Origin of the sequence: Agrobacterium leguminum, from assembly GCF_015704895.1 — a bacterium.
Lineage (GTDB): Bacteria > Pseudomonadota > Alphaproteobacteria > Rhizobiales > Rhizobiaceae > Agrobacterium > Agrobacterium leguminum.
Window position 1 is genome coordinate 1 of the sequence record NZ_JADQWB010000017.1, and the last position, 57,671, is coordinate 57,671.

At 57.8% G+C, this 57,671-nt stretch carries 51 protein-coding genes and 3 pseudogenes (1 of these 54 running past the window's edge); 37 read left to right on the forward strand and 17 right to left on the reverse strand.

Going from position 1 to position 57,671, the window contains the following annotated elements; translation table 11 throughout:
• Positions 1-125, forward strand: a pseudogene (locus I3J13_RS25810) (IS5 family transposase); the annotation flags it as partial.
• 318 nt (positions 126-443) lie between these two features.
• Here the strand turns inward: I3J13_RS25810 and I3J13_RS20155 are convergent.
• Complete coding sequence (locus tag I3J13_RS20155; protein ID WP_046799006.1) at positions 444-881, reverse strand: Lrp/AsnC family transcriptional regulator; 438 nt, start codon at positions 879-881, stop codon at positions 444-446.
• Between the two features lie 131 nt (positions 882-1,012).
• Here I3J13_RS20155 and I3J13_RS20160 point away from each other — a divergent pair, with 131 nt between their 5' ends.
• The 7 genes from I3J13_RS20160 to I3J13_RS20190 all read left to right on the forward strand — a co-directional run bounded on the left by I3J13_RS20160 (position 1,013) and on the right by I3J13_RS20190 (position 8,104).
• Positions 1,013-2,062, forward strand: coding sequence for an ornithine cyclodeaminase (locus I3J13_RS20160; protein WP_196379973.1), 1,050 nt, complete (start codon positions 1,013-1,015; stop codon positions 2,060-2,062).
• A gap of 8 nt (positions 2,063-2,070) precedes the next feature.
• Complete coding sequence (ctlX, locus tag I3J13_RS20165; RefSeq protein ID WP_196379974.1) at positions 2,071-2,997, forward strand: citrulline utilization hydrolase CtlX; 927 nt, start codon at positions 2,071-2,073, stop codon at positions 2,995-2,997.
• A gap of 405 nt (positions 2,998-3,402) precedes the next feature.
• Complete coding sequence (locus tag I3J13_RS20170; protein ID WP_196379975.1) at positions 3,403-4,179, forward strand: ABC transporter substrate-binding protein; 777 nt, start codon at positions 3,403-3,405, stop codon at positions 4,177-4,179.
• A gap of 80 nt (positions 4,180-4,259) precedes the next feature.
• Complete coding sequence (locus I3J13_RS20175; RefSeq protein WP_196379976.1) at positions 4,260-4,907, forward strand: amino acid ABC transporter permease; 648 nt, start codon at positions 4,260-4,262, stop codon at positions 4,905-4,907.
• 10 nt (positions 4,908-4,917) lie between these two features.
• The gene (locus tag I3J13_RS20180; protein WP_196379977.1) at positions 4,918-5,571 is read left to right on the forward strand and encodes an amino acid ABC transporter permease; all 654 of its coding nucleotides are present in this window, start codon (positions 4,918-4,920) and stop codon (positions 5,569-5,571) included.
• 14 nt (positions 5,572-5,585) lie between these two features.
• Complete coding sequence (locus I3J13_RS20185; RefSeq protein ID WP_420867947.1) at positions 5,586-6,356, forward strand: amino acid ABC transporter ATP-binding protein; 771 nt, start codon at positions 5,586-5,588, stop codon at positions 6,354-6,356.
• A gap of 374 nt (positions 6,357-6,730) precedes the next feature.
• Positions 6,731-8,104, forward strand: a complete 1,374-nt coding sequence (locus I3J13_RS20190; protein ID WP_196379979.1) for an ISNCY family transposase — start codon at positions 6,731-6,733, stop codon at positions 8,102-8,104.
• Positions 8,105-8,115: 11 nt separating this feature from the next.
• Here the strand turns inward: I3J13_RS20190 and I3J13_RS20195 are convergent, their stop codons facing one another.
• Entirely contained in the window at positions 8,116-8,853 is a 738-nt protein-coding gene (locus I3J13_RS20195; protein ID WP_111788831.1) for a hypothetical protein, read from the reverse strand.
• Between the two features lie 209 nt (positions 8,854-9,062).
• Positions 9,063-10,355, reverse strand: a complete 1,293-nt coding sequence (locus I3J13_RS20200) for an ATP-binding protein (protein WP_196380063.1) — start codon at positions 10,353-10,355, stop codon at positions 9,063-9,065.
• Positions 10,356-10,724: 369 nt separating this feature from the next.
• On the opposite strand from I3J13_RS20200, the gene I3J13_RS20205 reads away from it, so the two are divergent.
• The 6 genes from I3J13_RS20205 to I3J13_RS20230 all read left to right on the forward strand — a co-directional run bounded on the left by I3J13_RS20205 (position 10,725) and on the right by I3J13_RS20230 (position 18,451).
• Positions 10,725-11,567, forward strand: a complete 843-nt coding sequence (locus I3J13_RS20205; RefSeq protein WP_196379980.1) for a hypothetical protein — start codon at positions 10,725-10,727, stop codon at positions 11,565-11,567.
• A gap of 310 nt (positions 11,568-11,877) precedes the next feature.
• Positions 11,878-12,486 (forward strand): nitroreductase family protein, encoded by a 609-nt coding sequence (locus I3J13_RS20210; RefSeq protein ID WP_196379981.1) that lies wholly within the window; start codon positions 11,878-11,880, stop codon positions 12,484-12,486.
• Between the two features lie 28 nt (positions 12,487-12,514).
• Entirely contained in the window at positions 12,515-14,671 is a 2,157-nt protein-coding gene (locus I3J13_RS20215) for a TonB-dependent receptor (protein ID WP_196379982.1), read from the forward strand.
• Positions 14,665-15,519, forward strand: a complete 855-nt coding sequence (locus I3J13_RS20220; protein ID WP_196379983.1) for an ABC transporter ATP-binding protein — start codon at positions 14,665-14,667, stop codon at positions 15,517-15,519. Before I3J13_RS20215 ends, I3J13_RS20220 begins: the two co-directional genes overlap by 7 nt.
• Positions 15,516-16,433 carry an ABC transporter substrate-binding protein gene (locus I3J13_RS20225; protein WP_196379984.1) on the forward strand — a complete coding sequence of 306 codons (918 nt, stop codon included), beginning with the start codon at positions 15,516-15,518 and terminating at the stop codon, positions 16,431-16,433. The genes I3J13_RS20220 and I3J13_RS20225 overlap by 4 nt, the downstream gene beginning before the upstream one ends.
• Positions 16,430-18,451 (forward strand): iron ABC transporter permease, encoded by a 2,022-nt coding sequence (locus tag I3J13_RS20230; protein WP_196379985.1) that lies wholly within the window; start codon positions 16,430-16,432, stop codon positions 18,449-18,451. The genes I3J13_RS20225 and I3J13_RS20230 overlap by 4 nt, the downstream gene beginning before the upstream one ends.
• Here I3J13_RS20230 and I3J13_RS20235 read toward each other — a convergent pair.
• From I3J13_RS20235 to I3J13_RS20280, 10 genes are all read right to left on the reverse strand, one after another.
• Entirely contained in the window at positions 18,423-18,833 is a 411-nt protein-coding gene (locus I3J13_RS20235; RefSeq protein ID WP_149744324.1) for a ParB N-terminal domain-containing protein, read from the reverse strand. The two genes, I3J13_RS20230 and I3J13_RS20235, sit on opposite strands and share 29 nt — an antisense overlap.
• The gene (locus I3J13_RS20240; RefSeq protein ID WP_196379986.1) at positions 18,830-20,053 is read right to left on the reverse strand and encodes an alanine racemase; all 1,224 of its coding nucleotides are present in this window, start codon (positions 20,051-20,053) and stop codon (positions 18,830-18,832) included. The genes I3J13_RS20235 and I3J13_RS20240 overlap by 4 nt, the downstream gene beginning before the upstream one ends.
• On the reverse strand, positions 20,050-20,859 hold the full coding sequence (locus I3J13_RS20245) for an HpcH/HpaI aldolase family protein (RefSeq protein WP_196379987.1): 810 nt from the start codon (positions 20,857-20,859) through the stop codon (positions 20,050-20,052). The genes I3J13_RS20240 and I3J13_RS20245 overlap by 4 nt, the downstream gene beginning before the upstream one ends.
• A complete protein-coding gene (locus tag I3J13_RS20250; protein ID WP_196379988.1) occupies positions 20,853-22,652 on the reverse strand; it encodes an IucA/IucC family protein in 1,800 nt (599 codons plus the stop codon). Before I3J13_RS20250 ends, I3J13_RS20245 begins: the two co-directional genes overlap by 7 nt.
• On the reverse strand, positions 22,649-24,367 hold the full coding sequence (locus I3J13_RS20255; RefSeq protein WP_196379989.1) for an IucA/IucC family protein: 1,719 nt from the start codon (positions 24,365-24,367) through the stop codon (positions 22,649-22,651). The genes I3J13_RS20250 and I3J13_RS20255 overlap by 4 nt, the downstream gene beginning before the upstream one ends.
• Complete coding sequence (locus tag I3J13_RS20260) at positions 24,354-25,526, reverse strand: MFS transporter (RefSeq protein WP_196379990.1); 1,173 nt, start codon at positions 25,524-25,526, stop codon at positions 24,354-24,356. Before I3J13_RS20260 ends, I3J13_RS20255 begins: the two co-directional genes overlap by 14 nt.
• Positions 25,527-25,530: 4 nt before the next feature.
• Positions 25,531-27,294: an IucA/IucC family protein gene (locus I3J13_RS20265; RefSeq protein WP_196379991.1), complete on the reverse strand. Its 1,764-nt coding sequence runs from the start codon at positions 27,292-27,294 to the stop codon at positions 25,531-25,533.
• Positions 27,294-28,337: a 2,3-diaminopropionate biosynthesis protein SbnB gene (gene sbnB / locus I3J13_RS20270; protein WP_196379992.1), complete on the reverse strand. Its 1,044-nt coding sequence runs from the start codon at positions 28,335-28,337 to the stop codon at positions 27,294-27,296. Before sbnB ends, I3J13_RS20265 begins: the two co-directional genes overlap by 1 nt.
• 39 nt (positions 28,338-28,376) lie before the next feature.
• Complete coding sequence (gene sbnA / locus I3J13_RS20275; RefSeq protein ID WP_196379993.1) at positions 28,377-29,390, reverse strand: 2,3-diaminopropionate biosynthesis protein SbnA; 1,014 nt, start codon at positions 29,388-29,390, stop codon at positions 28,377-28,379.
• Positions 29,391-29,801: 411 nt separating this feature from the next.
• On the reverse strand, positions 29,802-30,080 hold the full coding sequence (locus I3J13_RS20280; RefSeq protein WP_196379994.1) for a transporter substrate-binding domain-containing protein: 279 nt from the start codon (positions 30,078-30,080) through the stop codon (positions 29,802-29,804).
• A gap of 326 nt (positions 30,081-30,406) precedes the next feature.
• Here I3J13_RS20280 and I3J13_RS20285 point away from each other — a divergent pair, with 326 nt between their 5' ends.
• The 11 genes from I3J13_RS20285 (at position 30,407) to I3J13_RS20335 (ending at position 41,266) form a co-directional block, all read left to right on the forward strand.
• Positions 30,407-30,796, forward strand: a complete 390-nt coding sequence (locus I3J13_RS20285) for a hypothetical protein (protein WP_196379995.1) — start codon at positions 30,407-30,409, stop codon at positions 30,794-30,796.
• A 77-nt stretch (positions 30,797-30,873) separates the two neighbouring features.
• A complete protein-coding gene (locus I3J13_RS20290; protein WP_196379996.1) occupies positions 30,874-31,914 on the forward strand; it encodes an ABC transporter substrate-binding protein in 1,041 nt (346 codons plus the stop codon).
• 10 nt (positions 31,915-31,924) lie between these two features.
• Positions 31,925-32,809: an ABC transporter permease gene (locus tag I3J13_RS20295; protein WP_196379997.1), complete on the forward strand. Its 885-nt coding sequence runs from the start codon at positions 31,925-31,927 to the stop codon at positions 32,807-32,809.
• A 9-nt stretch (positions 32,810-32,818) separates the two neighbouring features.
• Positions 32,819-33,622 carry an ABC transporter permease subunit gene (locus I3J13_RS20300; RefSeq protein ID WP_196379998.1) on the forward strand — a complete coding sequence of 268 codons (804 nt, stop codon included), beginning with the start codon at positions 32,819-32,821 and terminating at the stop codon, positions 33,620-33,622.
• On the forward strand, positions 33,619-34,698 hold the full coding sequence (locus I3J13_RS20305) for an ABC transporter ATP-binding protein (RefSeq protein ID WP_196379999.1): 1,080 nt from the start codon (positions 33,619-33,621) through the stop codon (positions 34,696-34,698). Before I3J13_RS20300 ends, I3J13_RS20305 begins: the two co-directional genes overlap by 4 nt.
• 110 nt (positions 34,699-34,808) lie before the next feature.
• The gene (locus I3J13_RS20310; RefSeq protein ID WP_196380000.1) at positions 34,809-35,675 is read left to right on the forward strand and encodes a TauD/TfdA dioxygenase family protein; all 867 of its coding nucleotides are present in this window, start codon (positions 34,809-34,811) and stop codon (positions 35,673-35,675) included.
• A 29-nt stretch (positions 35,676-35,704) separates the two neighbouring features.
• Positions 35,705-36,355 (forward strand): RraA family protein, encoded by a 651-nt coding sequence (locus tag I3J13_RS20315; protein WP_196380001.1) that lies wholly within the window; start codon positions 35,705-35,707, stop codon positions 36,353-36,355.
• Positions 36,352-37,305 carry a carbon-nitrogen hydrolase family protein gene (locus tag I3J13_RS20320; RefSeq protein WP_196380002.1) on the forward strand — a complete coding sequence of 318 codons (954 nt, stop codon included), beginning with the start codon at positions 36,352-36,354 and terminating at the stop codon, positions 37,303-37,305. The genes I3J13_RS20315 and I3J13_RS20320 overlap by 4 nt, the downstream gene beginning before the upstream one ends.
• A 16-nt stretch (positions 37,306-37,321) precedes the next feature.
• Positions 37,322-38,716, forward strand: coding sequence for an MmgE/PrpD family protein (locus tag I3J13_RS20325; protein WP_196380003.1), 1,395 nt, complete (start codon positions 37,322-37,324; stop codon positions 38,714-38,716).
• A 100-nt stretch (positions 38,717-38,816) separates the two neighbouring features.
• Positions 38,817-39,914, forward strand: a complete 1,098-nt coding sequence (locus tag I3J13_RS20330) for an ornithine cyclodeaminase (protein WP_196380004.1) — start codon at positions 38,817-38,819, stop codon at positions 39,912-39,914.
• Positions 39,915-39,925: 11 nt separating this feature from the next.
• Entirely contained in the window at positions 39,926-41,266 is a 1,341-nt protein-coding gene (locus I3J13_RS20335; protein ID WP_196380005.1) for an MmgE/PrpD family protein, read from the forward strand.
• On the opposite strand, the gene I3J13_RS20340 is transcribed toward I3J13_RS20335, so the two are convergent.
• Together I3J13_RS20340 and I3J13_RS20345 are read right to left on the reverse strand one after the other, a co-directional pair.
• The gene (locus tag I3J13_RS20340; RefSeq protein WP_196380006.1) at positions 41,267-42,664 is read right to left on the reverse strand and encodes an amidohydrolase family protein; all 1,398 of its coding nucleotides are present in this window, start codon (positions 42,662-42,664) and stop codon (positions 41,267-41,269) included.
• The gene (locus I3J13_RS20345) at positions 42,657-43,388 is read right to left on the reverse strand and encodes a response regulator transcription factor (RefSeq protein WP_196380007.1); all 732 of its coding nucleotides are present in this window, start codon (positions 43,386-43,388) and stop codon (positions 42,657-42,659) included. The genes I3J13_RS20340 and I3J13_RS20345 overlap by 8 nt, the downstream gene beginning before the upstream one ends.
• Positions 43,389-43,640: 252 nt before the next feature.
• On the opposite strand from I3J13_RS20345, the gene I3J13_RS20350 reads away from it, so the two are divergent.
• The 7 genes and pseudogenes from I3J13_RS20350 to I3J13_RS20380 all read left to right on the forward strand — a co-directional run.
• Positions 43,641-44,048, forward strand: a complete 408-nt coding sequence (locus tag I3J13_RS20350; RefSeq protein WP_196380008.1) for a hypothetical protein — start codon at positions 43,641-43,643, stop codon at positions 44,046-44,048.
• A gap of 174 nt (positions 44,049-44,222) precedes the next feature.
• On the forward strand, positions 44,223-44,942 hold the full coding sequence (locus I3J13_RS20355) for a helix-turn-helix transcriptional regulator (protein ID WP_196380009.1): 720 nt from the start codon (positions 44,223-44,225) through the stop codon (positions 44,940-44,942).
• A 154-nt stretch (positions 44,943-45,096) separates the two neighbouring features.
• A complete protein-coding gene (locus I3J13_RS20360) occupies positions 45,097-45,849 on the forward strand; it encodes an acyl-homoserine-lactone synthase (RefSeq protein ID WP_196380010.1) in 753 nt (250 codons plus the stop codon).
• Positions 45,807-46,568, forward strand: a complete 762-nt coding sequence (locus tag I3J13_RS20365; RefSeq protein ID WP_236001052.1) for an autoinducer binding domain-containing protein — start codon at positions 45,807-45,809, stop codon at positions 46,566-46,568. The genes I3J13_RS20360 and I3J13_RS20365 overlap by 43 nt, the downstream gene beginning before the upstream one ends.
• Before the next feature lie 209 nt (positions 46,569-46,777).
• Complete coding sequence (locus I3J13_RS20370) at positions 46,778-47,950, forward strand: Fic family protein (RefSeq protein WP_196380011.1); 1,173 nt, start codon at positions 46,778-46,780, stop codon at positions 47,948-47,950.
• A 213-nt stretch (positions 47,951-48,163) separates the two neighbouring features.
• A pseudogene (locus I3J13_RS20375) lies at positions 48,164-48,443 on the forward strand (ATP-binding protein); the annotation flags it as partial.
• Between the two features lie 54 nt (positions 48,444-48,497).
• Positions 48,498-48,997 (forward strand): annotated as a pseudogene (locus I3J13_RS20380) (IS630 family transposase); the annotation flags it as partial.
• 2 nt (positions 48,998-48,999) lie between these two features.
• On the opposite strand, the gene I3J13_RS20385 reads toward I3J13_RS20380, so the two are convergent.
• Positions 49,000-49,914 (reverse strand): nucleotidyltransferase and HEPN domain-containing protein, encoded by a 915-nt coding sequence (locus I3J13_RS20385; RefSeq protein WP_196380012.1) that lies wholly within the window; start codon positions 49,912-49,914, stop codon positions 49,000-49,002.
• A gap of 243 nt (positions 49,915-50,157) precedes the next feature.
• Between I3J13_RS20385 and I3J13_RS20390 the strand changes: the two genes are divergently transcribed.
• Both I3J13_RS20390 and rctB read left to right on the forward strand, forming a co-directional pair.
• Complete coding sequence (locus I3J13_RS20390) at positions 50,158-51,078, forward strand: LysR family transcriptional regulator (RefSeq protein ID WP_196380013.1); 921 nt, start codon at positions 50,158-50,160, stop codon at positions 51,076-51,078.
• A gap of 562 nt (positions 51,079-51,640) precedes the next feature.
• Entirely contained in the window at positions 51,641-51,991 is a 351-nt protein-coding gene (gene rctB, locus I3J13_RS20395) for an SMa0974 family conjugal transfer regulator (RefSeq protein ID WP_196380014.1), read from the forward strand.
• A 202-nt stretch (positions 51,992-52,193) separates the two neighbouring features.
• On the opposite strand, the gene traA is transcribed toward rctB, so the two are convergent.
• Positions 52,194-56,831 (reverse strand): Ti-type conjugative transfer relaxase TraA, encoded by a 4,638-nt coding sequence (gene traA / locus I3J13_RS20400; protein ID WP_196380015.1) that lies wholly within the window; start codon positions 56,829-56,831, stop codon positions 52,194-52,196.
• 221 nt (positions 56,832-57,052) lie between these two features.
• On the opposite strand from traA, the gene I3J13_RS20405 reads away from it, so the two are divergent.
• The 3 genes in view from I3J13_RS20405 to traG are tightly spaced (each overlapping or abutting the next) and all read left to right on the forward strand, a layout consistent with a single transcriptional unit that may run on beyond the window.
• The gene (locus I3J13_RS20405) at positions 57,053-57,340 is read left to right on the forward strand and encodes a TraC family protein (RefSeq protein WP_196380016.1); all 288 of its coding nucleotides are present in this window, start codon (positions 57,053-57,055) and stop codon (positions 57,338-57,340) included.
• Entirely contained in the window at positions 57,330-57,569 is a 240-nt protein-coding gene (locus tag I3J13_RS20410; protein WP_196380017.1) for a conjugal transfer protein TraD, read from the forward strand. Before I3J13_RS20405 ends, I3J13_RS20410 begins: the two co-directional genes overlap by 11 nt.
• Positions 57,560-57,671, forward strand: partial view of a Ti-type conjugative transfer system protein TraG gene (traG, locus tag I3J13_RS20415; RefSeq protein WP_196380018.1) — the beginning only. It continues 1,808 nt past the right edge of the window; the window shows 112 of its 1,920 coding nt (coding positions 1-112); its start codon is at positions 57,560-57,562; its stop codon lies off the right edge, out of view. The genes I3J13_RS20410 and traG overlap by 10 nt, the downstream gene beginning before the upstream one ends.

Here is a 57,671-nt window from a genome sequence, read left to right on the forward strand (position 1 = left end):
TCAACCGCCTCAAGCAGTTCCGTCGCGTCGCGACCCGATACGACAAGACACGAAAATCCTTCTCAGCATTCCTTGCCCTAGCCGCTGCAAAGATATGGTTGCCATACTTTGTCAACAGGACCTAGCAGTCTTGTCGTCGGCGGGATGGCGATGCCTGTCAACGAACATGGTTGCTAACCTGAAACTATAGTCAATCTTTGTTTTCGCGGTCGGACAAGCGCCTACTGAAGACGATCGAGATGCCGTACTGTTCGATCTTCACAGCAGGCGACCGATCTCATCGAGAGTCCGAAGGCGGCGGTCGCAGATTGCCGTCGAAGCGCATCGCGTGAGGAAAATCTTGGCGGGCTCCGCCGGCAAGATCTCAAGGGCTAGAGGGCGGTTCAATTTGCTCCCAATGGGATTAAATACGGGAATGGCCTGTCGAGTTAGCGCTGTCTACATCAGACGCTGCTCAGCAAGAGGCTGGTTTCGCTGTTCGAGACGCCGTCTATCATACGGACCTCCCGCAGCACCCGGTCGAAATCCGAGAGGCTGCCGGCGCGGATATTCGCCACCAGATCCCAGTTGCCATTGGTGGTATGGAGCGAGGAAATCTCGGCAATGCCACGCAGCTTGCGGATGACCTGCGTGGTCGATTTTCCCATGACCTCGATCATCATCACCGCGTGGACAGCACGATCATCATAATCCTCGCGCACCCGCACGGTAAAACCGAGCAGCGTGCCGGTTTCCGTCAGCCGGTCCAGCCGGTTCTGCACCGTGCCGCGCGCGACACCCAGCGCATCGGAAAGTTTGGCAAGCGACGCCCGGCCATCGACCCTGAGGTGAGCGATGATTTGCCGGTCGAGTTCATCCGGTATGTATTTTGCGATGCTCATGGGGGTTTGACCGAATTGACAATTGGACTGAACATATTGTTCAAAATGACTTCAGAAACAACAAGCTTCTGCAATTTCGGTTGAACAGGCCCGACCGTTATCTTCGCTCTCGCAAGTGAGGAGTTGCCCATATGCCCCTGTCCCCGTCTTCAAAGGCCCTTATCCCTTTCGTCAGCGTCGAGAACATGATGCGGCTGGTGCATCACATCGGCATAGAGCAGATGCTCGTTGAACTCACCGATGCCATCGAGGCGGATTTTCTCCGGTGGCCATGTTTCGACAAGACGCCACGTGTCGCCTCGCATTCACGCGAGGGCGTCATCGAGCTTATGCCGACATCCGACGGGGAAATCTACGGCTTCAAATATGTGAACGGACACCCGAAAAACATGGCGGAAGGGCTTCAGACCGTCACCGCCTTCGGCCTGCTCGCGGCTGTGTCCACCGGTTACCCCGTGCTTTTGACGGAAATGACCCTGTTGACGGCGCTGCGCACCGCTGCCACCTCGGCAATGGCCGCCCGGCATCTCGCGCCGAAGGGCGTCAAAGTCATGGCGATGATCGGCAACGGAGCCCAGGCGGAATTTCAGGCGCTGGCAATGAAAGCCGTGCTCGGTATCAAGGAGGTGCGCCTTTACGATATCGATCCCCGCGCAACGGAAAAAACGGCCGCCAACCTGAAGGAAAGCGGCCTGACGGTGATCCCGTGCAAATCGGCCCAGACCGCAATCGAAGGGGCGGGTATCATCACGACCTGCACCGCCGACAAGCAATATGCAACCATTCTGACCGACAATATGATCGGCGCCGGCGTGCACATCAACGCCATCGGCGGCGACTGCCCCGGCAAGACGGAGCTGCACCGGGATATCCTACTGCGCGCCGACACCTTCGTCGAATATCCGCCGCAGACACGCATCGAGGGCGAAATCCAGCAGATGGACCCGGATTATCCGGTAACGGAGCTCTGGAAAGTGGTCCTCGGCGAGGCCGAAGGCCGTCGGGACACACGCCAGATCACCCTGTTCGACAGCGTCGGTTTCGCCATAGAGGATTTTTCCGCCCTGCGTTACGTGCGCGGTAAACTCGAAGGCTCAAGCTTCTATCAGGACATCGACATCATCGCCGATCCCGATGATCCGCGAGACCTCTTCGGCATGCTGCAACGTGCGCGGGCCTGAGGAGCGGGATGATGAAAAGAACCTATTCCGTTCAAGCTCCGGCCGCCGTCGTCATGGTGCGGCCACACCATTTCACGGTCAATACCGAGACCGCCGCCGACAATCGCTTTCAGGCAACACCAGACAGTGGTGAGGACTTCAGCGCCATCGCCCATGCGGAAATCACCCGTGCGGCGCAGACACTCGAAAGCCATGGCGTGACGGTGCATCTCTTTGAAGACGAAGGCACGAAAACACCCGATTCCGTCTTTCCCAACAACTGGTTTTCCACCCATGCCGGCGGCCATGTCGCCATCTATCCGATGAAGGCCGAAAGCCGCAGGCGCGAGCGTCGCCAGGATGTCATCGAGATGTTGAAGAGCCGCTATCGGGTTCAGGACATCATCGATTATTCCGGCCTGGAACCGGACGGTCTTTTTCTGGAAGGCACAGGCGCCATGGTACTCGATCATATCGACCGGGTCGCCTATGCCGTGCGCTCCGACCGCACCGATCCGATCGCACTCGAGCGCTTCTCGACCCATTTCAATTTCGAGCCGATGGTATTCGATGCCCGTGACGAGGCGGGAGTGCCGGTCTACCACACCAATGTCCTGATGTGCATCGGCACGGATTACACAATGATCGGTCTCGACATGATCACCGATGAAGGTCGGCGTGCTGAAATCGTCGCCCGGCTTGAACGCTCAGGGCGACGGGTCATCGCCCTCACCAATGCCCAGATCCGCAATTTCGCCGGCAATGCGCTGGAATTGCAGGGACGGGACGGCCGCATCATCGCCTTTTCCTCCACTGCTTACGCCTCGCTCACTCAGGCGCAGATCGACACGATCCGCGAAAGCGCCGTTCCGGTGGCGCTCGACATACCGACCGTCGAGAAAGCCGGCGGTTCGGTGCGCTGCACGCTTGCCGGTATTCACCTGACGCCAAGATAACAGAGGTTTGCAATGGAATTTTGAGCGAGTGTCGATTTCAACAATTCCGCTATACAAATCGCTCAAAATACCGTCAGAAAATGCGCTGAAATGCCATTTTTTATAGCCGTTCAACTTCGCTAGACTATTTTAATCGATGCCGCATCGGTCCCTTCACACTGGACCACCAGCGCATCTCTCGTCATCCAAAGGCTTGGGAGGGCCTTCCTCATGAAGACAAAAACAAAGAAATCATTGCTCATGTTCTGACGCCTGTCGCCGGAAGGAGCCCCGCGCCGTCCCTATGATCCGCAACGGCAAAAGGGTGTTTCCTCAACAGGCAGTCACCGTTGTTTTTCACCTTCGTGCAGCGCGTTCCGCTGTCCGCAGCCAGATAGCTGCACGCTTTTTATACGGAGTTTCCCCATGTCGATCCTCAAGAAAATAGCTTTTGCCGGGCTGGCCGTCGCCGCTCTGGCAGCCGCCTTACCGGCTTCCGCCGACGATCTGGCCAAGGTCAGGGAACGCGGCACCTTCAGCTTTGCCATGAGCGGCAGCTTTCCGCCCTTCAGCTTCGTCAACGACAAGAACGAAGTTGTCGGCTTCGATGTCGATATCGGCAATGAACTGGCAAAGCGCCTTGGCGTGAAACCGGTTGTGGTGACGACGGCGTGGGACGGCATTATCGCCGGCCTGATCTCCGGCAAATACGATGCAGTCGTAGGGTCCATGACCATCACGCCGGAACGCGAAAAGGCCGTCGCCTTCGCCGGCCCCTATTACCATAGCGGCAGGGCCGTCTTCGTCCCGGAAACATCGCCGGCGAAATCGCTCGATGACCTGAAGGACAAGAGCGTCGGCGTCACCCTCGGTGAAGTCAGCGACAAGTGGGCACGCCAGCACGGCGGCTGGACCGTGCGGACATACAAAGCTCTGTCGGAAGCACTGCTCGACCTCCAGGCCGGCCGCATCGACGCCATCGCCGCAGATTCCATTCCCGTTCTCGTGGCCTCGAAAAGCAGCGGCCAGAATGTAGGCGAAATCGCCATTCCAGACGCCGGAAATGGCGACAGCATCGGCATTGCGCTGCGCAAGAACAGCGGCGAACTCAAGGACGCCATCCAGAAGGCGCTGGACGACATGCGTGCCGACGGCACTTACGAAAAGATTTCGATGAAATGGGTCGGTCGCGACATTCGCTGACAGCCGCCCCGACATAAATCATGGAAGGAGGGTCCGGCCGTGGACCTTCCCTTTCCTTTCTCAGTTCGAGAGGAGGCACAATGGGCTTCTCCCTAATGACGCAGGTTTTTCCGTTTTTTCTGGAAGCCGCTTTCGTCACACTTGAAATCACCGCGCTTGCCCTGGCCCTCGGCCTCGCCCTCGCCACGCTGGCGACAGCGGCGCGCCTTGTCCGCTCGAAGCTTCTGCGCTTCGTCGGCGGCGCCTATGTCAGCGTCTTTCGCGGAACGCCCTGCCTGCTGCAGCTTTTCATCCTCTATTTCGGCGGCCCGCAGATCGGTATCGATCTCGACCCTTTCACCGCCGGCGCGATCGGCCTCGGCATCAATGTCGGCGCCTATCTTGCCGAAGCCATGCGCGGCGCAATCCTGACCGTCGACAAGGGACAGACGGAAGCGGCCCGTTCGATCGGTTTCGCCCTTGGGCAGACGATGCGGCTCGTGGTGTTGCCACAGGCCGGCCGGCTGATGATCCGATCCATCGGCGTCAACGCGATCATGCTGCTCAAGGGCTCATCGCTGGTTTCCGCCATCTCCGTCGTGGAACTGACCTATACCGCCCAGCGGTTCATCGGCTCGACCTATCGTCCCTTTGAAATCTTCGCCGTCTCGGCAGCGATCTACATGGTGCTGGTCTATCTGCTTGCCCGCCTGATCGACGCGGTTGATGCCCGTTTTGCGCTGAAATAAGAGGTATTCCATGCTGGATTTCACCATTGTTCCGCCCTTTGCCGCCGCGATCCTCACCGGCGCGCTGTGGACGGTCATCATCGCCGCAAGCGCCGCCGTCATCAGCTTTGCCGGCGGCGTGCTCATCGCGCTCGCCACGCTTTATGCGCCGCGTATCGCGCAATATCCCGTGCTTTTCGTCAGCTGGGTGCTGATGGGAACGCCGCTGCTACTGCAGCTCTATTTCATCTATTACGGCCTTTCCCAGATCGGTGTGAACATACCGGCAATATGGACCGGCATCATCGGCCTCGGGCTGCATTTCGCCGTCTACAATGCCGATATCATCCGCATCTGCATCCTCGGCATCGATAACGGCCAGACGGAGGGCGCCCGCAGCATCGGTTTCAGCAAGGCGCAGACATTGCGTTACATCATCGTGCCGCAGGCCGTGGTGCGCGCGCTGCCGCAGATCGGCAACAACATGATCGCCATGCTGAAGGACACCGCCGTGGTTTCGGTTCTCGGTGTTTCGGAAATGGTTCTCGCCTCCCAGCAGGCGATCAGCGAAACCTATCGTCCCTTCGAATTCTATCTTGTTGCTGCAGCGATCTATTACGCGATCAACGTGACGCTGGAATTCGCATTGCGCGGGGCAGACAAAAAAATGGAGTTTATCCGATGAGCAATTTCCGGCCGATGGCCCAGCCCGCAATCCAGCCCACTGTGGACGTACGTAATATCGCAAAGTCCTATGGCGAACTCGAAGTTCTGAAGAATATCAATCTTTCGGTCACAAAGGGCCAGATCGTTGCGATCATCGGGCCGAGCGGCTCCGGCAAGAGCACGCTCTTACGCTCCATCAACCATCTGGAAACGGTCAATTCCGGAGAAATCTATCTCGAAGGCGTGCAGGTAAACCAGCCGCTCAAGGGCCGGGCTTTCGAACGCCATATCAATGCCGTGCGCCAGGACATGGGCATGGTCTTCCAGCACTTCAACCTGTTCCCGCATCTCAGCGTACTGGAAAACATCACGCTGGGGCCGATCACGCTCAAAAACATGGCCAAAGGCGCGGCAACGGAGCTTGCCATGTCGCTACTTGCCAAGGTGGGGCTGGATGCCAGGGCGGCGGCCTATCCTTCCATGCTCTCAGGCGGCCAGAAACAGCGGGTTGCTATTGCCCGGGCGCTCGCCATGCGGCCGAAAGTCATGCTGTTCGATGAAGCCACCTCCGCTCTCGACCCGGAACTGGTGGAAGAGGTCAACCAGGTCATGAAACAACTGGCGAGAGAGCACATGACCATGCTGATCGTGACCCATGAAATGCGTTTTGCTGCGGAAGTCGCCGACCGCGTGCTGTTCATGGACAAGGGGCTGGTGGTGGAGGAAGGCCCGCCCTCCGAAATTTTCGTCCGGCCGCAACAGGAGAGGACGCGCAGCTTCCTCAAGACCTATCTCAACAACTGATCCCGCGTAATCCATCCGATGTGGCGCTGGTATTCGATATCCTGCCAGGCTGGATCGGCTATGGACTTTACAACACTACGTGACAAACGATGACCGTTAGGTCGCGTGCATGATAATAGAAGGCGAGACTGAGAAGGACAGGTAATTCCGGATAACCGCTCGACAGGTTGGGAAAAAGGAGCAAGCTAGAATTTGGGCCATTCTTGGTTTCCGTTTTCACAACCGATTGAATTTTATGAAAATGCCCATGCCCAGATGTTCCATAAGATAGATTACGCGATCTACATCGTGTAGCCGCAAAGTTAAAGTGTCCTGTTTCTGCAAAGTTGGAATGTCACACTCCCCGGGTCTGATTGACGTCTGGGAGATTGCAGATGGGATTGATTACGATGAGCGAGCGCGATCTGCAGCGGATCGAGGTTTTGTCGAAAGTCATGGCCGGCCGAATGACGATGGTATCAGCGGCACATGTTCTCGATCTGAGCGAGCGCCAGGTCCGCCGCCTCCTGGACCGAATGCGCACTGACGGTGCAGCCTCGATCCGGCACAAGGCGATCGGTCGACCATCGAACAACCGGATTGCGGATAGCGTTCGGGATTACGCCGTAGCTCTTGTTCGCGAGCGTTATGCGGACTTCGGTCCGACCCTGGCGACCGAGAAGCTTTTCGAACGTGATGGCCTGCATGTATCACGCGAGACGGTTCGTACCTGGATGGTCGATGCCGGCTTATGGCTGTCGCGCAAGCAACGACGAACGTTTCATCAGCCGCGACTGCGACGCGAGGCTTATGGTGAGTTGGTGCAGATCGATGGTTCGGAGCATCGCTGGTTCGAAGACCGTGGGCCAGCATGTTCATTGCTGGTGTTCGTTGACGATGCGACCGGCAAGCTGATGCAGTTGCGCTTTGTGCGTTCAGAAAGTGCCTTCACCTACTTCGAGGCACTGGCGCTTTATCTTGAGCAGCACGGTGCACCGATTGCCTTTTATTCCGACAAGCATTCAGTGTTCCGGGTGGCAAAGAAGGATGCCAAAGGCGGCCAGGGCATGACCCAGTTCGGGCGAGCGCTTTGTGAGCTAAATATCGAGATTCTCTGCGCAAATTCGAGCCAGGCCAAGGGTCGGGTCGAGCGAATGAATCGGACGCTGCAGGACCGTCTGGTCAAGGAACTGCGATTGGCCGGCATCGACAGTATGGAGGCTGGCAATGCGTTCGTACCCGGTTTCATCGATGACTATAATGCACGGTTTGCGGTTTGCCCTGCCCGATCCGATGACCTGCATCGGTCAATGAACCTGGCGCCGGATCGATTGCGAGAGATCCTGTGCAAGCGAGAACAGCGGTATGTCGGATCGCAGCTGACATTTTCCTATGAGCGCCGGCGGATCATGCTGGACGAGAACGACGTCACGCGCGGCCTGGTTGGCAAATATGTCGAGAGCTATGCCTACGCCGATGGTCGCCTCGACGTGCGCTGGAAGGGACATTCCCTGCCCTACACGGTGTTCGACAAGGATCAGCGCGTGACGCATGCGGCGATCACCGAGAACAAGCGGCTTGGCGATGTCCTTGCGTATATCAAGGAGCGCCAGGACGAGCAGGAAAAGCCGACGGTGAAGAGCAACAGCGACAAGAACGGCTACACGCCGCGCGCTCGCAAGCCCGGCCGACGGAAGGACTTCATGAACGATGCGAAGGTTATTGCGCGTCGTCACCAGCGATTATCGTTGCCGCCTGCGGCGGAGTGAAAGTCGCTCCGTCAATGCACGCCGATATCGGTTTGCGTGTCAGATTCCAATTGCAAACACGCGGCCCAGAGTGGTGTTTTGTGGAAGGGTCCATCCTGAAAGAGCTTTAACCCTTCTTTCGCCTCATAGAGCACCCCCAGCCAACACAAGCGACGAATGACGCCGTAGCGGATCCCAGATTTCAAGGTCCATGCCTCGATTGTCATCTCGGCGTCCGACAGATGTGCCACGCTTGGGTACAGGATTTTCACGACCTCGTTCAGTGAGCAACCTGACCTCGCCTTGATGTTGAGCAGATTGAGGAACATGCGCCACCAGCGTAGCCGGTCACGCACTTCCTTTTCCGTTTCCGCGTCGTGGACGTAGGAATAGAGATAATCCGTGGCGACCAGATCGAAGAAGGCCTGTGGTCTTGCCAGAAACTCCTTGCCCCGTTTGGTCGGCAACAGCACGTCTTTCTTGCGACGAAGCAGTTTGAGATGACGGATCATGTCGCGCACCACCCAAAGCGGTGGCACGTCGTCTTCATTGAGGACCTTATTGACGCTATAGAGATCGGTGACTGTGTAGTCGGGCCATTCAAAATGGGTGGCAGCCCAGTGCACGAACTTACGGTTCATGGCACCTGTAGCAGTCAGGCCTATGCCTCCTTGCGTCGCGGCATAGGACAGGCTCAAGGTTATACCCCGTATGAGCGGCGACAGAGCGATGACATCGACCTCGCCTGTGAGTTCAATTTGCGGAAGCATCCTCTGACCTTGTCCCCGACCTCATCGATTCACCGAAGAGTATCAACCGTCAACGAAACAATTGCTACTGAGGAAGCTAAAGCCGAATGGGTGTGTTCATCACCCGCCCCCGCCCTCTCCTTGCAACCGGAGAGCCGGGTCGGCCGGGGGCTGATCGGAGGAGCAAGTGTCGCATGTCTAAATGGCCAGGACACGGAAACCGGACATTTCTACTTTGCAAATCGGCGGACATTCCAACTCCTCCGCCACAACATCGTCCATAAAACCGACGTGGGAGCTGCCTGCAATTTTTCACCAAACGGCGTCACGCGATCATGATCGTGCAACACCAGCCCCCTCACGAACCGGTCACCAACAGCCTCCTGCAGTTGGCGCAGTCCACGGAAGTCTTGCGCTCTCACCGTTGCCGACGCCTTAACCTCGATTCCGATAATACGACCACGCCGATCTTCGATAACGACATCGACCTCATCCTGATCCTTCGTCCTGTAGTGAGAGAATGAAACGCGTCGCTCGCTCCATGACGCCAATTTCATCAACTCCGACACAACAAAACTCTCCAACAGAGCACCAAAGCGTAAGCGGTCCAGCCGCAACCGTTCGGCTTCGTCTTCTCGCATACTCGCCAGCAATCCCGTGTCGATGAAGTGCAGCTTCGGCGTCTTGACTAGACGACTAAGTCGATTGTTCGACCACGGAGGCAGTGTCTTTATCAGGAACAATCGTTCAAGGATCGCAACGTATTTCTGTGTCGTGACACTCGATAGCCCGAGCGCCGAACCAAAGCTGGAATGATTGACCAGTTGCCCAGCGTGCTCGGCCAATATGTTCAGAAGACGGGGCATCCGATCGAGTTGATCAATATTGGCGATGTCTCGCACGTCACGGTCCAGAATGAGTGCAACATAGTCCTCAAGCCAGGCAGTCCGTCGACGCGGTGTCGGTCTGCGTATTGCCTCAGGGTATCCCCCTCTTACAACAATGTCGATCAAATCCGTCCCAATGGCGGCGGCCGTCTCTACAACCGGCGCTTCTCCCGCGAACAGCCGATCCAAAAGGCGACCCGGTGCAGACTGAATCTCCGCCTGCGCCAGAGGTAGCAGCGGAATGACTGCCATCCTACCCGCCAGAGAGTCGGCTATGGATGGGATGGCCGTTAGATTTGCAGAACCTGTCAGCAAGAAACGCCCTGGCGTTTCGTCACGATCAACACTTTCCTTGATCGCCAACATCAGTTCCGGAGCCCGCTGCACCTCGTCAATCACAGCGCGGTCGACGCCTCTTATGAAACCTACAGGATCGGCACGCGCAGCCTGCAGCGTACCCGCGTCATCCAAAGTGAGATAGGCCCGGTCGGGGCCTTCAAATTGCCGCGCAAGCGTCGTTTTTCCCGCCTGTCTAGGGCCGGCAATAAGAACGACGCGCGTATCGGATAGCGATGTCTCAACCAGAGAATACGCTTTGCGCTCGATGAGTATTCGGCTGGTTCGTAGTCGGTCCATCGTCCGTCTATTATTAATACACACTTCGGCCAATTTAAAGCAGAAAAACGTCCAATATGCATTGAAATGCATCCCCGATGGGTGATTGATCTGCACTCACGCAGGATGCCAAAATCGCTCATGATCCTCGTTGTCAGCCCCGCTCGCCCACGACAGACGGTGTTCTCGTCCGAATTGGAAAGAACAGGACACTTCACTCTAGTCGCCTATACAGATATAGGCGTGGCGCGGCTGCAAATGCTTTCCGCTTAACGCCCGACGGAGCTTCCGGAGTTCCCATGCCACAAAATCTCAAAAGAGGCTGGCATTGGTCGGTCATCTAATTCATACAACCTGCAGTAAAATAATAATTCGAGGTCAGATCTGCATATGAAGCGCCTTGTGTCCACAATCGCCATCACTCTTTTTTGGGGACTATCTCTTTCCAGCTGCACCGAATCCGCGCCGGAAATGAGCGATGATCAAATCCTCTTGTTATTTTCTTCCACCTCCCTGTTCTCGACAAGTGCCGATGCGCCCAAAACGATCCCCAAAAAGGCCGAGGAATGCGTACGCCTTCTTTCAGGGCTGGAAGAGGCAGTCTTCAAAGATATGCCACAGGAAATGCTTGGCCAACTGAAGACCGAATGCCGCCAGACGATCAGCGAGCGCCTGCGTGATCCAGCTCTGAACCCTAAAAACTTAAAGCTCGAACACGTTGAGACAGCAGAATTTGCCCAGCGGCTGACCACCGTCCGCGCAAAATCACAGGAAGAAGCAAAGGCATTTGCCGCGCGTGAGAACGAGCGCCGTGAGGCCGAACTTGCCAAGCAGGAACAAGACCAGCAGCGGAGGCGAATTCAGGAGGCCGCAGAGGCGATCAAGAATGCGCAGACTCAGTTGGCGTCGATAAAGGATGACTTGCCGAAGAGGCTCACCGAGGCGGCAACCGCATGCGCCGAATTCGACCAAGCAAAAGAGGACCTCCGCAAGCGCGACAGGCGATCTCCAGTCCTCAATCGCGCGTGGCGTCCCAACGTTTGTCAGAAAAACTATGCAGAGCGGGCCAGCCGTCAGCTTCATCAAATCGAGCAGGCGGTCGAGAAAATGGCTTCGGATAAAAACTCACTCTTTCTCCCCAGCATGCCGTTCCTCGGTGAGGCCGATCCGAACAAGATCACGGCGGAGATCGAAAAGATGCAAGAAACGATCAGGGATATGAAGAACGCTTGATCGTTGCGACCCCGACATACACCGAATGATTGATTACGTCCGGCTCAATCCCATCTTGATGGGTGCGGACTGCGCCTAGACGCCTTTCGTGAAACCGCCGAAAATTGGCATTGATGAAAGCAATCTGATTATTCGTCTAGGCACGGAAGGATCTGCCGGAGATACGCCGGAAGCTCGGCAGTTGCAGTTCCGCCTCACCAACTCGTTTGAGCGAGAATCTTTACACGACTATTTTCATCAAGTTTATTGACATGGATACCATCCGTCTCTTTTATGCGCCCGCACAAATTGAAAAACGGGCCTGCGCCATATGGAAGTTTCAACCAAAAATCAAAGTTGGCCAAGTGAGCTTTCAAAAGCAGATATGGGCAATCGCCGCTCCGTTCCGCCTGCCCTGTTGCGTGCGCCCGCCCCATCCGATGAAAAACTAAACGATATCCTGATGCTCGCGAGCCGCGTCCCAGATCACGGTAATTTGGTGCCATGGCGGTTCATTCTTGTAAGAGATCATCAGGCTAGCGATCTCCTGGAAGAGTTTCTTCGCGCGCACGATGCTGAAGAACAGAACGAAGGCGTGAAATCGGCAATGATCTCCCGGTTGAGGGCGTGGCTGATCGGACCGCCGGCTACAGTGTTTTTGGTTTGGCGTCCCGATAAAGCGGCGCCATTCCCCGAACTGGACCAACTGCTTTGCGCAGGTGCGGTCGCGACGACGTTTTTACACGCTGTCCACGCGGAAGGCTTCGGCTCGATCTGGCTTACTGGCTGGCCCTGCTCCTCGGAACGGGTCAGGCAGATCATGGGTCTCGATCCACACGAACGGCTGATCGGTCTTTTTCCTTTGGGCACTCCAACGCGAAGGCCAGCCGAACGAGCCAGGCCGAATGCAAATAACCTACTGAGCGAGTGGCGCTCGTAACAGCCATCGAATTATGGGGGACTTATCATTGCTATCCAAGACTTTTTTGTTTTCAATTTCGGTATCCACACTTGCCTTGTGCAGCGCAACTTTCTCGGCATTCGCACAAGATAACGGCGGCGACACCGTCCTTGCGCCGATTACGATCAAGGCCGATCGTGTTGGAAATGCTCCCGAGAGCCTGACCCGCAACGTCACGATTCTGGAAAAAGAGGATATCGAAAAACTCCTCACGACGTCGCACAGTTTGCCGGATCTTCTGGGAAAAGCAGTCCCTGGTCTGGCGCTGTATACCGGTGCCTTCACCACATACGGTCAAGGTCTACGCGGGCGCAGCGCCCTCGTCGTTATTGATGGTGTTCCCCAGAAACTCAACCGTGACACCTCCCGCGATCTGTTCAATGTTGACGTTTCCGCCATCGAGAAGATCGAGGTCGTCCATGGGGGCTCCGCTCTCTACGGCAATGGCGCGACAGGCGGCATCATTTACATTACGACGCTCCAGGGCGGCGGCGAGACACGGTTTAAATCACGCCTGGAGACCGGCAACAGCCTCACCAATTTCGGCGGTCAGGGGGCGAATGCGCGCTTTTCGCAATCTGTGCAAGGAAGCTCGGGGGACACCAACTTTGCTTTTTCGGCATCAGGTGACTTCAACCGCGGGCTATTCGACGCCAAGGGTGACCGCATAGCGCCTGAGCCCAGCCAGGGCGATCTTTTCGATACTGTCTCCGGCAGCTTTTTCGGGCGGGTACGCCATCATTTCGATGATCAGAGCCTTGGCGCTTCGCTGATTGTCAAGAAAATCAGGCAGGACAGCGATTATGCGGCCGACACAACCGTTGCAGGCTTGCCGCCCGGTACTGTTCCTGCTCGCGCCGTGAAAGGACTGTCACTCGACGAACAGGGCGGACTGTTCAATATTCAAGGAACGATAGACTACAGACACGAGGATATTCTCGGCGGAACACTGGATGCCCAGGCCTTCGCCCGCAGAGCGGAATCGCGATTTTATCCTTCCGATGCGCGCGCCATTCGCAATCGCGCGGCGATCATCCAATCCTATTTCGAAAGTGACATTTACGGCGGAAGCGTTGTTTTCAACACGCCCATTCCTCTCAGTGACGAACTTCCCGTCAATCTGATGTGGGGAATGGATGCGCAATTGGAAAGCTCCGTCGGCCCAGCCGATCTTTTTGATGGTACGGCTTTTGACCTTAGCAGGGGAACTGTCTTCAATCGCACGCGAACGACGCTCTGGACACCGCCTTTCGATCTCGACCAGTATTCGCTATTTGCCCAGCTTGAGGTCAAACCGACAGATCGCGTCACGGTGCGTGGCGGTGTGCGACAACAATGGGCCCATTTCTCCGTAGACAATTTTACAACGATCATCGGCGATCCGATTGCAGGCGGCAGCCTCGATTTTTCCAGCGCGCTTTATAACATCGGCGTGAATTACGAGTTCATCGACGGCATAAGTTTGTTTGCCGATTTTTCCCAGTCCTACGATCTCTCGGACATCGGCCTGCAGCTTCGCCAGGCCCCGCGCGGTTTCAATCTCACGGGCAGCAACATCCGTCCCCTCAGCTACGACAACTACGAAGTCGGCATTCGGGCGTCGGTCGGAGATTTCACCGGGAGTGCCGCAGCCTTCCTGAGCAAGTCTGAGCTGGGCGCCCTGCGCACGGAAAACTTCATTCTCATCCAGGATCGGGATCCCGAAGAAATCAGGGGCATCGAACTGGCGGCCAGTTACCGCTTCAACGACCATTGGTCGGCCGGGGGAACGTTTACCTACACGCATGGTGAACGAACGACCGCAACCGGACGCGAGATCGCTTTGGACGGTTTCCGCATTCCGCCGATCAAGGTTACAGGTTATGTCGAGTACATGCCGACAGATTGGTGGTCGTTGCGCCTCGACGGCGTCTACAGCGGATCTCGCGACGACGCTTTCAACGACCGCGTGGCATTTGGCGGCGCGAAGGTGGAAGACTTTGCGATTTTCAACCTTGCAAGTGATTTTAAGCTGGAGCGCGGCAAGCTCAGTCTCGGTATCGACAACATCTTCAATGAAGATTACTACAACGTCTATGCGCAGCTGTTGAGAAATTCGAACAACACGAGCCATATCAAATCGCCGGGTACAACGTTCAAAATCGCATATGAGGTTGAATGGTAGCCGCATCTTATCAGGTCAGCACAGCCGAATGTTCCTCGGGCGCGTCTTTGGTCGGTTCCGGGCTTTCGTTCGTCGCCGGCGGTCGCACCATTCTCAATGAGGTCATCTGCGAGATACCGGGAGGGAAAATCACGGCTCTGGTCGGTCCGAACGGCTCCGGCAAGAGTTCCCTGATGAGACTTCTGGTGCGCCTGGAGCGACCCACAACCGGGCAAATTACCCTTTCAGGTCGTGATGTTACGTCCTTCAGTCGCCGCGACTTCGCGCGGTGGCTGGCGTTTCTTCCACAGGATATGCAACCGCCCGCAGCGCTATCTGTCCGCGATCTTGTCGCCTGCGGAAGGCACCCTCACCGTGCCATATGGCGGCCCGAGACCAAGCGAGACAGAGAGGTCATTGAGGAGGCTCTCGTCGTCACCGATCTCACTGATCTTTCCAGCCGCCCCATAGGAGCGCTTTCGGGAGGCGAGCGTCAGCGTTCGCTGATTGCCATGGCACTTGCGCAAGAGACGCAGATCCTGATGCTCGATGAGCCGACAACGTACCTGGATCTTCGTTATCAGATTCAGATACTGGAGCTTGTTCGCAAGCTTCAGATTGAACGGCAGTTAACCGTCTGCTGGGTTCTGCACGATCTGAACGAGGCAGCGGCCTATAGCGACGACGTCATTGTTCTTTCGAAGGGGCGCTGTGTCGCAACAGGGTCGCCCGAGCGCATCCTGACGCCCGAGTTCATACGTGGTGTTTTCGGCATCGACATGTTGCGGCTTGCTCACCCTGTCGACGGAGCGCCGCTCCTCGTTCCGTCGCGTGGCTGGGCTCCCAATCATCCAAGAGAAACGACATGATCGCCCTCAATCGACGCAAATTTATTTCCGCTCTTTCCTGCGCCGCCTGTGCCTCGGCCTTCCGCCCCGGGCGACTGATCGCAGAAATGGCGCTGCCGCGTGTCGTCGCCCTTGAATGGCGTTATGCTGATCATGCTCGTTCGCTCGGATTGCCTCTCGTCGGTGTCGCCGATCTTGCGGAGTATCTTGGGCAGACTTCATCCGACGCGCAGGAATTGGCAGCAATCGGAACGGCGGATATGGGACGCCGGCAGGAACCCTCTCTTGAGGCAATCATCGCGGCGAAACCCGATCTTATCCTGGGTGTCAAGTTTCGACACGAGCGCATCCAGCCGCAACTTTCAAAGATCGCCCAAACGGTCCTTTACGACTATACCCGGACCGGCAAGGAGAACGGCGACCAGCTCTCCCTTATGATTGACGAACTACGGTTGCTTGCCGAAAAAGTTGGACGCCGCGATGCCGCAAACAATGCGGTTCGCGGTCTTGACGATTTCCTCGCCAAGGGGGCCGGACGACTCGCATCAGTCCCTGACCTGTCGCGGCAGATCGTATTTGCCCAGTTTCCGTCCGGGGTTAACAATATTCGTCTTTTCACCTCGAACTCGCTTCCCGTCCGCCTGCTGGAGCGACTGGGACTTCAGAACGCTTGGAACGGGCCATCGGAAGGTTTTGGCTTCACGACAGTCGGTCCAGAGCGGTTGCTGGCTCTTGGTGATGTAACGTTTCTGGGCGTCGCGATCGGTGCGGATAACAGCCTTACGAGGCTTGAAAGAAACCCGCTCTGGCAAAGCATGCCATTTGTGCGTGCTGGCAGATTTTTTGGCCTGACCGACGTGGTTTGGCCTTTCGGCGGCATTCCGGCGGCCGAGGCCTTTTCCGCGAAAGTGGCAGAAACGCTCAAGCAGGGATGATCGCTTCCTCAAAGAATAAGTGGCTATTGGTAACGCCCGCAGTTGTGATCGCAACCTGCGTGTCAATAGCGCTGGCGCTTGTACATCTACACGCTTCGGCCGGCATCGAAGCGTCGATATCGACTATCCTCCGTAGCATTTTATCTGCATCGGCCGATGATCCAGCGAGTATGATGCTGCACTATCTTCGGCTTCCTCGGACACTGGCGGCCATTTTGACCGGCGCGTGTCTCGCGGTAGCCGGAACGCTCTTTCAAGCAGCCACACGCAATCCGCTGGCATCGCCGGGGATTCTTGGTGTGACGGCGGGTGCACAGCTGTTCGTTGCACTCGTTACTGTTGTGCCCGCCCTCGCCCTCTTCGTCCCACACGCCGTGGCAGCCACCGTGGGTGGGGTTCTGGCAGGCGGGCTCACCTGGACAGTTTCCGGGGCCAGTTCCGGGCCGGTCAGGATTGCCTTGTCGGGGATGGCGGTATCGCTGATGGCAGGAGCGATAGCAGCGGCGATCTCACTTTTGAATGAAACGGCTGGCGCGAGCCTTCATCTTTGGGGCGGAGGAAGCCTCATTCAAACGGATTGGCAGGCAGCAATCAGCGCTCTGGCCGGTTTCTGTCCGGTATTTCTGGTGGCGCTAATGCTTGCGAGACAATTCGATATTCTTAGCCTCGGCGATGATACCGCGAGAATGCTCGGGCAGAACCTGCTTCTGATACGCGGAATAGCGCTTGCTCTCGGCGTCTGGTTGTCCGCGCTCGCCGTCACGCTCGCCGGACCGGTCGTATTTGTCGGGCTGGTGGCGCCCAACTTGCTACGTCTGGCGGGAATATCCAAACACCTCCTTTTGCTGCCTGCAGCCGTGATCGTCGGGATAGCGTTGACAGTCGGGGCCGATCTTCTTGTGCTGAACCTGTCGGCCAGCACAATCGAATTGCCGGTCGGTGTGCCGATCGCGCTCGTCGGGGCGCCGGTTCTCATCTTGCTGGCCTGGCGCCATGCACAGGAAAATCGCACCACATCGGAATTTTCCAGCAGATACCAGGCAGCTCCTGCCCTGCGCGGATTATCTCATCCCGCCTTTCTTGTCATCCTGCTCCTCCTTGCGGGCATTGCGGGGCTTGTCAGCGGTAATCGCTTCATCTCGCCGTGGAGCGCCCTGACCTTCCTCGCCGGGGTGCCCTCCACAGACCTGCAAAGCATCCTGGAACTCCGCACATTGCGCGTTGCCGGCGCGGCATTGGGTGGCGCGCTTCTCGGGCTTTCGGGCCTCCTTCTTCAGGGGGTCGTTCGCAATCCGCTCGCAAGTCCGGAACTGATCGGCATCACACAAACATCCGGCCTTGCCGCTGTCGCCGTACTGCTTTTTTTTCCCGAACTTGGCTTTCCCGGCGTTCAGGCAGGAGCAGTCGCTGGCGGTCTTGCCGCCACGGTTTTTGTTGCCAGCCTCGGGCTTCGGCGAAATCTCGCCCCGTCGGCGATGGCGCTCATCGGTCTTGGGCTGGCGGCATTTGCGGCCTCCGCTTCAACCGCCTTGGTCATCATGGCTGGTTTTCAGGCAAGTCAGGCCGCGACCTGGCTCGCCGGATCAACTTATGGCATTGGCAAAACTGACCTGACGGTTCTTGCCGGCGCCCTGATTTGTATCGTGCCTGTTTCCTATCTGCTGTTGTCGCTTACGGACATAATGGCACTGGGCCGGCCGAAAGCATCAAGTCTCGGGCTGAATTTTCGGGCGGCGGAATGGGCCCATCTCCTGGCCGGGGCATTGTGCGCCAGCACGGTTGCCGCGGTCTTCGGCCCCGTATCGTTCGTTGGGTTAATGGCGCCACATGCGGCTCGCCTCCTCGGTCCGGGGCGATATCGCGACCTGATGGCCGCCAGCGCTCTCATCGGAGCCATATTGATGATCATCGCCGATTGTCTCGGACGGACCCTGTTTGCGCCGGTCGAAATACCCGTCGGCTTGATGACGGCCATCATTGGGGCTCCCTTTATATTGCTCGTTCTACGCCGGGCATGACAAGCTGATGCAACGGAACCGGCACGACCCGAACCGGTGGAAACACATGGCGCGTCGATTTATGCGGAAACAGAATGCCGCGCCGGGCGCGCTCGACGATCTCGTCGGGTTCGAATGACATGTCGGGCCGCCAGCTCCCCAGCCGCACGTTCTCATAGTCGAACGTGACGACCGGCACGAGCGTTAGTCCGAGACGTAACGCTGCGGCGTGACGATGGTGCCCGTCCATGATGCATCGGCTTGTGCGCTCAATGCAGATCGGGCTGGTCCAGCTTTGATCCCGGATCAGAAGATCGGTCACTTCAGCGACGCGATCGGGAATGATTTCCTCATGGGGAGAAAGGGTCGATGGCGGCACCAGGAGCAACTCTGAATAGGTCATGCAATCAGCCTTTCGTCACCGTTGGAGACAGACTCGTTCAGGAATATCCTTTCCGGATGAGCATTGCTCAGGAAGTCATGGTGGGAAATGTCCCAACCATAGGCACCTGCGGCCAGAAAGCAGACGATATCGCCGACGCCAAGGTCGTGAACCTCTTCATTTCGCAGCAAGACGTCCTTCGGCGTGCACAGTTCACCGGTAAACGTCACAACTGCTTTCCCGGTCGTGGGACGCGGCCATGACCGTCGCCAGGCGCGACCGTTGAGAATTTTATGCGGGTGGCGATGCTGCCAGGCCGAGGGGAGCCTGAAATGATGTGAACCACCCCGCAGCAACGCAAAAGTTTCACCATGAGTTGTCTTCACATCTATGACCTCGGCAACGTAGACCGTGCAATAGGCGACGACGATGCGCCCGCATTCGAACTGCAGCACGGTGTTATCGGCAGGGATGCTGCCGGCAAGCTGTTCAGTGAGGTGGCGGAAGTCGAATCTTCGGTCAAGATTGGCATAGTCCACTCCCCAGCCGCCACCGAGATTGATGACGCGCGCCTCAAGCCCATTTCGCATGGCCCAATCGCGCGCCCTCAATAACGCCTCCTTGCAGAAGATGGCATGCGCATCGGCATCCAGATTGTTGGAGATGGTGTGGAGATGGAAGCCATCGAAGCGCAGGTGCCGGCATGACTTGACGAGCTGAAGCGCCTCATCGACCTGCGCCTCATCGATGCCGAATTGCGTCGGCTGCCCTCCCATCGTAATCGTGGCGCCCGGAACGGGGCCGGCCATGTTGATTCTCAACAGAACCGGAAGCCTTATGCCGGCCCGGGCCGCCACCATGTCCGCCAGATGGAGGAGATGAAGACTCTCGATATGGACCCGCTCGACTCCATGATCGATTGCGGCGATGAAATCAGTTTCCGTTCGCCCCGGCCCGCCCATGATGATACGGACCTTTGGGCCGGCGGTTTGCCGCACTTTGCGGATTTCTCCTGCCGAAGCGACTTCGAAGCCGGCGACGATCGGCGCCAGCGTCGAAAGTACCGCCGGATCGCTATTCGCCTTGATGGCGTAAAAGAACTCGCTCTGCGCTGGCAGGTTCGACACGATGTCGCGGGCGTGCCTCGCCAGCCCGTCCAGATCGTGGATATAGGCGCAGGCGGGAAGGTCCTGCCTGACCAGCGACTCGACAAGCTGACGCGAAGGGTTGAAATACGTCACGATACGTTCTCCTTGGAAATTTGAACCTGTGAGAGGCACTTGCTGCGCCAACTCCGATCGGACCGCGTCAATGCCTGGCGCAAAATTCCGCGATCATTGGCCGCGACAATACCCAGCGCGCCTTGGGTGAGTTGACGCTCCACGTCCTCGTCACGGCGAGGAATGACGAAGAAATGCTTGCCTGCGGCTTTCACCGCGCCAGCCACCTTTGCCTCGGCGTCAATGACTTCCGGAGCGGTTGTCTGCCACGGAAGGCCGATGGATTGAGAATAGTCAGCAGCCCCGAGAAGGATTGCGTCGATGCCTTCAATCCGCGCGATATCGTCCACGGCGTCCAGACCCGACCGGTCCTCGATCATCGCGATGATCAAGGTCTCGCGATCCAGCTTGTTGATAAACTCCACGAGGTCGCAATCTCCAAACCGGCCCAGACGGCCCGCATTCAGACCACGCAAGCCGAGCGGCGCGTAGCGTGCTCGTGCCACCGCCGACCTGGCATCTTCAACGCTGGAGCATCGTGGCACCACGATCCCAGCCGCCCCGGCATCAAGAACCTGCAAGATGCGATCCGAGCGCGCGTCCGGAACGCGTACCAACGCGCTGATGCCCGATCGGTCCGCTGCTGCCAGCAGGAATTCAAGCTCTCGCCCGTCGATCAGCGTATGTTCGAGATCGATGAGGACGAAATCAAATCCTGCGACAGCAGCCACCTCAACGATGGTCGGTGCGGGGACCGACAGGAACAACCCGCCCGCCGCTTTGCCGTTATCTAGGAGATTGCGCAACCTTGTTCGCCCGGTCAGCATCGCGCGTCCTCACCGCTTTCACCAGCATGGATCAGTGGGTTCGGAACGCCTCGAGGGGGGACTTGTCCGGTATCGAGCCGGCGCCGCGCCAGATCTTCTACAAGGACTTCATCGTCAAACAGGCCAAACGAAACTGCACCTTTGCCTGCCGATTCGTTATTTTGAAGGTGTTCATGGATGACACCGGCAGCCATGCGCCAGAACGCGCGTTCGTTAAATTCGAAGTGTCTTTCGAGAAAGAATGCCAGCTCGGCGAGATTGACCCCGAAGAGCGCATCGAACATGAAGTCACGCACGTCTCTGGAATCTTTTGCCTCGACATATGAATTTGGATTGACCATGGCATGTTCGGCTGGCGTCGCAACCAGGGCCGGCGCTCGGGCACGCAGCCGTTCCGGTATGAAGCGAACACCATCATGGAAGTCCTTGAGAGCAACTCTCACGGGCCAGCCGTTTCGATGAACCAGGAGCATGTTCTGCTGGTGGCTCTCCAAGGCGATGCCATGGGCCGTCAGCAGATGCACAACGGGGACTGCCGAAACACGCAACAATTCACGTGTCCAGTTCTCCATGCCAAAGGCGTCAATCCAAGGCTTGATGGAGGGGCGACCGTCAACGTCGAGATGGGTCAGCATCGAAAAGGGCGATGCCGCTTCGGTTTCCACGCGAAGATATTTATGTACCGGATCCCGCCAGATCGCCGCCATACCGCCGCGAAGATCTCCGCCCCTGTCCAGCACAAGCGGCGCGGTCACCGTCGTCCCCATACGCTCCAGCAGAAGAATCGTGCCCGAAGCATCAAGATATGGATCACCGCGCAAAACATCTTCCAGCCAGGCGCTGATGATCGGAGCATTAAGGACGGTGTGAGCGGCCAGCGTCCGCGCCGTCGAGGTATTGCGAATGGAAAGCGCAAGCTTGAGGGAGGAAGCCCCCGGCAAAGTCTGATCGGCAAGGGTCCGGATCGACTGCTGAGCCAGATAGTCGTGCCGTGCTTCTCCAAGAAAGACGATCTGGCCAGTGGCACGTTCGACAATCGTTGCAGCTTCGATCACCCGTTCCCATTGCCATGGATGAACCGGCAGGATGTGAAAATCCTCATCAAGCATGGGTGCATCTGCGGAAGCGAGCAAAAGTCGGTCCTGGTTTCCAGGCACAGCAATGGACGAGCTGGCGCAAAAGTCCCTGTGCACTCCCAGCCAGACCGGCTTGATAGCGTTGGCAAACTCCGGACCGTAGCTTCTGTTTTCCTTGGGTGAAAAACCTGTTCGGGATTTGAAGCTGGGATGATAGCGATGGCCATCGGTAAGATTGGCCTCCGCTGCGTCATAACTTTGCGAGGCAAGCGCTCCTCCCCGACGCCGACTGGCAATCAACGCTTCGGTGTGGTTGAGAAATGTCCTGCGGATTTCGTCGCGGAAGCGTTCGTGGGTCGAAGCGTCGCCGACGACGAGAGGCAACAGGTCATCCAGAAGCAGCAGAGGATCGTCGCAGCGGGTGCCGTCTTGCGATTTCAGCCGCCAGACACTGCCGTCCTCCACCAGCCATCGGTCATAGGCGACGGTTCTCCTGACAAGAGCGCGATAGACGATCACCCCGTCGGAGGCCTGTATCGATACTTCCCCTGTCCCGCCGGTTGCGGGAGCGACTAAAATCGCGGCATCCGGCAAGAGGCCTTCGGTGAGAAAGGCGCTCAGCGTCTGCGACACAACCCGGCTCCCCGCAGCATGCAGGGCATCCGGCAAGGCATGGGCGGAGACTTGTGCTGTTTTCGCCTGGAACTGGATCGTCATGGGGTCGCCTCCTCAAATATAGTGTGACGGATATCGGAAGGTGCTGTGGTCTTCCCTGTCAGCAAGGGATTGGGTACAGGGACGTAACTCGGCGTATCGGCGTATCCACCGAGGCAACTCAACAGGTTGGCTTTCGCAGGGAGCTGGCTGCTCGCCAGAAGTTCGCCGATGGCCGCCAAGTCGGAAACCTCTTCCAGAACCCGCCTCGCCTTGCCCCATAGATCGCTTTCGTCAATGCCGGAAACCTCGGCTGCCGTTGCGACGACGTGGGAGAAATGGTTGACGACCACGTAGTAGAGGAACCGTCTCCAGACCGTCTTGCGATCATAGAAGAGGGCATGATCCAAAAGCGCAGCGTCTTCGCCGCTGAAGCGGCGTTCGAACGCACTCCGATCGACCGCGATACCCTCCAGATCGCGGATGAAGAGATGGTCTGGCCAACCATCCACGAAGCGCACAAGACTGTTTTGGCTATGCGCCTCCAGCGCGATGCCGGTATCGCTGAAAAGGCGCAGCAAGGGGATGAGCGATATCCGCATATACGCCGTCAGCCAGCGATGAGTGCTTTCGCGGTCCTGCAGGTAATGTCCGCTGACTTCTGCTAGATTTGGCTTGCCGTTAGCCGGGTTGGCCTCCAGGAGGCCGGCAACAACTAGAGGGGACGGGCCTTTGCCAAAATCAGCGTCCCTCAGCAAATATCCCGTCTCGGGATGATACCGGAAACCACGACCTGCCTTGCAGCTCTGCACAATACGCCCGACCGGCTCGTCCAGCACAGTTAATCCGGCCCGCGCGACGGCTGGCCCGACCGCTGCAATTGCCCGTGCGCCTGCCACGCTGCGAGCGATTTGCTCATCGGTATTTACACGAGGAAAGTTCGTAATCCGTGCTTCGATTGGCAGTTTGACGAAGAGATTTTGATCCGAAAACCAAACAGTACGCACCGAAGAGGTCGGAACGGCCGCATCGCCCGTGGCTTGCGTGATCCTGATTTCTCCCGATCGTATCCGGTCTGCAAAGTCCGGGTTTCCTTCCAGGCGCGCTGCCTGCCAGGGATGACATGGAAAGAGGATATCGTCGCGCATGTCGCTTGCCGACAGGCCCGAGGCAGCCCGCAGGCGTAAATCCATGGGAGCGAGGCGCTGGCGGTCACTCTCGAATTCCGCAACATGACGACGCTTCACCAGCAGCCAGCGAAGCTGGAAGCGGGTTGCGCGCTCAGGCGCATATTTTTCCGTGTCGGCTTTCGTGAAACCACCTACGCTTTTCGCAAGCGGATGAAACGGATGCCCAAACCACAGCGATTGCTCCAGTGCGACCGCAGAGATGCCGGCCTTTGCGGTCGACAGAAAGATCGCATGCTCGCGGCTTGCTAACGAAGAGCGGCCTATCCGGTAAAGGATATCTTCGATGTCTTCGCTCGATGCGCCTCGCTGCGTCTTCAAAAGAATGGCAGCGAGCTCGGAGGCGTCTTCAATCACTCGCAATCCGCTCTGGTCGTTGACGGTAACCCGCTCGCCGAAGCGATGAAAACCAGCCGGCGAGAAATGCTCGCATTTCGCGGTGATCACCACATCGCCAGCGGCGATTTCGACCTCGTGCCCGACGCGAATCGTCTGGAGAAGGTCGGGCCGAAACTCCCGTAACCACGTGTTGAGAAGCCTGTTGCGCTCACGGTGCATTGCAAGTCTGATCGTCATGTCATTCAACGTCATGGCGTCTAGCCTCCGGCTGTAGGTAGAGAAGAATTGATGCGAGAAGAGTAAGTAGAGCCGCAGCGAGCAATGCGCCGTCGTTCCCGGCAGCAAATACGGCGAGCCCGCAGATCGCCGGACCGATGACCTGGCCAAGAGTAATGGCGGTGCGCCCCGCCGCGAGATTGAGGACGCGATGCCTGGAGCGTCCAAGAGAAGAAAAAAGCGACGGAGCCAGGCCCGCGTTGAAGGCTCCGTGAACGATCCGCGACAGGGAGATCGAAACAATGGTCGATCCTGCAAGCAATGAGAGAAGCGCAACCAGGGAGCCCGCGGTGGACAGGCGCATGACCGCTCTTTCCCGGCCCGCATCGATCCAGCGTCCCCACAGCGGAAGCACGACAAATGCCGCTGCCCAGCTTCCGGCATGAAGCAAACCGACCAGGCTTGCCGTCAGAACCGCGCTTTCCCGCTCCAGCGCCCAGTCGGCGAAAAACGGCATGAAGCCGAAAGCGCCGGCGGTTGCAAGAAGACCGGAAAGGACAAGCGTACGGCTGGCAGTTGGTGGCAGCCGCCCGTTAAGAGCAGGGGAGCGCGTGTCATCCTCGACAAGTCCTGCATCATGGAACGCGCGTCCGCATAAAATGCTCAGGGCGACAAGCAATATGCCAAACCCCATCAAAAGACCCTGAAGCGCATCATGCTCAAATGCCCATCCTCCCAGAAGGGGTCCGGCTATGCAGCCTGCAGCCAATGCCTGCTGCAAACCCGAATAGCCTTTTCGGCCGGTCGTACGGTTATGCTCAACCGCAAGAAGCAGAAGGACACCGATCCCGGTCAGTCCCTGGATGCCGCGGCCTAGCGCAAAAAGCACCACAGTGCCTGCCTGCGCCTGGAGGAAAGCGCTGAGCGCATTCAGCAGGCATGACAGACCCATCAGTCTGCCGAGGGGATAGGAGGAGGCGAAGTGAGCCCAGACGGGCGTAGACAAAATTGCACCGACCGCGGGGGCGGCCGCGATCGCTGCGGCCCAGAGTGCAATATCTTTGGTCCCTGCCCCCGATAGTCGCTGGAGGTGCAGGGACAGGAACGGCAGCACGGCCAGAGGCGCAGCGACGGTCGCAAACTGTACGGCGAGCACAAGCCGCCAGGATGCCCGCTTGAATCTGGTTGCGATCATCGGTTCACTCGAAATCGCGAAGCGGATTGCCGGCGAGACCCAGGCGGCTCGGCATGCCAAGTCCGAGCTCTGTCATCGCGAGCAATGGGGTCAGTATCTGCTTGAATGGCCAGTCAGGCTGCTCGAGCAAGCTAAATCTCAGCCGATCCCGCATCTCGGACGGCATTTCGATGTGCTTGAGATGATGCTCTACGCTCGTGCGCAGCAGGCGGCGTGATTTTGAGAGTTCGAGTGCACCGGTCCGGTCCAGCTCCGTACAAATCGCACGCAAGGCCACGTCGAACAGCAGGGTTTGACCGTATGCAATGAGGTCTTCGGGCTGCGATAGTAACATGGTTGCACGGCGTGGATCTTTAATGATGTAATCGGGAACCGGAAGTCCGCACTCTGTAAGACCTGCGGCATGGCACCGCACTGTATCGTGATCGCGCAGGATCACTCCCGAGGGCCGTCCGTTCGAAATCTCCACGAGCACGTTTTGCCCGTGCATTTCGGGAATGAAGCCGCTGGCGAGCGCTTCAATTGCAAACCCGGTCAGGAGGTCGAAGAGTTCGACGACGAAACCCTCGAGCGTATTGTCGCGACGGGCTTGCAGAACGGCTTCGATAGCGGGAGGAATTCCGCTGGCTGGCGCAACTGCAAACGCGGCAAGGGGGATGAGACTCGCACCGTCGCTGATCGGGAAGATGCGGACCGCACAGCCAAGATAAGCGGTCCTGGGTTCCAGGACATCTCCCGACAATTCGGAGAAAGTCCAGAACTGCGTTTCGTCGGCAAGCCGCGCTACCCGGCCAAGACCGGGCCGGGTTGCCAGCGCCAGGGTGAGGAGGTCCGCACCCTTCAGGCCATTGCAAAGGGACTGGGCGCTTAGCAACCTGCGAACACCCAGGGTTTCTACATCAAGAGGGAGCTTCAGGTGGCATCCGGGCTTGCCTGGAATCGTGACGCTCCGCAGCGACGACGTCGCGGCAACCAGGGGGCCTTGAAAATCCAGCATGGTGATCCGTCCATCGGCGAGTTCCTCAGAAAATTCTCGCGGAACGCTATGGTCGGCTTGCCAAGGATGGAGTGGTAAGGCTTGGTGTGTCGTGTCTATTCCCAGACGGGCCAGCTCCAGATCAAGCAGGGCCAACTGGGTGGCGTCCAGAATGGCGGCGGCAGGTCCACCCCTCTCGACACGCGGCGACGCAAAAACATGGCTTTTCTCCACGGCGCACCAGCGCAACGGAAAATACCTGCCAAATTCGGCGCCATAGTCCTCGATCTCTCGGGCGCCCCAGCGACCACGGCAATGCGCCAGGGGATGGAAGGGGCGATCCCGCCACGCTGCCATTCGCTCCCATAGAAGATCGTTCTCCAGCGCACCGGCCTGCCTGCCCGCATTTGAAAGGGACGAGCCTGTGGCCTGAACGAGATCTGCATTCTTCTCACTTTGGCTGAGTTGCCTCATCGTCCTGTCAAGGACCGGCACACCAACTTCCGGAAGAGCGTTCAGGACCAGCCAGAGCAACTCGCAGGGATCGAGGGTTTTGCACGTCTGCGCATGCTCAATGCCCAACGGCCGCCACCCGCCGCGCCAGCGATCGGGTTGCAGGCGGATTGTGATTTCCTTCCCGCCGATGACGACTGTGGCATGACGATCTTGCCGCGATGAAAGAGCTTGGCTACGCAAGCCGGCGACATCTTCCGTCCAGAGCAGATCGAGGAGATCGTCGAGGATCGCATTGCTATCCTCTTTGTGTTTGGGAATCTGGGATATGTAGTTCATCAAAATAGATCCACCAGTATCCCTGCATCGGCAGCCTCCGCCCGACGCAGAATGGCACGGGCGCAGACGATATCGTCGATCGCCATCCCCATCGGATTGAGCAGGATGATCTCGTGATCATTTTCCCTGCCCGGTTTGTGGCCGCTGACGATTTCCCCAATTTCCGCATGCAGCTTTTTGCGAGAGAAAGAGCCTTCCTCGACAAGCTGGTTGATGATCTTCTTTTCACGATTGCACTGGTCCCAGTCGTCCACGACCACCTTGTCCGCGCGTAAGAAGACCTCCTTTTCAACATCCATGATGGAGATATTGGAAAGAAATGTACCCGGTCTAAGCCATTCGAACCTGAGATAAGGCTGATCGGTGACCGTGGCGGTGACGACGACGGTGGCCGCCTCAACCGCAGAGCGTGCGTCGGGATGCGGAACGGCCTGCACCAAAGGAAAAGCTTCGGCCAACCACTCGGTCAATCCGGCCATTGCCTCAGGCTGACGATCAAAGATATGGATTCGCCTGACATTCGCGAACTGCTCGCAGAACATCTGGATTTGCGTACGCCCGATTGGTCCGCAACCGATGACCGTCACGTCGGTGAAATTCGGCCGCGCCAGATGCCTGGCAGCGACCCCGGTGACCGCAGCGGTACGCAGCGCGCTGATGCGGGCCGCTTCCAGGACGGCAATCGGGAAATGCGTTTCATTGTCGTTTAGCACAATCACAGCACTTGCCCGATCAATGGAGCGGCGAGATGGATTATCGTGTTTCGAGCCGATCCATTTCAGCCCGGAAATGGGATCTCCGCCGCCAATCCAGGCTGGCATGGCGATGATGCGATCGGCGATGTGCCCGGAGTTCGGGTTGCGGAGATAAGGTTTCAAAGGTTGAGCGTAGTCACCTTTGGCGTGGAGGCGGAAGCCTTCTTCGACGGCTTCCATGTAAAGATCCGAGCGGTCGCCGCCAACCGCAGCAATATCCCGTCGTGACAGGAAGCGAAGACGAGCGCCGACGCCCTCCCGTGACCGGATGGTTTCAATCATGTTCATTTTGGTCTCCTGGTAGATTTAGGACGCAGATGCCGCTGGTCAGGAGGCGTTTTGTAAGAGAACCGGATCCCGTCTCAGGACGACGTGGGATGATTCAAGGGGGCGATGAACCCGTTCTCGTGCGGGCAACCAATCCGGATTGTAGACACTGTCAAGATAGCGCTCACCCCGATCCGGCAGGACGGTCACGACAACTGCGTTACTCGGTAACTGCGGAGCCAGTTTCTGAATTGCCGCAATAACCGAACCCGAAGATCCTCCGGCGAGCAGGCCCTCTTCCCGAACAAGGAGACGGCATGCCTCGACAGATTCGAAATCGTTGACGAGAACGACTTCATCTATCTCACTGAGCTCCAGTTGCTCAGGAACACGACTGGCCCCGATCCCTGGAATGCGCCTGCGATCGCGCGAAGGACCGAAAATGACGGAACCTGCAATGTCCACGGCGATGATCCGGATTTTCGGCCAGGCCTCGCGCAGCCGACGGGTAAGGCCCATGATAGTACCGCAGGTGCTGACGCATATGAAGGCATGCGTCGGTTCGACAGGCATTTCGCCGACGATTTCCGCTCCAGCGCCATGGTAGTGGGCAGCAGGGTTATCGGGATTGGCATACTGGTTGAGCCAGACCGAATTTGGCACCTCTCGCAGCAACGTCTGAACGCGCCGAATTCTGGTATGAAGATAACCACCCTCCTCGTCTGTCTCCGTGACAAGTTCTGTGAACGCTCCATACGATTCTATCAGGGCTCGATTGGTACTGGTGATATTGGGGTCAATAACCGCCGTGAACTTGAGCTTCATCTGTTGCGCGATCATCGCCATCGCGATCGCCAGATTGCCAGACGAGCTCTCGATAAGATGCACGCTTTGATTGATTTTCCCGGACTGGATAGCTTGGCTTACCATATGCAGGGCGGGACGATCTTTGATGCTTCCACCTGGGTTGAACATTTCCAGCTTCGCAAAGATACGAAACTTGTCGCTAGAAAAAGGTAGTTCCAGCTCAACCAAGGGGGTATTTCCAATAAATTCAGAAAGATTTGGCTTCATGCGCGTCTCCTGACTATCAACCGTACAAGCACGAAAAATACATGTTTACGTTGCATTTCATCATTGCACCAACAATGAGAAATTAACAGGAGTAAAATTGTCATGTTTGAGTTGCATTGAGTTTTCCGTTAATCAACGCCTAAGCGTGTCTCAATGAGATACATGTTGTTGTCAGTCGCTAAGAAACGAATTGCGTATTGGGTCGGGACAAGAGCAGTCCGCCGTCGTGCTTCGGTGCATTGGACCGTTAGTAGCAGCACGGAACACCTGGAGTAACTCCAGCCCCGGTGGCACCCGCGACGCACTGAGACTAACGGAAGCCGATTTCATAAAAATAAAGGACGGCAAGTTCTGGGCCGATATGTGATGAAAAACACCTAAGCATGAAGGTTCTCTTTGCGCTCTCTGACGCTACCGCGAAACGAGGTCCGCCCCAAACCACTTGAGGCTCATCTCTTTCAATGTGCCGTCCTTCGCTATCGCCCAAATGGCGTCGTTGAATCTATCAGCAAGCTTCTCGTTCTTTTTTTTGCAAACCGCGCGCTCGCAGAGCGCAGTACCGACGATGTCAAATCCCACCGGTTTTCCGGAAGTATTGACCGCATTCCAGGGCGGGAATGCCCCTCCATCGCTATTCTGATTATTTGACGGCTTCAGCATGGTGTTGATTGCCACCGAGAACTGACTCATGTTCCAACCTTCTCGCATGTTTTCAGCGGGGCAACCCCCATGACCAATTCGATTGCATGGCTGAGAAGACAGGCAACCTTCCGCCGCCTTGTCAGTCGGGCTCGTGCCATTGATGTTGAGTGAAGCAGAAAAAGATCGTCTCCTCGCTTCAATGATCGATCAAAGGTGCGCCAGTTGACGAAAATTGGCTTCACCCTGCGGGCAGATTGATCTATCGTTTGACCTGACATGACAGTCGATGTGCATCCGGACGGCGAAGGTCGCCAAGGCAGTGTCCGGCCACAAGCGACTTCCAAACTCGGCCGGACTCTCAATGGAGAGTCGTCATGTCAGAACAAACTGCTGCATTGCCATCTTTGCCATTCTCACCCGTTGAAGTGTGCGACGGAATACACGCCGCTGTCGCCTTTGAGATGCTGCGCGATCTCTATGGCCTGCAGGCCGCGACCATAGCGGCGTGGTGCGCCATAGAAGCACGTACTCAAGGTGATGACGTCCGGTACCGTTTCTGGTTCGGTCTTTTTTGCGATCTTCGCAAAGCTTCCCCAGTCTTCTCTCTCCTTTTACCCGCACCCCTGAAAACGGGTCCGGCTGTTTCTGAGGACGAGAACTTTCTGACTGGAGACAATATGCGGGGTAACATTGATCGTCTACTCGGCTCCCAGAATATCGGGAACATCATTATTCGTGAAATACGATCAATAATTAAAAACTAATATTAGATTTGACCGCCAAATCTTTCGCAAAATCTGCCGGAAAACCCGAGAAATCAATCAAATTACGAGGGCGAACGATGAAACGTGGAATCTTGCTTGTTATATTTATTGCGGCAAGCAGCATGGTAAGTGCTGCAACCGCAGAGCAGTTGATCGTCAACAGTTATGGTGGGCCTTACGAAGATATCATCCGCAGCCGGATCATCGAGCCCTTCGAAAAGGAGTTCGGTGTGAAGGTCATTTATGACGCCGTGGGGTCCGCATCGCAGGACTATGCAAAGATCAAGGCGACCCGCGGACGGCCAGGCTTCGACGTTGTCGTCATGACTGCCTCCCAATCGCTGGACGGCTGCCGGGATGGTCTTCTGGATGCATTTTCACCGGAAACCGTGCCGAATATTGCGAAGCTCAATCCCGAAATCAGCAGGATAGCGGGCGCTTGCGGGGCCGTTCACGAAGTGCAGTACCTTTCGCTTCTATGGCGCAAGGACAAGCTCACTTCCGCACCCACCTCCTGGTCAGCGTTTTTTAGCGAGGAGCTGCAAGGTAAGGTCATTCTTCCAACGTTCCAGAACATCATGGCGGCTTATCTCATGGAGATCATGTCCGTCGCAAACGGTGGTGATCTTATCGACAACGTCGACACTGGCTTCAAGGCGATGGGGGAACTTGCCCGGCAATCAATCGGCTTCGAGCAGTCCTCTTCCGTCATGGAGACCTATTTGAAAGACGGGCAGGTCTGGGCCATGCCGTTCTGGAACGGACGTGCTCAACTCCTCGTCGACAGCGGTTTGCCCGTTGACTACGTCAGGCCCACGGAAGGCACGATCCCACTTGTAGCTACCTTGAATGTGCCGGTCGGCGCCCGGAACAAGGAAATGGCGCATAAATTCGTAAACTTCTTTCTCGAGAAATCCAGTCAGGAAGCATGGGTCACGGGCTACAAGGTCGGCAGCGCCAGGACTGACATAGACGTCCCCGATGAAGTCCGGGCACGTCAGATTACAACCGAAGCCGACCTGAAGACGCTTCTTCTCCCCGACCTTTCCGCCGTCGCAGCCAAGCTGCCGGAATGGGGAGCCCGTTGGGAGCGTGAAGTGATCGCCGTGGCGCGATAAGGGGGCGACAATGACAACGATCGAACTTCTGTCACCTCCTGTTCCTCCCCGCCGTCGGGCCTTTACGCTCCGGCCCTATTTGTCTCTGGTGCCTCCCTCTACGGTGCTTCTACTCTTCTTTGCGTTGCCCATGGGCATGATGATCGGGCTGAGTTTTCAAGGAGCCGATGACGAAGCATGGACAATTGCCAACTATCAGCGGTTCTTCTCTGATGATCTGATGCTGGCCGGTCTCGGTCGCACGATGCTGATGTCGGCACTGGTCGCCATTTGTGTGACCGTGATGGCATATCCGCTCGCATATTATCTGGCACGTGCGACATCACGCTGGCGGACAGTTATCTTTGCGCTCGCAATCGCGCCGGAGCTTGCCGGCGTGGTCCTGCGCACCTACGGCTGGCTGGTGATCCTCGAAGACCGTGGTTTTGTGAACTCCGCGCTGATATGGGCAGGTTTGATCACCGAGCCCTTGCCGTTATCGAAAAACATGTTCGGTGTCGTTGCCGGTTTGACGCATGTCGTTCTGCCTTTTGGGGTGCTTTCGCTCCTGACGAGCCTGCAAGGTATCAATCCCAATCTCGAAAAGGCAGCCCAGATACTGGGAGCTTCTCGCCCGGCTGTCCTTCGCCATATCGTTTTGCCTCTTTCCATTCCGGGCATCGTCAGTTCTCTGCTCATCGCTTTCACCATGGCAGCGAGTGCCTATGCCACGCCGGCGCTTCTCGGCGGCGCGGGTTTCAAGGTCCTCGCTACGATGGTTTACGAGCAGGTCCTCTTCTACATCGACTGGCCCTTCGCCGCCGTGATGGCGAATGTGCTGCTACTGGCAATGCTGGTCGCAGTCTTCATCGGCTCGCGTATTGAAGCGCGCCTCCACAACAAGCTGCATCTATAGGAGACAGACGTGAACAGTTTTCTGTCGATTATGTTCAAAGCTTCGCTGGCGCTTATCCTTGCGTTCATCACCCTGCCGCTGCTGGTCGTGCTCGTGGCATCCGTCAGCCCGACGGCAAAGATTGATTTCTCGCCAGCACTCTGGACAACGAAATGGTATGGCGCGCTTATGAGCAACCGCTGGATCGATCCGTTCTTGCTCAGTGTCGAACTGGCACTGATCGTGACTGTTCTTAGCGGACTGTCCGGCCTCCTGGCAGCGTTTGCGGTCGCCTACGAGAAATGCCCCGGACATGCCGCGATCATGTCCTTCCTGCTGTCTCCCCTTTCCGTCCCGCAGATCGTCAAGGGGGTCGCAATCGTCCTGTTCCTTTCCTCGACCGGGTTTTACGGTCTTCTCGGAACACCCGGCCTGATCATGGCCCACGTCATACTCACCCTGCCATTCGTCGTGAGGATGATCGCAGGAGCAATGTTCAATGTCGACAAAAGGCTTGATCTTGCCGCCCGTGTTCTTGGCGCAAACAGGTTGCAAAGGATCCGCTACATCCTGCTACCCCTGATCAAACCCGGCCTGTTTTCAGGAATGACCTTCGCCTTCATTCTCTCCTTCAACAACATCCCCTTGTCGGTTTTCCTTGTCCGGCCTGGCGAAACGACACTGCCCATCACCGTCATCAATCACCTTGAATACAGCCTCGACCCGGTGTTGGCGGCGGTCAACGTCGCCTCCCTCCTATTCATTCTCGCAGCCGTCTTCCTGTTCGAGCGGATCGGCGGTTTTTCAACACAGATACATGGTGGAAGCAAATGAGCACAATGGACATAGAACTGATCGCGGTTTCCAAGAGCTATGGAGCCAATCGGGTCGTCGACAATATCGATCTTTCCATTCCGGCAGGAGAATTCGTCAGCATTCTGGGGCCGTCCGGGTGCGGCAAGACAACCACCCTGAACATGATCGCCGGCTTTTCCGATCCTTCCGGTGGAGACATCAGGATCAGGGGACGCAGCCAGTTGGGCGTTCCCCCGGAGAAGCGCGGGATCGGGCTGGTTTTCCAGAACTATGCCCTGTTCCCTCACATGACGGTCGCCGAAAATGTCGCCTTCGGCCTCAAGATGAAGGGAGTTTCGCGCACGAAAACCGAGACCGAGGTGCAATCAGCACTCAGACGGGTGCATCTTGAGGGTTTTGAAGAGCGGTATCCGAAAGAACTGTCCGGCGGCCAACAGCAACGGACGGCGCTTGCCCGGGCGATCGCGCCGAAACCGTCCCTGCTTCTTCTCGATGAACCTCTGTCCAACCTCGACCTCAAACTGCGGGAGGCGATGCGGATCGAGCTCAAGGAGATACAGGAAGAACTCGGCATGACCTTCATCTATGTCACCCACGATCAGGACGAAGCGATGGCCATGTCCGACCGCATCGTGGTCATGCATGGAGGTCTTGTGGCCCAGGAAGGCAAGCCCGATGATATCTATGATAATCCGCAATCTCGTTTCGTTGCCGATTTTATCGGAAAGTCGAATCTTCTGCCGGTTGCGTCCCTGAGACCGGAAGGGGGATCGACAATTGTCGTGCTCGAAGAAGGTCTTGCACTGACAGCCGCACTCTCGGAAAATCCAGGTCCCATCCGCTACTGTTGCCTGCGCCCCGAGGCCGTCCGCCTCACGCCTGCGGAAGAGGACCTGCCCTCCCCGGTCAACAGGATAGACGGAACCCTGACACGGATCGTCAATCTCGGCGCCTACCGGGAATGCTTTGTCACCCTGTCAAACAGGACTGTGCTCAAGTCGCTTGTGCGCTCGACGCGACTGCCTGACCTGCGCGTCGGGCAATCCGTCTTTCTGTCCATCGATCCCAACGCCGTGCAGCTTCTCGAAGGCTAGAATTAATCGTTAATCCATATCAATTAACTAAAATTGATATTGGAGACAGACCAATCAGTAGCGCTACTCTTCCTTTGTAGAGACGAAATTCCCAAGGAAGGAACAGACATATGCTCAATACTCGAAGAATTTCAGCGGTCCAGGGCGGAAGCAACGTTTGTGCTGATATCATTGGCTTCGACTTCAACGACTATGATGAACAGGACATTGCAGAGGTTCGCAAATACTGGCTCCACTATGGCGTGCTTCGCTTCCGAAGTGCCAATATCACGGACCAGCAGCAGGTCGACTTTTCCCGTCATTTCGGGGAGTTCGTGATCCACCCCAAGCAATTGCAGGAAGGAGGACACCCCACCCACAAGGAAATTCTGGTGATCGCCAACACCATGAAGGACGGCAAACCGTCGGGCGCCATGGGCAACAGCGAGGCGACCTGGCACACGGACACCTGGTTCTACGAGCGCCCGCCAGCCGGCGCCATTTTGCGGGCGGTGGAGGTGCCGGCTGAAGGCGGAGACACCTATTTTCTCTCCACCTATCAGGCCTACGACACCTTGCCTGATGATGTGCGAAAGGAAATCGACGGCCGGCAGATATTCTTCCAGAATGTCTACGACAAGACCGGCAAGCTGCGGCTCGGCAAGCGGGAGCCGAGGACCAGCGATTTCCGTGAGTGGAGCGGTATCGTCCACCCGCTGGTGCGGACCCATGTCGAAACCGGGCGCAAAGCGCTTTATCTTGGAGGAACGGCCGAGGGTGCCTGGATTGTCGGCATGCCGCTTGATGAAAGCGACGATCTGCTGACGCGCCTGTGGCGCCATGCGACGGATACGAAGGAGGTTTTTGTTCAGAAATGGACGAAAGGCGACATCATGATGTGGGATAATCGCTGCACCATGCATCGTCGGGATTCCTTCGACCCCAACACGATCCGGATCATGCACCGGACCACGACCTCCGGCGAACGTCCGGTCTGATTTCAGACAAAAGCAAAGCGACCTAAATCATGGAACAGTATCGGACAAAAAAGGGAGAGCCTCCTCTCCCGACGGATCTCTGCGCCCTACTGCAGGATGTTGAGACCGCAACCATCGGACATACCGAATATCTCGGCTTTCTCAGCACGAGTCTCCGCCCGGTCTGCTCCGCAAAGGTCATCGGACAAGCTCTCACCGTCGCGGCTCCAGGCCGCGACGGCGTTGTGATCTACAAGGCGATCGACCTTCTCCAGCCGGGAGATGTTCTCGTCATCGCGAGGATCGATGGGGACGACATCGCCTGTGTCGGCGGCGGTGTCGCGACAGCGGCAAAGGCGCGCGGTGCCGCTGCCATTATCGTGGACGGCCCGTGCACTGACGTTGAGGAAATTGTCGCATCAGGCCTGCCGGTCTGGTGCCGCGGAGTCTCGGCAAAAACCACGAACCGGACATTCCGGATTGGTGGATCCATCAATGTTCCCATCGCCTGCGCCGGCACGGCGGTCCTTCCCGGTTTCGCGGTGCTCGCCGACAACTCCGGCATCTTTGTCGCAGACCGTTCACGGATGCGCAGCCTGGGTGAGGCTGCACTGAAGCGTCAAGAACGGTCCGCCCGGCTACGTGCCCATCTTGCGGCAGGCCATTCAATCTTCGCATATGATGAGAGACACTCCCAATGAAAATATCGCTCATTCAAATGAACTCCCAGCCGGATCGCCGGGCAAATCTGCGTCAGGCGCAGGCTTTGATGCTCAAGGCCGTCAAGGAGGAGGTGCCGGATCTGATCGTCCTGCCGGAGCATTTCGACTGGTCGGGCGGTACTCCCGCGGAAAAGCTCGCGGCAGCAGACTACATGCCCGGTGGTGCTGCTTACCGGATGGCACAGGAATTTGCTTGCCGGCACGGATTATGGCTCCACGCCGGCAGCATGCTCGAGCGTGTCCCCGGGGAAGAGCGAATATACAACACCACCGTTGTGTTCGATCCCGAAGGCAGGGAAGCCGGCCGCTATCGCAAGATTCATCTTTTCGACATCGTGGCTCCGGACGGCAAAGCCTATCGCGAGTCCGCCACAGTCGCACCGGGGCACGACCTTTTTGTCTACGAGGCTGGCGGCTTTCGCATCGGAGCCGCTATCTGCTACGACCTCCGGTTTTCCCGCCTGTTCGATCAACTTGCGGAGAACAAGGTCGATCTTGTCATTCTGCCGGCTGCCTTCACTATGCAGACCGGAAAGGATCATTGGGAGGTCCTGTGCAGGGCCCGCGCCATCGAGTTCCAGGTCTATTTCGCCGCGTGCGGCCAGTGGGGCAGTTACCTTGCCGCCGGTGGCGAGACCCGGCAGTGTTTCGGCAACTCACTGGTTTGCGATCCCTGGGGGCAAGTCATCGCCCGCGCCTCGGACGGAACGGGCATTGCGGCGGCACGGCTGGACAGCCAGCGAATACATGATGTGCGCCGGCTTATTCCGATGGCGCGCCATCGTCAGCAGTTTCCGAACGCAGCCTCCCGGGTAGGTCTCGCTGAAACGCCGGGACCAACAGCTCAACATTTGGCAGTCGAACATGTTGCCTGCAATGGGCTATGTTCGACTTGCTGCAACAAGACAGATCTCCCTGCCTCCTTTTGATAGTCGAGAGGGCCCCATGACTACCCCCGCAACGCAGACCCTCGCCGGGTACATCGTGAATGCGAGTTTTGAGAACCTTCCGTCGGACGTGGTAGAGAAAGCAAAGCTCTGCCTGATGGACTCCGTCGGGTGCTTTTTCGGCGGTCATCAATCCCCGGTCGCTCCGGGTCTGGAACGGCTGTCGGCGGATATCGCCGGAGGGTCCGCCGAAGCGCCCTGTCAGGATCCCGCCTGGCAGGCATTTCATTACGCGACTTTGGCCAACGCCCTTGACCTTGATGACATCTACTGGAAGGGGCATCCCGGGGCAACAGTGGTTGCTGCCGCACTCGCGCTTGCCAACCGCTCGCGCTCCACAGGGCGCGACCTGATTGCTGCAATCGTCGCCGGGTATGAGGTGGGATGCCGCATCGGTATGTCGCTCGTCCACAACACGCCGCGCAAGACAGTCCATGGCCACGGCACCTGGCAAATATTCGGCGCAGCCGCCGCATCGGCGAAACTGCTGAAACTCGATCATCGGCAAGCGGCCCATGCCCTGGCAATCGCGGCTGTCAATGCACCCGTTGCGTCGGTCATGAAGACCGTTTACGGGACCACACCGACAATGGCGAAGAACAATTTTGCGACCGCAGCAATGGGCGGTGTCAACGCAGCGTTTCTTGCTCGTGCAGGATTTGAGGGGCCGCTTGACGTTTTCGAAGGGGAAACCGGTTTCTGGCGCATGGCGGGGGCGGACGGCGTCGACCCGTCGCGGCTCAAAATCAGTCCCGATATTCGCTACGAAATACGAACCGTCGGCTTTAAGGCGTTCAGCTGCTGCAGGATCGTTCAAAGCAGCGTCGAAGCTGCTGTTGAAGCGTTCGTCCTCGGTGCTGTTGACGGGACCGGTCGTGACGTCAGGGAGATCGAGGTCTTCGCTTCCGAGATCGTCTGCCGTGCCCCGTTCAATGATCCCGAACCCCGCGATATCTGGGCGGCCCAGTTCAGCGCACCTTTTGCAATCGCCATGGGCGTGCTCGGACACGCGGCTGGTCCAGAATGGTTTGCGCCTTCGCGCTTCCTGGATCAAACAGTGCGCGAGCTGACGGCAAAAATCCGGCTCTTTCCTCTGAGGTCCACGGATCGATCGAGCCACCACCACGCGGCAAGGGTTCGTCTTCACCTGCTCGACGGCCGCGTCTTGGAGGCCACTGTCGAGGTTGCAAAGGGCGATGCTGCCAATCCGCTTGCGCCTTCGTTTCTGGAGGAGAAGTTTTTGCGCCTGTCTGCGGGGCGTTTGCACGGAAACGGAAGACTGGAAATGCTGCAGTTCCTCAAGCAGCTTGAGTTGAAAGACGACCTGCGGTTTCTGCTGGATACGATCCGCGTATCAGGAGGCGCGCCTCAATCTGGGGACAGTCCTATATAACCGGAATGAATAATGTTGCATAAAAGATAGCTAATCTTGGCTTTATTTCCCGCCAATTCCTGCTGAAATCCTCTCGTTCGATGTTCGAGGAGGAGCTCGCATGAATGGAGGAATTATCAGTCCAAGCCTGTCAGACATACCGTGTTACTCCGCGACAGAGATCGCCAGGGACGGGGCTTTGCTTGATGGAAAGATCATCCATGAGGTCGCCGGCAAAGCATGGGACGACATTGCCCGTGGTTCCACTTACGGCACGAAATCGGTGCTTTCCATCACGCCCGGGGAGATCGACAGACATCCCTTGATCAAAGATGCAGGTTCGCTGGAGGAGCGCCTTGGCTGGAAGCTGTCCTGCCTTTCAAGCGTCAACGGCCGCTACGGGGCAGTGAAAATCGTTGGCGCAAACGCCCTCAATCGCCAGCTCGGTCTTCCACGGTCACGGTCCACGATTGTCCTCATGGACAAATTCACCCTTCTTCCTCTTTGCCTGCTCGATGGAACCGACATATCCGCCGCCCGGACGGCGAGTTATGCGACGCTTGTTCTTGAGCGATTGCTAGCGCCCCGTCGGGATGTGTCTGTCTTCCTGTTCGGCGCAGGACCAATTGCCGAGAAAATTATACTGGCGCTTGATCGATGCCATGGGCAGAGGGTTCGCGAGGTCCTTGTCCGTAGCCGGACAGTTGACTCAGCCATACGGCTCGCGAGATCGCTGGGAGAGACGGTAACCTTCGATATCATGCCTGTTCGGGACAACCTCGATCTCGGTCGATGCGATTTTGTGATTACTGCATCAAACGCGATGGCTCCCGTTTTCGAGGCCAGTGAGATAGGCGACGCTGCCGTGCTTCATCTGGGTGGGGATGAAACACCCCCCGCACATCTGGAACGGGCGCTGCGGTGCGGTCGTGTTCTGTGTGACGACGTGGCGATGGTGTCGCGCCGTGGTTCGCAAAGCCTTGCGCTTCACTTCTCGCGAAAGGGGACGACGCTGGAGCAATTGGGATCCGTGCTGGGCATCCGTCCAATCACGGCGATCATGGATCCTTCGGAAATCGGACAGGAAAAACCTGTCCACATCACTTGTGTCGGTCTGCCCATGCTGGACCTTTATGTGGCCGCCCATGTCTATGAGACCTTGTCGGGCATCACAAACGATAGCGCCGGCGAAGCGACGGTTGCGGAAGCGACCCACTGAGAGATGCTCCCATGTATATGACGAAGCTTCTTGCCGAATGCATTGCTGACCGTGTTTTCGATGCCGTGCCTGTGGAGGTCAGGAACAAGGCGCTCTGCTGCCTCTTCGACGCCGCGACCTGCGCCCTCGCCGGCAAATTTGCCACCGGGTCGACCAGCGCCAGATTGGTTGCAACCCGAATTTTTGGTCCCGGAAACGCACCTCTCTGGTTTTCGGACCGTCGGTTATCGACTACCGGCGCCGCCTTTGCCAATTCGGCTTCTGTCTGCGCCCTTGATTTCGATGATGGACATCGTGCAGCGCGGGGACATCCAGGTGCTGCGGTGATCCCCGCTGTTCTGGCCGCCTGCGCGGACCGTGCAATCGACCCGGACGAACTCGTCGCTGCGATCGTCGCCGGCTACGAGATCGCCGTCCGGATCGCCGCCGCACAAAACCCTGAAAACATAAAAAGTCGCCAAAGCGGTCTCTGGGCCGGCTACGGCGCCGTCGCTGCAGCCGGCAGTATCCATCGCACAGGCCGGGATCGTCTCGCCAATGCCTTGGCGATTAACGGTGTATGGGCCCCCAATCAGGCCGCAAACGGAAGTTCCGGCTATTCGAAGCTTACCGGAAATCATGCGAAAGAGGGAATCCCGTGGAGCGTCGTCACCGGCCTCACCGCACTTGAACTGGCCGAAGAGGGATTTACGGGTCCGGAAGACATTCTCGATCACGCATCCTATTTCAATGGGGAGCGTATCAGGAACGGGCTTGGCCGGACTTGGGAAATATTAGGAGCCTATTTCAAGCCGTATTCGTGTTGCCGCTATATCCATCCCGCCATCGATGCAACACTGGACCTGATGCAAAGTCGGAGGCTCCGGCCGAAAGAGGTGCTTTCAATCGAGGTCCACACGTTTCAATGGGCTCAGCGGCTGCAAAACAAGGTCATGCCGAAAACACTTGTTGAGGCGCAATACAGTTTGCCGTTTTGTCTGGCAGCGGCCATCCGTCACGGCGCCTCCGCGCTCGCGCCCACCGATGAGCAACTTCTCTATGACCGGGACATCTGTTCCCTTGCTGGTGCCGTCACCTTGACGGTCGATGATCAGATCGACCAAAAGTTTCCGGCAGAAACATTGGCGCGGGTGACATTGGCCACGCCTTCGGGCGATATACCATCCACCACCACGATGGCGCGTGGCGATGCGGGCCGACCGATGCTTTGGGACGAACTCAAGGAAAAGTTTCGGCAGGTTTGCAGAGGAAAAATGAGTGCAGCGCGTGAGGACGTTTTCGACAGGGCAATTGACCAGCTCAAATCCGGTGATCCTCTGCCGTTCCTGCGAGAGATTTCGGCCGACCTGTGATTATTGATCACGTCGCTTGGCCGTAGAAGCGCCCGAACCATTGCCATTGATCGTTCCATTCCAGACCACCACCTTGCCATTGATGATGATGTGGCGAACGCGACCCAGATTGACGCGATCGACGATCACGAGATCCGCGCGCCTCCCCTTCTCGATCAAACCACGATCGCTGGCCAATTGGGGAAAGGTGCGTGCGACGTTCCCGGTTGCCAATGCGACAGCCGCAGCCGGTGACATCTGCTTTTTGTGAACAATGCGCTGGATTGCAAGGAGGATGCTGTCCCAATGTCCGCCGGCATAGTCAGTCGAGATCGTATCGACGCATCCGTCCTCGATAAGCGCGTCGAAATTCGCCGGGTTATTCCGCCAACGGGTCTGGATGCTGTCGAGCGTTGAGACATCGATCGTGACGCCACGTCTTCGCAGTTGGTGTGCGAACGATACGGATTCATCCGCTAGAAACATCGGATGGTTCGAATGACCTGCGACAATGTTTGCGTTTGGATATCTCTCGGCGACTTCGATCAGGCGCCGGACCGACGGAGCAGAATTGTGAAAAATCGCCGGGAAGCCGACACGCGCGGCCTCTTGCGCCATCTCCTCAAAGCCTCTGAGCGCAAGATCGACGGGTGGCATCACGGAAGCGAGAATGGCCTGACGCACGGTTCGCGCGCTGCAGACATCGGACAGACCGCATTCGTCGAGTATCGACTGCAATTCGTCATCGGAAACCCCGTCCTCGACTTTAAGATATCGGCCGACCACGGCATTTCGCAACTGACGTGAAACCAGAGGCGACACTTCCCGTCCCGTCATCCGTTTCATTGCTTCGGGAATGAACCGATATTCCTGCGCACCTCCGCCGAGTGTCTGCCCCCCGCCAACCTCGCCAAGCGCTTTTGCTCCTTGCGACAAAGCTTCGTCGATGGATGCATGTCGATGCCGTTCGGATAGACCGGCGCCATCGATCGCCAGGGCCGCTTCGATATTGGAAGGGGTGTGAGCGGTGGAGATATGGACATCAAGCGGATGTGCATCGCCCGCAAACGCCTCATCAGACAACGCCAAACCGCATACATTCAATAACGTGGTCGTCCCCTCGAGGAGGTGTCTGTTCCTGTTCCAGACAATGGCTTGCCCATCGACAGGGGACGACCCGCTCGGCATGGATGGTCCTGAAACGCAGCCATGGGCATGCGCGTTGATAACGCCCGGGATAACCGTGTGGCCGTGTGCGTCGATGACATCGACCTCGTCAGGATTGGCGGATATATTTCCTGGCTGGACGAACGCAATTCTGCCCTCGCCGATACCGATGGAGGCGTTTTCATGAAATGTGGCGCCATCTCCCGTTATCACGCAAGCGCCGCGTATGATCCTGTCGAGCCGATTAGACATTGCGATCGTCTCCAAAAGCGGCTGGAGCTTCAGGCGAAGGGGATTCCAGAATGTAGCCGACTCCCCGGACGGTGCGGATAAGATCGGGTTGGCCGTTCCGGTTCAGTCTCTTTCGCAATCGGCCTAAATGGACGTTCAGAGTGCGCTCTTCGACATGATGCAGGCCGGGCCACACTGCAGTTATCAGTTCTGCGCGCCGGCAAATCTCGGTCGGTCGCTCCATCAGACAGGACAAGACAGAAAATTCCAGCGGTCCCAGGTGAATGTTCAGACCATTTCTTGAAACGCGATGATGCTCGAAATCAATCTCGATGCCGCCGTAGGATAGCTGACCTGATCGCGCTCGAGGCAGGGTCCGGCTGAGCGCAGACTTGCGCAGGTATTCAAGCAGCTTGATCGGCGCAAAGGGCCGAACGAAACACTCTTCTGCGCCGGCCCGCTGCATATCGACATATTGCCCCTCGCCGCCCGCACCAATGATTGCGAGGACGGGAACGCTCGCCGTGCGATGATTCCCCTTGATCCTGGCACACACCTCAACCGCCGGAAAGGGATCAGGCCGGCAGTCAAGCAGTACAGCCCTGACCTGGTGATCGTCGGCAAGATGGGACATGTCCTCGACGCCTCTGGCCATTCGAGCCTGATAACCCTCAACTTCCAGAATGTGTGAAAGGAGGAGAAAGAAGTCCGCATCAACCGAACCGATCAGGATCAATTTTTTCATGAAATGCCCTTTGCCCCGGCAGCAGCCCGGGAACGCAAGGCGGTTGCTCCCTGGGTTGAGCCATTTTCTCTACCATCGATATATCAATTTCCCTCAATTTGGCTGCAAAATCGACTACTAGAAGTAGTAGTCGCCAAATATGACGTAATGTGACATGTTTTAAATTTGGCTTTGCCGACGGGGAGATGATGGCTGCCAACACAGGTTGCCTGTGCCTGTTGCGCACAAGGCGATCATAGCAAGGATGGACATTTGAACAGATTGAAGAGGAAAGATGCCAGGAAGGGCGTCGGAATGGCTTCATACGCCACGCTTGGCGCCGATATCGCAAGCGTGGCGTTATCATTGAATAATCATCGCATCACCCAAACTACGATAGACGCCTGTACGGAACGGCGATTTGTACTGCCCAACCGGATTTCACCACCAACGGGTAATAAATATCCCAATTACCACGTCATAGCTGCGGCGTGGTTGGAGGTTCCATCGCCGCATCGGAACGATGCTGGTGCCGGACCACGACGGTTTATCGCAACGACTCTCAACGCACCACATATGGCGACCGAGCGGCAGGCGCTGACCAAACCTGGAAAAATGTTGGTACGGTGCCTGTTTCGAACCAGTCATTCCGCCAAAGTTGCGCAGACAGCCGAACAATAAGTCGAGACGCGCTAACAGCCTGCCACGGCTTCGACCGAAAGATGAACGGCAAGAACATGAGACGCGGGGTGGTCGAAAAACGCCGGCACGTTGTCCGCTGAGCGCCTGTGGGGAGCGAGATGCTTCTCGTTCTGCGCCGTGACACCTCCCCCTCACATCGGAAAGGGTTCCCGAATGAAAACAGTATCTGCGAATCTCACTGAAGCCATCGAGGCAATCACAGATGCCCCCACAGTCTATGAGGCCCTTTTTTCTGTTCAGGAAATTTACGACATAGATTTCGTCACCTACCATTTGACCGCAACCGTGATCAGCGACCTAGATGCACCCTTTGTTCAGTCAACCTACAGTCCGGAATGGATCGCACAGTATTTCCTGAAGCGATATGTCCAGGTGGATCCTGTTGTGCAACAGGGCTTTTTGCGGCAGCTTCCATTCGACTGGCGTGAATTCGAAATGACGCCCGAAATTGCAGCGTTCTTTGATGACGCCTGGCAACATGGCGTCGGAGAGTTCGGTTATTCGATCCCCATTACTGACAGGGTCGGCCGGCGCGCGATTTTCTCCGTCAATGCGGCATACGACCCGAAAAGCTGGGACAAACTCGTTGCAGGTAACCGGTCGGACTGGATCGAAATCGCATATCAGATTCATATGAAGGCGATCACGGAGATTCATGGAGGAGAAGACCCTGTTCCGGGCCTCAGCGCCCGTGAACGGGAGTGCCTGTCGTGGGTGGCACGCGGAAAAGACCACAAGGATATTGCACTCATTCTCGGTATTTCCGAGCATACAGCAAGGAGCTACCTCAAGTCTGGCCGGTTGAAGCTCGGATGCGCAACTATTTCATCGGCCGCCGTTCAGGCGATGAAGTTCAGGCTGATCACCATTTGATTCAGCAGCTCGAACCTGGCCTTCCACCCCGTGGCACAACAGCCATAGACCTTTAACTTTCGGCGCAATACCTCAATTGTTTGTGCCCATCCGTAGCAATGGGCAACCCGGGATTTACGTGCATTCTGTCCGACACATGATCGGAGGCTTGCTCGTGTTCCTTCTTATCCAACCCTATCAATATCGCCGGTACGCGGGCCTGCTGGAGCAATCGTTCCGATTGCGGAAGCGGGTTTTTCACGATTGTCTTGGCTGGCAGGTCGATGTGCATCGCGGCCTTGAACGGGACGCTTATGACGGTTTGGGCGCCGTCTACCTGGTCTGGTGTGACAAGGACGCACGACATCTCTATGGCACGGTGCGGCTCATGCCGACGACAGGGCCGACATTGCTGCATGATGTGTTCAGGCGAACGTTGGCGGGAAAGAATCTGGTGTCTCCCGTCGCATGGGAGGGGACGCGAATGTGTCTCGATGTCGACCTCCTCAAAGAGTCTCAACCGACACTCAGCCCATCAAGAGCGTTTGGGTTCCTTTTGCTGGCCTTGTTCGAATGCTCCTTCGCGCATGGCATCAAAACACTTATGTCGAATTACGAGCCGTCAATGGAAAGAGTATACCGGCGAGCGGGATTGATCGTGGAGGAGATTGGCCGTGCTGACGGTTACGGCCGGGTCCCGGTGTGTTGCGGCGTGTTCGACGTTTCAGACGAAACCCTTCAGCAAATGCGAACGGTCCTTCGAATTGCACACCCCTTATACACACCCTCTTTGCCCAAGGCTGCGGGAGCGGCCGTAGTACAAAGGTTCCAACGCCTGGACCATGTCAAAAGGCCGGCGAAAATCGAGAATCTCGGGACCCTCCAATGGCGCTCAATGGCAAAAGCGCCGCTCGAGCCGGTGGGATAAGACGCGAGATGAACGCTTGGCTACGCAAATTGATCGATACGACATCCATGATGAAAACCAGTCGGGCGACAGCCGAACTGCTTGATCACCTGACCCGGGAACTGGGGTTTGACTTTTATCATGTGGTGACTGTCCGTCACCCGGGGTTGGGAAACTCCCTCTTGTCCAATGCCCCAAAGGAGTGGCTGGACATATATCGGCAGGAGCATTTCGACAGGATCGATCCAGTCCTGACCCATGCCCGTGAAATAATGGCGCCATTCGTCTTTGATTTTGAGCATGAAGGAAAAGTTGCGCGCAGATCCCACCAGACATTCTATTCGAGTGCCGACGAGGCGGGCATCAGGGCCGGCATATGCATGCCCGTGATGGCGCCATTCAGCGGTTTCTTCACCCTCTCACTTTTCTCCGGTGATGTGGCCTTACCCCAAAAATACCAACTGCAACCCGTTTTGAGTGCAAACGCTGTGGGGTTACTCCACATGTGCGTGGAGGCAACCGAGGCGGCATCGATCAGAGCACCGGCCATCGAACTGACGGCGCGGCAGTCAATGGTGCTCAAGTGGGCCGCTGAAGGGAAAACAACCCAAGAGATAGCCCTCCTTGAGAACATGACACATCATACCGTCAATTTTCACATGAAGAACATTCGACAGAAACTTAAGACCGTCACCCTTCCCCAGACGACTGCATTGGCCACAAAGCTGAAACTGATCTAAGGTACGTTGTGTTGCTGTATCCGTCGTCGTCATCCGCGAAAGAAGTGTTCGTTATCCCGGATCGCTGATAGTTAGGTTTTCTCCCCGGCAGAACATGCAGACAAAGGGCTAAAACTCGATCGGCAAGAAGACCGGCAAATGTATTGCCGAAATGTTGCCCTATCGCTATGTTCCAAAACAGAATTATAGCGGCATAGAAAGCGGCAAAAATGGTTACGCTCGCAAGCATAGAGCCCCTTCTTCCGGACAGCAGCCGGGAACTTGAAGATCTGACGATCGAACTGACGTCAGTTGCCAGTCGGTTCGCAGCGCGACTTCATCCCATCATGCGTGCTTCCGTCGGTGATCTCGTGCGCTCGATGAACTGCTATTACTCAAATCTCATCGAGGGACACAACACGCTACCAATCGATATCGATCGGGCCATGGCGGGCGATTTCGCTCGAGAACCGGAGAAGCGCAACCTTCAGCTCGAGGCCCGGGCCCATATCGAAGTGCAGCAGCTTATCGATAGGGACGAAATGCCCTTCCCTGTGCTGTCGCTCGACGGCATCTGCTGGTTGCACGGCGAGTTCTGCCGCCGGCTGCCAGATGACCTGCTTCTTGTTCGCAATTCCGATACCGGCGAAGAAATCATTATGGTCCCGGGGCAGCTGAGAACGCGGCACGTCAAAGTCGGCGAACACATCGCTCCCGAACCGGAGATGATTGAACCGCTGCTCGCAAGGTTCGTTGAAGGCTACTCGTTCAAGATGCTGTCTAAACTCCAGAAGATCGTTGGGGTTGGGGCATCTCATCATCGTCTTGCATGGATCCATCCATTTTTCGATGGCAACGGACGTGTCTCTCGCCTGTTCTCCCACGCGTTGCTGCGCGACCTTGGGATTGGCTCGGAGCTCTGGTCTGTGTCTCGCGGTCTTGCCAGAAACATCTCCGACTATAAGCGTCTGCTCTCCCAAGCTGATCAGCCAAGACGCGGCGATCTGGATGGACGTGGCAACCTCACTGAGGCGGGCCTTGCCGAGTTCACGGCCTTCTTCCTCTCGTGCTGTCTCGATCAAGTCACGTTCATGGAAGAGCTCCTCAAACCTGAGGAGCTCTTGAACCGCGTCGAGGTGTGGTGCAATGAGGAGGTGCAGATGCAGCGCCTTCCCAAGGGCAGCTGGCCTCTGTTGCGCGAGGCCATACTGACGGGAGAGTTCGCACGCTCGCAAGCACAGGCTTTGACCGGATATCAAGAGCGCCAGGCCCGAACCGTGTTGTCCAGTTTGTTGGACTGCGGCGTGCTCACGTCCCCGAGTTCAAAGGGCAAGGTGCGTCTCGGTTTCCCGGTCGATATCATCGAGCGGTGGCTTCCGCGCCTGTATCCGGCCGTTCGCTAGCGTTGGCCACTGTGTGCCACCGACGCGATCGATGTCATCCACGGCCTTGCCAAGCTCGCGAAAGATCATGGGATTGCTCTCGCTTCCCACGACGACGACTCGATTGAAAAGGTGAACTTCCTGAAAGACCTCAGTGCTGCCATCTGTGAGTTCCCGATCACCCTGGAAGTTGCAACCGAAGCACGACGTCTCGGCATGGCTACGACCCTGGGTGTCTCGAATGCATTGCGTGGGCGCTTCTACAACGTCGTCGATCTCGTCAATCGGCTTGAGACGGAAGCACGCAATGGAAAACAGGGCCGGCTCGCCGACTTCATCACCAGGCTCGACTTCGTCATAATGGACGAGCTTGGCTGTCTCCCGTTCGCGCAGGCCGGCCGTATTCGGCGATGTCAAAATGACCGCCGCCCTGCTCGACAGGCTCACACACCATTGCGAGATCGTGGAAACCGGGAACGAATCCTGGCGCTTTAAAAACCGCTCTCAAAGCTAACGCCGAAAAGACAAACAACCCGCGCCCGCAGGCCCCTGCGCTAGATTGAAAGCGCCGGGCGTCGCCGAACGGCGCACCCATACCTATGTCCGCAACGGCACGGCATCCCTGTTCGCCGCGCTCGACGTTGCGACTGGCGCGGTGATCGGCCAGTGCTACAAACGTCACCGGGCGACCGAATTTCTCGACTTCCTGAAGCGGATTGACGCCGAGATGCCCAAGGGACCGGACGTGCATCTGGTGATGGACAATTACGCGACCCACAAGACGCCGAGGATCAAGGCCTGGCTCGCACGCCGCCCACACTGGCATGTTCACTTCACGCCAACGTCGGCTCCTGGATCAATCAGGTCGAGCGGTGGTTCGCAGAGCTGACACGAAAGCAGTTGCAGCGCGGCGTACACCGTTCCACTGCAGAATTGGAGGCCGACATCGACGCCTTCATCGAAACCCCCATCCCATACAAGTGGGTCAAATCCGCCGACCAAATACTCGCCTCGGTCAAGCGCTTCTGCCAAAAAACAATGAGCCGAACTTCAGATTCAGGTGACTAGCCTCAACTATCGTTTTTCACGGCCTGCTGAAGCTTTTCGATGTGCTCCCGGCAGAGCGTCTCGATCAGGGCATGAAGTTCCGCAGTGCGCTCCTGGAGCCATTGAAGGGCTTCACCGGAAATCTCGAAGTGCTTCGAGTAGCGCGCCTTGACGTAGGCCTCGTTGAGAATGTTGTACCATGCCGTAAAACGCTGATGGTCACGCGGCCAGATGTCGACCAGCCGGCGATCACGATCCTCCGAAAGTCCGCGCAGGAATTTGAGGTTGTGCGAGGGCGGGGAGTAGTTGGTCAGCGTTAGAAGGTAGCAGGAATAGGCGGATTCGACAGCTTGATGGAGCTCAAAGGCGGCCCGCCGAGGATTATTTCGCTCCAGATAGAAGCCGACACCTGCGAGAAGGTCACCGATTTCCTGGTTGTGGAGATCGAAATGCTCTTGCGCCACCCTGAGCGCATCGGCAGGGCTGAGCGGTTTCGGCTCAGCCAGCGGCCGGTCATCGAATTCGTAGAGGATGACGCCTTCGCGGGCGAGATCAACGAAGAAGTACTGGCCGTCATGCAGGAAGTTGCTGATCTCGCGGGCGCCATGCACGATGAGACCGACCGGTGTCTCGATCTCCTTGTCCCACATCAGCCGGTCGGTCGCCTTGTCCCAGTATTTGGGGTCGGCCAGTTCCTTGTTGCTGACGATGACGAGGATATCGAAATCCGATCGATAGCCTTTCGACGTATGCGGTTCATCGACCCATGTGCCACGGGCGTAGGAACCGAACAGGATGATTTTATAGATCCGCCCGTCCTTTTTGGCCTCGGACTTCGAACGCTCGACAATGCCGGCGAACTCTTCGTGGATGATCCGGACGACTCTTTCCAGTTCGCACTGCTTTGCCTGCGGAAGATGTCCGATATCCGTTTTCATGGCCTCACCATCGATTCTTCTGAACGGGTATCCTAGCCGTTATCGGCAGGCTATTGCTACTCCACATTGTCGTAGTCCCAATCCACCTACTTCGACATTATGCGGGGCTAAACCGCCTTCAGCAACCATTAATCGCGCTGCCCTATCAATGTTGCATCTGGACCAAGGCAACGGACCACTCTATCCTGTTGGAATTAGAGGCCTGCCTCGACCTTAATCGCGCGTCCGGCGGAAGGAACTGAAATGGATCTGCGCCAAATGAGCACATTCGTTGCCGTCGCGGAAGAACTGCATTTCGGGCGCGCCTCCATCCGGCTCAACCTCGCCCAGCCTGCAGTCACGGCCCAAGTCCAGGCGATCGAGAAGGAACTGGGCGTTCCTCTTCTCATTCGTTCCACACGCCGCGTACAACTCACCCCGGCAGGTTCTGTTTTTTACGAGCGTTGCGTTCAACTGCTTCGCGATGTCGACGAAAGCTGCGCGATCACACAGGCGGTCGCGGGCAAGGCTGCCAGCAAGATCACTATCGGCACAATCCACCCGGCAACCTTCGGTGTTCTGCCTGATTTCCTTGCCCGAATTGGCCGCCGCTATCCGGATATCCGCATTCATATCCGTAACGGCACAACCGAGTCCATCGTACGGGATATTGAGCGGGGACAGGTCAATATCGGTTTTGTCCGGCCTTTGGACAACAACGGCGCATTGCGATGGCAGGCGATAACAGAGGAGCGGTATTTACTCGCCGTCTCCAAAGACAACGCTCTCGCTGAAGCCGAGACCGTCACGCTAGAAGACCTGCGCCGCCAGAAGATCATTTCCTTCTCGCGTTCGAACCTGTCCTACACGGAGCGGTACTTTCTAGATACATACCGTGAGCATGATCTTTCCGACCGGATCGTCTACACCTGCGACGACACACTTTCACTGATAGCTCTCGTTTCCGCAGGTGTTGGTGTCGGCTTCGTTCCGGAATGGGCGTCAAACCTGCCGAACAGGAACTTCCGCTTAAAGGCGGTGGAGGAGATCGATCTGCGCATCGGCCTTGGACTGGCCTGGAGCAACCAGGACCCAACCGCCAATCGTGATGACATCATCGAGATCGGCCGCCAGCTCGCATCCACTATTGCGAAAGCACGCGCTCGGAAACAGGACCGCAATTGAACGTCCGAAATAGCATGCTGCAGGGCCCCGGGTTTGCCGTTTGCCGGACAGTCTTGACCGCCCTGGCACATGCGCCCCTTATTCCTGTGCAACAACCAAGCAGCAAGTCTGTCGTCGTCACCTCATTGCGCGACATCGCGGGGATCGGTGACCTTCAGACCAGCAACTTCGAACGAGCCCGTGACGCGGGTGGAAGCCGTCAGGTCACGTCTGACCACCGTAGCAGCGATGCTCCGCCGGCCTATGGCATTGCCTATCTCCTATGCCGGCCATGAACTGGACACAGGTCTGCGGAGCAACGAGGTCGAAGGGATTGAATCCGACCTTGCAAAAGACGGCAAAGCCTCCCATTAAGCGATCCTTATAGATCCCCCGCCGCCCGCCGCTCGGCGTAGCGGCCAGGCATGCCAACCGCGTGGCGATCCCTCATATGAGCGAGCACGGTTGTGGGTATTTCCCGTCATCAGGACCAACTGCATGCTGTCCTCCATACCCCGCTGGTCGTCCCGCATGTTGTATATTGGACATATTGCCGAAGGGAGACACTTCTGACGGAGGATGAATGAGGTATCAAAACGTCTCGGAGGCCTTCATTGAGCTGGAGGCTGCGCAGGCCATCGCGAAGAAAATCTGCATGCAGAGCACAGATATCTGCTTGTCGATCATCGACGGAGATAAGGACAGGCAACTGAACTTCGAAAATGGGTGTGCGATCATCCAAGTCGCTGGCGATGGTCTCATCGTACGGGTCTCCGCCGGAGACCTGCTCACGTTCTACGGCATTCAAACGTTGATCGAAGGGCGCTTGTGGCAGCTCGCACCCGGACCCGCAAGATCAATCACGTGGCTACCAGCACGAGGGGACCGGTCAGGGCAATTCCCGAGAGCGGCGACAACGGACATGAGAGAATGAAGTCCATTGGCTCCCTCGGATCAATACAGAAGATTTGCAGGGCGTAGCTGTCGAACCACCAAGTGGACCAGCGTCATGCAATATTGTGCTTGGCGCAGGCCTCGTCGCGAGCAGCTGCCAGCTGCCTCGATTTGACGCAATCAATCCCCGCAGCGACGTTTGTGATCTTCCACCAAACGTTTCGATCCCGTCCCGCCGATTCCTATCGGGTGAAAACACGGCCTCGTTCGATCGTGCGACGCTGGCGCTCGGCGATAATGTTCTGAGTGCTTTCTGCCCGCACCGCCTGCTGCAGCACCTGCAGACGGTCCCGCATCGCCTCGAAGGCGCGGCGTTGCACCGGTGAGACGAGATTGCCGGTATCCTTCTCACCCCTCAGGATCGCATTCCGGCCGAAACGCTCGTCGAGCGCCCGGCTGACCTCTGCAAACTCCCGGACGACACGTGGCTCGAGTGAACCCGCAGCAACACCGCGCCTGGCGTTCTTTTCCTTGTCCTTGTTCTGCCTGTTCACATCTGCCACCAATTTCCGGAGGGCATCCTCGGCCACCTGCGACAGCCCTGGGATGGCAACCGCCATGCGCCGGCGCTCCTCGGTGACAGCTCGTGTCTCCGCATCAAGGGCTGTCGCCCACGACGCGCCGAGCGAATGCACGCGGGTGGCAACTTCCGGTACGGCCTGGAGCGCTTCCTTGCGCTCGCGACCGGGGGCGAGCAGCCTGTCCATCAGGCGATCGGAGCCACGCAGCGCACCATAGGCAGAGGGATCGTTGCTGACCGCCGCGGCGATCCGCTCGCCAGCAAAGCCCTGTCCGACAAGCTCCTCGATCTTTCCGACCGCGCCTGCAGGATCGCGCCAGATGAGCGTCGCGGTCTCGGCAAGGGCTGCGCGATGGTGACGATAGTGCGCGACCGTGCTAGCACGGTTGCGCGCTTCTTCTTCCACCGGCGTCTGGAACTCGGTCACGGCGGCGAGCATCGGCAACATGGGTATCGCTTCCTGTCCTACCTCGACGCTCGCGCCGGCAACGATCTTAGAACGGTCCTGTTTTTCGGCCAAATGCTGTTCCTCGGAAAAACGCCTGACGGCGGCGAACAGGCGGAGGATTTTCTCCCGGCGCTCCGGCGCAAGATCTTCCGGCATACGTTCGGTGATGTTACGCTGGGCAATCACATCGGCCTTCGCGGTGAAGGCGCTCCAGCCGAAGCGTGCAGTCAAGGCGTCGTTGACGGCCTTGACCTCCTGAACCAGTTGGCGGTCCTCGACGGCATAGGCGAAAGCGGTCTTGTAGGCATCGTCCCCGCCCCGTTCGCGGATTCTCTCGATTTCGACGAGGCGTGCCATTGCCGGCTTCGACAGCATCGGGATCGACAGGGACGTATGGGCGCGTCGTTGCTGTTCGCGGATACCGAAGCGCTCGACCTTCCGGCGGAATTCCGTGGCATGGGCGCGCGCCAAGGGCAGCAATTCCCTCAGAGCGGCCATCGCGTCCGCGCGCTCATTGCGGGCTATGCGTCCGTCGACCACCAGATCAGAACCGCGCAGTCGGCCGAGCCGATCCGGTGCTGCGGCAAGATCCTCGGCAAGCGTCCGAGGTTCAACGCCACCGTCAGACGCCAGGGCATTGAGGGTCGAGAGGGCGGCCACCGGATCGCGGTAGATTTTCTCCAGCAAGGGCCGCAGGATCGCTTCCCGGTCCATCCAGGCCGGCGATGAAAGCTGCGCCAGCCGCGCATCCTCATCCACACCGCGAGCGAATTGGGTGGTGGGTGGGACCAGATAATGGCCGCTGACTGGAACTCCTTCAGCAACAGTTTGCGCCCGGTCCTCATTGTAGGCGGCACGCCGTTCCCGCTCGATCGCGAACCCGAACGCCACGCTCGCGCGCTCCCAGAGCTTCGCCACCAGCTCCCGCTTTTCCACAACCCAGGCCAGCCGCCGAGAAGCGCCGTCCTCCATTCCGGCTGCAGCCTGGGAGAGCGTATCGAGCCCGCGCCGTCGCGCGAAATCCTGCGCATGCGCCCGGTAGCTTTCCTCGCTCTCGAAATCGAGTGTCGTGGTTTTCGCGCCGGAGCGCGACAGGCGCTCGATTAGACGCCCAAACAGTTCCGGCCGGTGGCTCTCCTTCTCGATGCGCTCCTGGCGTACTTCCGCGGCTTCGATCTGCTTGGCCGTCCAGACGTTGCGGTCGACCTCGCGTTCCTCGGCCCGCTTCTCGCCGGTCTTCTCGTCAACGACCGTAATCTCGACCTTGACCTTTTCGACACCATCCTTGCGCAGCGTCACGGTGTCGCCCTCCGAGACGCCCCCCTTTTCCAGCGCTTTCGGCAGGCTCACGCCCCAGAGACGGTGGACGGTTCCGTCATCCGTCCTGACGTCGGCATAGGGGCTCTCATCCACATCCTCGTCATCGGGCCGGAACTTTGCTTCTCCCGTTTCCACGAGTTCGCCGGTTACGCCAGCCGCATGATCGGCGCGCGGCTTCCATCCCCATTCCGGCTTCGGCTCGAAATCCTCTTTCGCGGCATAGAGGTCGGCGCCGTCGCGATGCCGCGTCATCGATACATAGGTCAGGTGCTGGTCCATCATGCCGGTGGCGAGCACCAAGGTCCGATCGACGGTCGACCCTTGGGATTTGTGGATGGTGGCGGCATAGCCATGATCGACATTGCGATAGCTGTTTTCGCTGATCATAACATCGCGGCGATTGTCGAGACGGACGGACAACAAGGCATCGCCTCGTTTGTCGCTGGTGGAAACGACCGTGCCAAGCATGCCGTTCTTCACATATTGCGGACCGAGGCTTTTGGCGCGGGGTTCCACGAAACAGGCATTTTCCAGAAAGATGATCCGGTCACCAGCGGCAAACTCCCGCTCGCCACGCTCTGTCCGAAAAGAGCGACAATCACCAAGCGCGCCGGCGTCGATCATCACCGATCGCAGCGCCTCGTTCAGGCGCTTCACGTCCTCGTTGGTATGGGCGAGTAAGAGCAGCTCGTCGCCGCGAAGGCGGCCTTCCCTGCCCTGCAAAACGGAAGCCTCGATCGCCCGGTTGCGCGCCTCCGTCCAGTCGGCAACCATCCTGGCGACAATCTCATCGCGCGTGTCCGCCTCGACCAGATGGCCGTGCTGGGCATAGGCGTCGAGGCCTTTCTCGACCTCACCGCGTGCAAAGAGCCGGGAGGCGTCGCGCGCCCATTGTTCGCGCTGGCGACGAACGCCGGCGAGTTCGGCAAAGCCGATCCGCTCCGATATGGCCCGGAACGCAGCACCGGCCTGGATCGGCTGCAACTGCATGGCATCACCGACCAGAACGACTTTCGCCTCAGCTTCCTCGGCGGCCTTCAGCACGCGCGCCATCTGCTGCGACGACACCATGCCAGCCTCATCGATGACCAGCACATTGCCGCGCTCCAGCAAATCGCGCCCGCTCGCCCAAGCCAGTTCCCATGACGCCAGCGTGCGTGACTTGATGCCGGAACTGTCTTCCAGCCCTTCGGCCGCCTTGCCGGCAAGCGCTGCTCCGACGACACGGCGACCGTCGCTTTCCCAAGCAACGCGCGCCGCCGCCAGCAGCGTCGACTTGCCCGCACCGGCAAGACCGACCACCGCCGCGATACCGCTCTCGCCCGTGACATGACGGACCCCATCGACCTGCTCCGCGTCGAGCCGGAACCGCTTTTCCGGATCGGCGGTCTCAACGGTATCGACCGCGGCAGCAACTTTCCGCGAAGAAACCCCGAAACCTTTGCGCTCGGAAAAAATGCGCGCCGACTGCGCCATGCCATATTCGATGCGCAGCATATTGCGCGTCGTGAAGACGGCCGGTTCCGCCGCCTTTCCACTCTCAGGGTCGAACACCTGCGGCTTCAGGGTCACGAGATCGTCCGACGCCATCAGGCGCGCCCGGATATTGGCGAAATCGACGGGATCGTCGACATAGCGATGCAGCGCCCTGGCGATATCCTTTTCGTCGAACGTCGAGCGCTCATTGCCGAGCTGCTTCAGCAGAAGCTCCGGTTCCACCAGCAACCGATCCGCCATGTCCTGACGCCGGGCAAGATCGGCCGGCGCAAAATACATCTCGACGCCCTTGCGGGCGAGTGCCGCCTTCTCCGGGCCGAGATGTTTTTGCGCGATCCCGTCGAGACCCTGTTCGGCATAGGAGCGCCCATCGAGACGGATCTCATGGCCGGCAAGCGCCAGATGTCGGTTGGCGGTCTCCGCCCAGGCAATTTTCCATGCCTTCATGGTTTCCTTATCGCCGGCCCAGAGCTTGTAGACGATCTTGCCGTTCGGGCGGTCCGGTGTGACAACGCGCAGCGGATTGCCATCCTCTCCCAGAACGGCAACCTTTTTCGCTCCGAATCCCTCCTCCGTCAGCAGTCGGAGCGTTGTCATCAGATGGATGTGCGGATTTCCGTCTTTGTCGTGATAGACCCAATCCACGACCATCCCCCTCGATGTAAAATTCTCCTGCACGAACTCGCGCACCAGAGCGATATTCTCTGCCCGCGTCAGTTCCTCCGGAAGAGCGATGATGAGTTCCCGGGCAAGCTGCGCGTCCGCTCGCGTCTCAAAGGCGTCAACCGCATTCCAAAAGGCCTCGCTGGCGCTGGCGACGGAGCGACCGTCGATGGCGGTCTTCAGCCAGGCGGGTATCTGATCGGGCAGCGCCAACTCCTCATGCACGAGTTCGGACGCCCCTCCCCGATAGCTGAAGGACGTTCCAGCCTGCTCGTCCATCATCCGGGCACGATGACGGTAGGCGGCTGCCGAGACGATGCTGCGCCCCGCTCCCCTTCCGATCACCTGCGCTCTGACGAACATGATCGCCACGACTGGCCTCCGAACCTCTCAGGCACGTCGCGACAGCGACGTATATTGCGCCCTTAAACCGATCGAACCGAAGGGCCGATACCGCTTTTCCGGAAGACGGCCCAAGCCGGATTTCCGGCATCGACGTTTTGGGGGCTTGCACAAGGTAGCTTATTTGACTATCGTATTCTAGTTAGTTAAAAAGGAAATCGGAACTTTGTTGCAGGGAAAAGGAACCGTGGATGGCCGCGAAATCGTCAATTCTGGATATCGATGTTCAGATCGAGAAGCTGCGCGAACGCAGGCGTTCTCTGATAGTTAAATCCGCCGAGCGCTTCGCCCGGGCCGCCACGAAGTCGGGGCTAGCGGAGATGGAGATCGCTGACGAGGAGGTCGATCGCATCTTCGAAGAGATCGCCGCACGATTTCGCAAAGAGGGGAAAAAGGGGGTTGCTGGCGCATCTGCTCCGGCGCGTCGACCAGCAGATGGTGGGGCTGGAACGCCGCAGGCGGTTTCAAATGACGGCTGACCGGAAACAAGAAGCCCGGGAAAAATTCCTGCTTGGCGGCATCGTCGTCAAGGCAGGCCTGTCGAAAGCCGACCGGGCATTTCTGCTCGGCGGTCTGCTTGAACTCGCGCGCGTGACGGCGGGCTCTCCCGAACACCGGCGGCTGCGCGATATCGGCGGAGAAGCGTTCAAGGCCCCGGCACTCGAGGGAGAGGTCGCGCGCGCCGGGGAGATGCTGGAGTGGCATTGAAGGGAAAGCTGCATCCTAGTCTTTTGCTCATGCTCGTACCGATCGTGGTCACGGCGATCACCGTCCATATCGTCGGCTGGCGATGGGCAGGACTGGCGACTG

Coding starts and splice junctions, on each gene's coding strand:
- I3J13_RS20155 (WP_046799006.1), bottom strand. CDS start 881: ATGAGCATCGCAAAATACATACCGGATGAACTCGACCGGCAAATCATC.
- I3J13_RS20160 (WP_196379973.1), top strand. CDS start 1,013: ATGCCCCTGTCCCCGTCTTCAAAGGCCCTTATCCCTTTCGTCAGCGTC.
- ctlX (WP_196379974.1), top strand. CDS start 2,071: ATGATGAAAAGAACCTATTCCGTTCAAGCTCCGGCCGCCGTCGTCATG.
- I3J13_RS20170 (WP_196379975.1), top strand. CDS start 3,403: ATGTCGATCCTCAAGAAAATAGCTTTTGCCGGGCTGGCCGTCGCCGCT.
- I3J13_RS20175 (WP_196379976.1), top strand. CDS start 4,260: ATGGGCTTCTCCCTAATGACGCAGGTTTTTCCGTTTTTTCTGGAAGCC.
- I3J13_RS20180 (WP_196379977.1), top strand. CDS start 4,918: ATGCTGGATTTCACCATTGTTCCGCCCTTTGCCGCCGCGATCCTCACC.
- I3J13_RS20185 (WP_420867947.1), top strand. CDS start 5,586: ATGGCCCAGCCCGCAATCCAGCCCACTGTGGACGTACGTAATATCGCA.
- I3J13_RS20190 (WP_196379979.1), top strand. CDS start 6,731: ATGGGATTGATTACGATGAGCGAGCGCGATCTGCAGCGGATCGAGGTT.
- I3J13_RS20195 (WP_111788831.1), bottom strand. CDS start 8,853: ATGCTTCCGCAAATTGAACTCACAGGCGAGGTCGATGTCATCGCTCTG.
- I3J13_RS20200 (WP_196380063.1), bottom strand. CDS start 10,355: ATGGACCGACTACGAACCAGCCGAATACTCATCGAGCGCAAAGCGTAT.
- I3J13_RS20205 (WP_196379980.1), top strand. CDS start 10,725: ATGAAGCGCCTTGTGTCCACAATCGCCATCACTCTTTTTTGGGGACTA.
- I3J13_RS20210 (WP_196379981.1), top strand. CDS start 11,878: ATGGAAGTTTCAACCAAAAATCAAAGTTGGCCAAGTGAGCTTTCAAAA.
- I3J13_RS20220 (WP_196379983.1), top strand. CDS start 14,665: ATGGTAGCCGCATCTTATCAGGTCAGCACAGCCGAATGTTCCTCGGGC.
- I3J13_RS20225 (WP_196379984.1), top strand. CDS start 15,516: ATGATCGCCCTCAATCGACGCAAATTTATTTCCGCTCTTTCCTGCGCC.
- I3J13_RS20230 (WP_196379985.1), top strand. CDS start 16,430: ATGATCGCTTCCTCAAAGAATAAGTGGCTATTGGTAACGCCCGCAGTT.
- I3J13_RS20235 (WP_149744324.1), bottom strand. CDS start 18,833: ATGACCTATTCAGAGTTGCTCCTGGTGCCGCCATCGACCCTTTCTCCC.
- I3J13_RS20245 (WP_196379987.1), bottom strand. CDS start 20,859: ATGCTGACCGGGCGAACAAGGTTGCGCAATCTCCTAGATAACGGCAAA.
- I3J13_RS20250 (WP_196379988.1), bottom strand. CDS start 22,652: ATGACGATCCAGTTCCAGGCGAAAACAGCACAAGTCTCCGCCCATGCC.
- I3J13_RS20255 (WP_196379989.1), bottom strand. CDS start 24,367: ATGACGTTGAATGACATGACGATCAGACTTGCAATGCACCGTGAGCGC.
- I3J13_RS20260 (WP_196379990.1), bottom strand. CDS start 25,526: ATGATCGCAACCAGATTCAAGCGGGCATCCTGGCGGCTTGTGCTCGCC.
- I3J13_RS20265 (WP_196379991.1), bottom strand. CDS start 27,294: ATGAACTACATATCCCAGATTCCCAAACACAAAGAGGATAGCAATGCG.
- sbnB (WP_196379992.1), bottom strand. CDS start 28,337: ATGAACATGATTGAAACCATCCGGTCACGGGAGGGCGTCGGCGCTCGT.
- sbnA (WP_196379993.1), bottom strand. CDS start 29,390: ATGAAGCCAAATCTTTCTGAATTTATTGGAAATACCCCCTTGGTTGAG.
- I3J13_RS20280 (WP_196379994.1), bottom strand. CDS start 30,080: ATGAGTCAGTTCTCGGTGGCAATCAACACCATGCTGAAGCCGTCAAAT.
- I3J13_RS20285 (WP_196379995.1), top strand. CDS start 30,407: ATGTCAGAACAAACTGCTGCATTGCCATCTTTGCCATTCTCACCCGTT.
- I3J13_RS20290 (WP_196379996.1), top strand. CDS start 30,874: ATGAAACGTGGAATCTTGCTTGTTATATTTATTGCGGCAAGCAGCATG.
- I3J13_RS20295 (WP_196379997.1), top strand. CDS start 31,925: ATGACAACGATCGAACTTCTGTCACCTCCTGTTCCTCCCCGCCGTCGG.
- I3J13_RS20305 (WP_196379999.1), top strand. CDS start 33,619: ATGAGCACAATGGACATAGAACTGATCGCGGTTTCCAAGAGCTATGGA.
- I3J13_RS20310 (WP_196380000.1), top strand. CDS start 34,809: ATGCTCAATACTCGAAGAATTTCAGCGGTCCAGGGCGGAAGCAACGTT.
- I3J13_RS20315 (WP_196380001.1), top strand. CDS start 35,705: ATGGAACAGTATCGGACAAAAAAGGGAGAGCCTCCTCTCCCGACGGAT.
- I3J13_RS20320 (WP_196380002.1), top strand. CDS start 36,352: ATGAAAATATCGCTCATTCAAATGAACTCCCAGCCGGATCGCCGGGCA.
- I3J13_RS20325 (WP_196380003.1), top strand. CDS start 37,322: ATGACTACCCCCGCAACGCAGACCCTCGCCGGGTACATCGTGAATGCG.
- I3J13_RS20330 (WP_196380004.1), top strand. CDS start 38,817: ATGAATGGAGGAATTATCAGTCCAAGCCTGTCAGACATACCGTGTTAC.
- I3J13_RS20335 (WP_196380005.1), top strand. CDS start 39,926: ATGTATATGACGAAGCTTCTTGCCGAATGCATTGCTGACCGTGTTTTC.
- I3J13_RS20340 (WP_196380006.1), bottom strand. CDS start 42,664: ATGTCTAATCGGCTCGACAGGATCATACGCGGCGCTTGCGTGATAACG.
- I3J13_RS20345 (WP_196380007.1), bottom strand. CDS start 43,388: ATGAAAAAATTGATCCTGATCGGTTCGGTTGATGCGGACTTCTTTCTC.
- I3J13_RS20355 (WP_196380009.1), top strand. CDS start 44,223: ATGAAAACAGTATCTGCGAATCTCACTGAAGCCATCGAGGCAATCACA.
- I3J13_RS20365 (WP_236001052.1), top strand. CDS start 45,807: ATGGCGCTCAATGGCAAAAGCGCCGCTCGAGCCGGTGGGATAAGACGC.
- I3J13_RS20370 (WP_196380011.1), top strand. CDS start 46,778: ATGGTTACGCTCGCAAGCATAGAGCCCCTTCTTCCGGACAGCAGCCGG.
- I3J13_RS20385 (WP_196380012.1), bottom strand. CDS start 49,914: ATGAAAACGGATATCGGACATCTTCCGCAGGCAAAGCAGTGCGAACTG.
- I3J13_RS20390 (WP_196380013.1), top strand. CDS start 50,158: ATGGATCTGCGCCAAATGAGCACATTCGTTGCCGTCGCGGAAGAACTG.
- rctB (WP_196380014.1), top strand. CDS start 51,641: ATGAGGTATCAAAACGTCTCGGAGGCCTTCATTGAGCTGGAGGCTGCG.
- I3J13_RS20405 (WP_196380016.1), top strand. CDS start 57,053: ATGGCCGCGAAATCGTCAATTCTGGATATCGATGTTCAGATCGAGAAG.
- I3J13_RS20410 (WP_196380017.1), top strand. CDS start 57,330: ATGACGGCTGACCGGAAACAAGAAGCCCGGGAAAAATTCCTGCTTGGC.